General features: G+C 66.6%; 61 protein-coding genes and 1 pseudogene (1 of these 62 cut by a window edge). 32 read left to right on the forward strand and 30 right to left on the reverse strand.

Going from position 1 to position 53,611, the window contains the following annotated elements; all coding sequences use genetic code 11:
• The first annotated feature begins 424 nt into the window (after positions 1 to 424).
• From J8I33_RS27160 to atsR, 3 genes are all read left to right on the forward strand, one after another.
• Positions 425 to 1,297, forward strand: a complete 873-nt coding sequence (locus J8I33_RS27160) for a helix-turn-helix domain-containing protein (RefSeq protein WP_050017877.1) — start codon at positions 425 to 427, stop codon at positions 1,295 to 1,297.
• A 69-nt stretch (positions 1,298 to 1,366) separates the two neighbouring features.
• Entirely contained in the window at positions 1,367 to 1,870 is a 504-nt protein-coding gene (locus tag J8I33_RS27165) for a molybdopterin-dependent oxidoreductase (protein ID WP_209925830.1), read from the forward strand.
• A gap of 1 nt (position 1,871) precedes the next feature.
• On the forward strand, positions 1,872 to 3,692 hold the full coding sequence (gene atsR / locus J8I33_RS27170; protein ID WP_209939454.1) for a hybrid sensor histidine kinase/response regulator AtsR: 1,821 nt from the start codon (positions 1,872 to 1,874) through the stop codon (positions 3,690 to 3,692).
• A gap of 74 nt (positions 3,693 to 3,766) precedes the next feature.
• On the opposite strand, the gene J8I33_RS27175 is transcribed toward atsR, so the two are convergent.
• Positions 3,767 to 4,186 (reverse strand): secondary thiamine-phosphate synthase enzyme YjbQ, encoded by a 420-nt coding sequence (locus J8I33_RS27175; protein ID WP_124556754.1) that lies wholly within the window; start codon positions 4,184 to 4,186, stop codon positions 3,767 to 3,769.
• A gap of 10 nt (positions 4,187 to 4,196) precedes the next feature.
• Positions 4,197 to 4,523 (reverse strand): thioredoxin family protein, encoded by a 327-nt coding sequence (locus J8I33_RS27180; RefSeq protein ID WP_124556755.1) that lies wholly within the window; start codon positions 4,521 to 4,523, stop codon positions 4,197 to 4,199.
• Positions 4,524 to 4,755: 232 nt separating this feature from the next.
• Between J8I33_RS27180 and J8I33_RS27185 the strand changes: the two genes are divergently transcribed.
• The 4 genes from J8I33_RS27185 to J8I33_RS27200 all read left to right on the forward strand — a co-directional run bounded on the left by J8I33_RS27185 (position 4,756) and on the right by J8I33_RS27200 (position 7,734).
• Positions 4,756 to 5,460, forward strand: coding sequence for a flavin reductase family protein (locus tag J8I33_RS27185; protein WP_124654351.1), 705 nt, complete (start codon positions 4,756 to 4,758; stop codon positions 5,458 to 5,460).
• A gap of 186 nt (positions 5,461 to 5,646) precedes the next feature.
• Positions 5,647 to 5,979 (forward strand): DUF2322 family protein, encoded by a 333-nt coding sequence (locus J8I33_RS27190; RefSeq protein WP_124594909.1) that lies wholly within the window; start codon positions 5,647 to 5,649, stop codon positions 5,977 to 5,979.
• A gap of 110 nt (positions 5,980 to 6,089) precedes the next feature.
• Positions 6,090 to 6,959 carry a PASTA domain-containing protein gene (locus tag J8I33_RS27195; RefSeq protein WP_209925834.1) on the forward strand — a complete coding sequence of 290 codons (870 nt, stop codon included), beginning with the start codon at positions 6,090 to 6,092 and terminating at the stop codon, positions 6,957 to 6,959.
• A gap of 142 nt (positions 6,960 to 7,101) precedes the next feature.
• Positions 7,102 to 7,734, forward strand: coding sequence for a LysE family translocator (locus J8I33_RS27200; RefSeq protein ID WP_209925835.1), 633 nt, complete (start codon positions 7,102 to 7,104; stop codon positions 7,732 to 7,734).
• 34 nt (positions 7,735 to 7,768) lie between these two features.
• Here the strand turns inward: J8I33_RS27200 and J8I33_RS27205 are convergent, their stop codons facing one another.
• The 3 genes from J8I33_RS27205 to J8I33_RS27215 all read right to left on the reverse strand — a co-directional run bounded on the left by J8I33_RS27205 (position 7,769) and on the right by J8I33_RS27215 (position 9,851).
• The gene (locus tag J8I33_RS27205; RefSeq protein ID WP_124556758.1) at positions 7,769 to 8,443 is read right to left on the reverse strand and encodes a YebB family permuted papain-like enzyme; all 675 of its coding nucleotides are present in this window, start codon (positions 8,441 to 8,443) and stop codon (positions 7,769 to 7,771) included.
• Between the two features lie 148 nt (positions 8,444 to 8,591).
• Positions 8,592 to 9,161 (reverse strand): hypothetical protein, encoded by a 570-nt coding sequence (locus J8I33_RS27210; RefSeq protein ID WP_050017887.1) that lies wholly within the window; start codon positions 9,159 to 9,161, stop codon positions 8,592 to 8,594.
• A 231-nt stretch (positions 9,162 to 9,392) separates the two neighbouring features.
• Positions 9,393 to 9,851 (reverse strand): Lrp/AsnC family transcriptional regulator, encoded by a 459-nt coding sequence (locus J8I33_RS27215; RefSeq protein ID WP_124556760.1) that lies wholly within the window; start codon positions 9,849 to 9,851, stop codon positions 9,393 to 9,395.
• Between the two features lie 125 nt (positions 9,852 to 9,976).
• On the opposite strand from J8I33_RS27215, the gene J8I33_RS27220 reads away from it, so the two are divergent.
• The 3 genes from J8I33_RS27220 (at position 9,977) to surE (ending at position 11,919) form a co-directional block, all read left to right on the forward strand.
• Positions 9,977 to 10,711 (forward strand): AzlC family ABC transporter permease, encoded by a 735-nt coding sequence (locus tag J8I33_RS27220; protein WP_209925836.1) that lies wholly within the window; start codon positions 9,977 to 9,979, stop codon positions 10,709 to 10,711.
• Positions 10,704 to 11,012, forward strand: a complete 309-nt coding sequence (locus J8I33_RS27225) for an AzlD family protein (protein ID WP_050017889.1) — start codon at positions 10,704 to 10,706, stop codon at positions 11,010 to 11,012. The genes J8I33_RS27220 and J8I33_RS27225 overlap by 8 nt, the downstream gene beginning before the upstream one ends.
• Positions 11,013 to 11,139: 127 nt before the next feature.
• Complete coding sequence (gene surE, locus J8I33_RS27230) at positions 11,140 to 11,919, forward strand: 5'/3'-nucleotidase SurE (protein ID WP_209939455.1); 780 nt, start codon at positions 11,140 to 11,142, stop codon at positions 11,917 to 11,919.
• 63 nt (positions 11,920 to 11,982) lie between these two features.
• Here the strand turns inward: surE and J8I33_RS27235 are convergent, their stop codons facing one another.
• Positions 11,983 to 12,816 (reverse strand): SDR family oxidoreductase, encoded by an 834-nt coding sequence (locus J8I33_RS27235; protein WP_209939456.1) that lies wholly within the window; start codon positions 12,814 to 12,816, stop codon positions 11,983 to 11,985.
• A gap of 114 nt (positions 12,817 to 12,930) precedes the next feature.
• Positions 12,931 to 13,398: a cupin domain-containing protein gene (locus tag J8I33_RS27240; RefSeq protein ID WP_124594904.1), complete on the reverse strand. Its 468-nt coding sequence runs from the start codon at positions 13,396 to 13,398 to the stop codon at positions 12,931 to 12,933.
• Between the two features lie 15 nt (positions 13,399 to 13,413).
• Between J8I33_RS27240 and J8I33_RS27245 the strand changes: the two genes are divergently transcribed.
• Entirely contained in the window at positions 13,414 to 13,578 is a 165-nt protein-coding gene (locus J8I33_RS27245; protein WP_209925838.1) for a hypothetical protein, read from the forward strand.
• Positions 13,579 to 13,581: 3 nt separating this feature from the next.
• Here the strand turns inward: J8I33_RS27245 and J8I33_RS27250 are convergent, their stop codons facing one another.
• The 3 genes from J8I33_RS27250 to J8I33_RS27260 all read right to left on the reverse strand — a co-directional run bounded on the left by J8I33_RS27250 (position 13,582) and on the right by J8I33_RS27260 (position 16,313).
• Positions 13,582 to 14,934, reverse strand: a complete 1,353-nt coding sequence (locus J8I33_RS27250) for a pyridoxal-dependent decarboxylase (protein ID WP_050017893.1) — start codon at positions 14,932 to 14,934, stop codon at positions 13,582 to 13,584.
• A 20-nt stretch (positions 14,935 to 14,954) separates the two neighbouring features.
• Complete coding sequence (locus J8I33_RS27255) at positions 14,955 to 15,254, reverse strand: metalloregulator ArsR/SmtB family transcription factor (RefSeq protein ID WP_050017894.1); 300 nt, start codon at positions 15,252 to 15,254, stop codon at positions 14,955 to 14,957.
• 177 nt (positions 15,255 to 15,431) lie between these two features.
• The gene (locus J8I33_RS27260; protein WP_124556766.1) at positions 15,432 to 16,313 is read right to left on the reverse strand and encodes a LysR family transcriptional regulator; all 882 of its coding nucleotides are present in this window, start codon (positions 16,311 to 16,313) and stop codon (positions 15,432 to 15,434) included.
• A gap of 126 nt (positions 16,314 to 16,439) precedes the next feature.
• Between J8I33_RS27260 and J8I33_RS27265 the strand changes: the two genes are divergently transcribed.
• Positions 16,440 to 17,477, forward strand: coding sequence for an aldo/keto reductase (locus tag J8I33_RS27265; RefSeq protein ID WP_089489995.1), 1,038 nt, complete (start codon positions 16,440 to 16,442; stop codon positions 17,475 to 17,477).
• Positions 17,478 to 17,495: 18 nt separating this feature from the next.
• Here the strand turns inward: J8I33_RS27265 and J8I33_RS27270 are convergent, their stop codons facing one another.
• Positions 17,496 to 17,873 (reverse strand): hypothetical protein, encoded by a 378-nt coding sequence (locus tag J8I33_RS27270; RefSeq protein WP_209925841.1) that lies wholly within the window; start codon positions 17,871 to 17,873, stop codon positions 17,496 to 17,498.
• A 98-nt stretch (positions 17,874 to 17,971) separates the two neighbouring features.
• Between J8I33_RS27270 and J8I33_RS27275 the strand changes: the two genes are divergently transcribed.
• Together J8I33_RS27275 and J8I33_RS27280 are read left to right on the forward strand one after the other, a co-directional pair.
• A complete protein-coding gene (locus J8I33_RS27275) occupies positions 17,972 to 18,235 on the forward strand; it encodes a helix-turn-helix transcriptional regulator (protein ID WP_209925843.1) in 264 nt (87 codons plus the stop codon).
• 2 nt (positions 18,236 to 18,237) lie between these two features.
• Positions 18,238 to 18,465 (forward strand): annotated as a pseudogene (locus J8I33_RS27280) (HipA N-terminal domain-containing protein); the annotation flags it as partial.
• Positions 18,466 to 18,600: 135 nt separating this feature from the next.
• On the opposite strand, the gene J8I33_RS34780 reads toward J8I33_RS27280, so the two are convergent.
• A complete protein-coding gene (locus tag J8I33_RS34780) occupies positions 18,601 to 18,732 on the reverse strand; it encodes a hypothetical protein (RefSeq protein ID WP_256975834.1) in 132 nt (43 codons plus the stop codon).
• Positions 18,733 to 18,928: 196 nt separating this feature from the next.
• On the opposite strand from J8I33_RS34780, the gene J8I33_RS27290 reads away from it, so the two are divergent.
• The 3 genes from J8I33_RS27290 to J8I33_RS27300 all read left to right on the forward strand — a co-directional run bounded on the left by J8I33_RS27290 (position 18,929) and on the right by J8I33_RS27300 (position 22,090).
• Positions 18,929 to 19,930: a hypothetical protein gene (locus J8I33_RS27290; RefSeq protein ID WP_209939457.1), complete on the forward strand. Its 1,002-nt coding sequence runs from the start codon at positions 18,929 to 18,931 to the stop codon at positions 19,928 to 19,930.
• Between the two features lie 222 nt (positions 19,931 to 20,152).
• On the forward strand, positions 20,153 to 20,743 hold the full coding sequence (locus J8I33_RS27295) for a DUF4410 domain-containing protein (protein ID WP_050017900.1): 591 nt from the start codon (positions 20,153 to 20,155) through the stop codon (positions 20,741 to 20,743).
• Positions 20,744 to 21,280: 537 nt separating this feature from the next.
• A complete protein-coding gene (locus J8I33_RS27300; protein WP_209939458.1) occupies positions 21,281 to 22,090 on the forward strand; it encodes a TlpA disulfide reductase family protein in 810 nt (269 codons plus the stop codon).
• A gap of 78 nt (positions 22,091 to 22,168) precedes the next feature.
• Here J8I33_RS27300 and J8I33_RS27305 read toward each other — a convergent pair whose 3' ends face one another.
• From J8I33_RS27305 to J8I33_RS27315, 3 genes are all read right to left on the reverse strand, one after another.
• On the reverse strand, positions 22,169 to 23,353 hold the full coding sequence (locus J8I33_RS27305) for a porin (protein WP_209939459.1): 1,185 nt from the start codon (positions 23,351 to 23,353) through the stop codon (positions 22,169 to 22,171).
• Between the two features lie 55 nt (positions 23,354 to 23,408).
• Complete coding sequence (locus J8I33_RS27310) at positions 23,409 to 24,203, reverse strand: ABC transporter substrate-binding protein (protein ID WP_089489989.1); 795 nt, start codon at positions 24,201 to 24,203, stop codon at positions 23,409 to 23,411.
• A gap of 70 nt (positions 24,204 to 24,273) precedes the next feature.
• Entirely contained in the window at positions 24,274 to 25,443 is a 1,170-nt protein-coding gene (locus J8I33_RS27315) for a M20 aminoacylase family protein (RefSeq protein ID WP_209939460.1), read from the reverse strand.
• A 156-nt stretch (positions 25,444 to 25,599) separates the two neighbouring features.
• On the opposite strand from J8I33_RS27315, the gene J8I33_RS27320 reads away from it, so the two are divergent.
• Both J8I33_RS27320 and J8I33_RS27325 read left to right on the forward strand, forming a co-directional pair.
• A complete protein-coding gene (locus J8I33_RS27320; RefSeq protein WP_050017905.1) occupies positions 25,600 to 26,562 on the forward strand; it encodes a LysR substrate-binding domain-containing protein in 963 nt (320 codons plus the stop codon).
• 86 nt (positions 26,563 to 26,648) lie between these two features.
• Complete coding sequence (locus J8I33_RS27325) at positions 26,649 to 27,485, forward strand: ion transporter (RefSeq protein WP_209939461.1); 837 nt, start codon at positions 26,649 to 26,651, stop codon at positions 27,483 to 27,485.
• Between the two features lie 58 nt (positions 27,486 to 27,543).
• On the opposite strand, the gene J8I33_RS27330 is transcribed toward J8I33_RS27325, so the two are convergent.
• From J8I33_RS27330 to J8I33_RS27360, 7 genes are all read right to left on the reverse strand, one after another.
• Positions 27,544 to 27,924: a PIN domain-containing protein gene (locus J8I33_RS27330; protein WP_050017907.1), complete on the reverse strand. Its 381-nt coding sequence runs from the start codon at positions 27,922 to 27,924 to the stop codon at positions 27,544 to 27,546.
• Positions 27,921 to 28,127 (reverse strand): type II toxin-antitoxin system VapB family antitoxin, encoded by a 207-nt coding sequence (locus tag J8I33_RS27335; RefSeq protein WP_089489987.1) that lies wholly within the window; start codon positions 28,125 to 28,127, stop codon positions 27,921 to 27,923. The genes J8I33_RS27330 and J8I33_RS27335 overlap by 4 nt, the downstream gene beginning before the upstream one ends.
• 108 nt (positions 28,128 to 28,235) lie before the next feature.
• Positions 28,236 to 28,907 carry a MarC family protein gene (locus tag J8I33_RS27340; protein WP_124556775.1) on the reverse strand — a complete coding sequence of 224 codons (672 nt, stop codon included), beginning with the start codon at positions 28,905 to 28,907 and terminating at the stop codon, positions 28,236 to 28,238.
• A 247-nt stretch (positions 28,908 to 29,154) separates the two neighbouring features.
• On the reverse strand, positions 29,155 to 29,877 hold the full coding sequence (gene arsH / locus J8I33_RS27345) for an arsenical resistance protein ArsH (RefSeq protein WP_209939462.1): 723 nt from the start codon (positions 29,875 to 29,877) through the stop codon (positions 29,155 to 29,157).
• On the reverse strand, positions 29,874 to 30,971 hold the full coding sequence (gene arsB, locus J8I33_RS27350; RefSeq protein WP_209939463.1) for an ACR3 family arsenite efflux transporter: 1,098 nt from the start codon (positions 30,969 to 30,971) through the stop codon (positions 29,874 to 29,876). The genes arsH and arsB overlap by 4 nt, the downstream gene beginning before the upstream one ends.
• Before the next feature lie 65 nt (positions 30,972 to 31,036).
• Positions 31,037 to 31,531 carry an arsenate reductase ArsC gene (locus J8I33_RS27355; RefSeq protein ID WP_050017912.1) on the reverse strand — a complete coding sequence of 165 codons (495 nt, stop codon included), beginning with the start codon at positions 31,529 to 31,531 and terminating at the stop codon, positions 31,037 to 31,039.
• A gap of 21 nt (positions 31,532 to 31,552) precedes the next feature.
• Complete coding sequence (locus tag J8I33_RS27360; RefSeq protein ID WP_050017913.1) at positions 31,553 to 31,900, reverse strand: metalloregulator ArsR/SmtB family transcription factor; 348 nt, start codon at positions 31,898 to 31,900, stop codon at positions 31,553 to 31,555.
• 682 nt (positions 31,901 to 32,582) lie between these two features.
• On the opposite strand from J8I33_RS27360, the gene J8I33_RS27365 reads away from it, so the two are divergent.
• Positions 32,583 to 32,918 carry a SymE family type I addiction module toxin gene (locus J8I33_RS27365; protein ID WP_050017914.1) on the forward strand — a complete coding sequence of 112 codons (336 nt, stop codon included), beginning with the start codon at positions 32,583 to 32,585 and terminating at the stop codon, positions 32,916 to 32,918.
• A complete protein-coding gene (locus tag J8I33_RS27370; RefSeq protein WP_050017915.1) occupies positions 32,918 to 33,238 on the forward strand; it encodes an XRE family transcriptional regulator in 321 nt (106 codons plus the stop codon). The genes J8I33_RS27365 and J8I33_RS27370 overlap by 1 nt, the downstream gene beginning before the upstream one ends.
• Before the next feature lie 162 nt (positions 33,239 to 33,400).
• Here the strand turns inward: J8I33_RS27370 and J8I33_RS27375 are convergent, their stop codons facing one another.
• The 3 genes from J8I33_RS27375 to J8I33_RS27385 form a co-directional block, all read right to left on the reverse strand.
• Positions 33,401 to 33,601, reverse strand: coding sequence for a hypothetical protein (locus J8I33_RS27375; RefSeq protein WP_209939464.1), 201 nt, complete (start codon positions 33,599 to 33,601; stop codon positions 33,401 to 33,403).
• Positions 33,602 to 33,893: 292 nt separating this feature from the next.
• The gene (gene leuA / locus J8I33_RS27380) at positions 33,894 to 35,603 is read right to left on the reverse strand and encodes a 2-isopropylmalate synthase (RefSeq protein WP_185731882.1); all 1,710 of its coding nucleotides are present in this window, start codon (positions 35,601 to 35,603) and stop codon (positions 33,894 to 33,896) included.
• 509 nt (positions 35,604 to 36,112) lie between these two features.
• Entirely contained in the window at positions 36,113 to 36,367 is a 255-nt protein-coding gene (locus tag J8I33_RS27385; RefSeq protein WP_209939465.1) for a hypothetical protein, read from the reverse strand.
• Positions 36,368 to 36,565: 198 nt separating this feature from the next.
• Here J8I33_RS27385 and J8I33_RS27390 point away from each other — a divergent pair, with 198 nt between their 5' ends.
• The 3 genes from J8I33_RS27390 (at position 36,566) to J8I33_RS27400 (ending at position 38,842) form a co-directional block, all read left to right on the forward strand.
• A complete protein-coding gene (locus J8I33_RS27390) occupies positions 36,566 to 36,955 on the forward strand; it encodes a fucose-binding lectin II (protein ID WP_209939466.1) in 390 nt (129 codons plus the stop codon).
• Between the two features lie 123 nt (positions 36,956 to 37,078).
• A complete protein-coding gene (locus tag J8I33_RS27395; protein WP_209939467.1) occupies positions 37,079 to 37,900 on the forward strand; it encodes a fucose-binding lectin II in 822 nt (273 codons plus the stop codon).
• A 207-nt stretch (positions 37,901 to 38,107) separates the two neighbouring features.
• Entirely contained in the window at positions 38,108 to 38,842 is a 735-nt protein-coding gene (locus J8I33_RS27400; protein ID WP_050017098.1) for a fucose-binding lectin II, read from the forward strand.
• A 90-nt stretch (positions 38,843 to 38,932) separates the two neighbouring features.
• On the opposite strand, the gene J8I33_RS27405 is transcribed toward J8I33_RS27400, so the two are convergent.
• Positions 38,933 to 40,303 carry a M23 family metallopeptidase gene (locus tag J8I33_RS27405; RefSeq protein ID WP_209939468.1) on the reverse strand — a complete coding sequence of 457 codons (1,371 nt, stop codon included), beginning with the start codon at positions 40,301 to 40,303 and terminating at the stop codon, positions 38,933 to 38,935.
• A 277-nt stretch (positions 40,304 to 40,580) separates the two neighbouring features.
• On the opposite strand from J8I33_RS27405, the gene J8I33_RS27410 reads away from it, so the two are divergent.
• From J8I33_RS27410 to dbpA, 4 genes are all read left to right on the forward strand, one after another.
• Positions 40,581 to 41,450: a mechanosensitive ion channel family protein gene (locus J8I33_RS27410; protein WP_209925889.1), complete on the forward strand. Its 870-nt coding sequence runs from the start codon at positions 40,581 to 40,583 to the stop codon at positions 41,448 to 41,450.
• Between the two features lie 530 nt (positions 41,451 to 41,980).
• Entirely contained in the window at positions 41,981 to 43,642 is a 1,662-nt protein-coding gene (mqo, locus tag J8I33_RS27415; protein ID WP_209925891.1) for a malate dehydrogenase (quinone), read from the forward strand.
• Positions 43,643 to 43,928: 286 nt separating this feature from the next.
• Complete coding sequence (locus J8I33_RS27420) at positions 43,929 to 44,126, forward strand: hypothetical protein (protein WP_006483193.1); 198 nt, start codon at positions 43,929 to 43,931, stop codon at positions 44,124 to 44,126.
• Entirely contained in the window at positions 44,123 to 45,520 is a 1,398-nt protein-coding gene (gene dbpA, locus J8I33_RS27425; RefSeq protein ID WP_124556785.1) for an ATP-dependent RNA helicase DbpA, read from the forward strand. The genes J8I33_RS27420 and dbpA overlap by 4 nt, the downstream gene beginning before the upstream one ends.
• Before the next feature lie 54 nt (positions 45,521 to 45,574).
• Here the strand turns inward: dbpA and J8I33_RS27430 are convergent, their stop codons facing one another.
• The gene (locus tag J8I33_RS27430; RefSeq protein WP_209939469.1) at positions 45,575 to 46,399 is read right to left on the reverse strand and encodes a PhnD/SsuA/transferrin family substrate-binding protein; all 825 of its coding nucleotides are present in this window, start codon (positions 46,397 to 46,399) and stop codon (positions 45,575 to 45,577) included.
• A 242-nt stretch (positions 46,400 to 46,641) separates the two neighbouring features.
• Between J8I33_RS27430 and J8I33_RS27435 the strand changes: the two genes are divergently transcribed.
• Both J8I33_RS27435 and J8I33_RS27440 read left to right on the forward strand, forming a co-directional pair.
• Positions 46,642 to 47,667, forward strand: a complete 1,026-nt coding sequence (locus J8I33_RS27435; protein WP_209939470.1) for a fatty acid desaturase — start codon at positions 46,642 to 46,644, stop codon at positions 47,665 to 47,667.
• A gap of 175 nt (positions 47,668 to 47,842) precedes the next feature.
• Positions 47,843 to 49,045, forward strand: coding sequence for a benzoate/H(+) symporter BenE family transporter (locus J8I33_RS27440; protein WP_209939471.1), 1,203 nt, complete (start codon positions 47,843 to 47,845; stop codon positions 49,043 to 49,045).
• 21 nt (positions 49,046 to 49,066) lie between these two features.
• On the opposite strand, the gene J8I33_RS27445 is transcribed toward J8I33_RS27440, so the two are convergent.
• Together J8I33_RS27445 and J8I33_RS27450 are read right to left on the reverse strand one after the other, a co-directional pair.
• Positions 49,067 to 49,954, reverse strand: a complete 888-nt coding sequence (locus tag J8I33_RS27445) for an NAD(P)H-binding protein (RefSeq protein ID WP_209939472.1) — start codon at positions 49,952 to 49,954, stop codon at positions 49,067 to 49,069.
• 134 nt (positions 49,955 to 50,088) lie between these two features.
• The gene (locus tag J8I33_RS27450; protein ID WP_050017110.1) at positions 50,089 to 51,012 is read right to left on the reverse strand and encodes an AraC family transcriptional regulator; all 924 of its coding nucleotides are present in this window, start codon (positions 51,010 to 51,012) and stop codon (positions 50,089 to 50,091) included.
• A gap of 193 nt (positions 51,013 to 51,205) precedes the next feature.
• On the opposite strand from J8I33_RS27450, the gene J8I33_RS27455 reads away from it, so the two are divergent.
• A complete protein-coding gene (locus J8I33_RS27455) occupies positions 51,206 to 51,400 on the forward strand; it encodes a hypothetical protein (RefSeq protein WP_209925897.1) in 195 nt (64 codons plus the stop codon).
• 19 nt (positions 51,401 to 51,419) lie between these two features.
• On the opposite strand, the gene J8I33_RS27460 is transcribed toward J8I33_RS27455, so the two are convergent.
• Positions 51,420 to 52,373, reverse strand: a complete 954-nt coding sequence (locus tag J8I33_RS27460) for a LysR family transcriptional regulator (protein ID WP_034203040.1) — start codon at positions 52,371 to 52,373, stop codon at positions 51,420 to 51,422.
• 100 nt (positions 52,374 to 52,473) lie between these two features.
• Here J8I33_RS27460 and J8I33_RS27465 point away from each other — a divergent pair, with 100 nt between their 5' ends.
• Positions 52,474 to 53,611 carry the 5' portion of an NAD(P)/FAD-dependent oxidoreductase gene (locus tag J8I33_RS27465; protein ID WP_124594885.1) on the forward strand. Its footprint extends 221 nt past the window's final position, so only the first 1,138 of its 1,359 coding nucleotides appear in the window; it begins with the start codon at positions 52,474 to 52,476; its stop codon lies off the right edge, out of view.

The following is a 53,611-nucleotide window of genomic DNA, read 5'->3' on the forward strand; positions in this document are numbered from 1 at the left end:
CGGATCCTGCGCGCACGCAGCCAGCAGCAACAGCAGCCCCGGTGCGAGTAAACGGCGATACATGGGTACTTTCCTCAAGTTTTATCGGCGCCGCAATGCTTCGAGCTATTCCACCCCGCGAGCTCGTACCCGGTTTGCGCGCGGCGCAGCGGATACAATTCCATCCGCCAACGCCGACACGCATCCCTAGGCTCTCTCAGGCTCTCTTCGAATCGTTCCGTCACTGTTTCATTGCCGCCGCTTTTCGCTGCCCCGACTGTGCCGGCATCGCGCTCCAAACATGACGCGACAAACAATAGTGACGTGGTGAGCAATAATAATGGAGAAAAATGGCATGTCAAGGCCCTTCGCGTGTTTAAAGTTTGCGTGACGCGTCAGCTTTGATATGCTCTTCCTCGCCAAAACCCCTGGAGACCCCATCGAGATGTCCACCACCGAGCAGGCCAACGTCGATCTCATCACCGCCAACAAGGTGCGCGATCTCCTGAACCGGAACGGCATTCCGCCGCGAAGTCACAACACGACGATCGCGAACGTGCTCGGCCTGAGCTTCTCGGTCGTCACGCGCAAGATGAAGGGCCTGATCCCGTGGAACCTGTCGCAGTTGCAGGACATCGCGACGCACTTCGGCGTGCCGCCCGCGATCCTGCTCGACGACAAGGGCACGCAGCCGGCCGCGGCCGAGATGATCGACGCGACGTTCGTGATCGAATCGAAGCGCTTGCGCTGCCGCGCGGCAATCTCGACGAAGGCCACCAGCCAGATCGAAACGGACTTCGTCGCGCTGCAGTGGCAGGGCGAATGGATCGTCACCGAACGCCAGCACGCACGCGAGGGCCGCACGTATCCGGTCGACGTGATCGAGCTGCGCTCCGCGCAGCCGAACGTGTATGCGGCTCGGATCGCCGTGGTCGACGATTCGCACGACGTCGCCGAAACGGTCTGTGAATATTTCATCGAGAAAGGCGTGAACGCGATTCCGTACTTCGACGGCGCGAGCTTCCGCAAGGCGCTGGAAGTCGAGGATTTCGACGGCTACATCCTCGACTGGATGCTCGGCGACCAGACGGCCGCCGAACTCGTGCGCGGCATCCGCTCGAGCGAGAACAGCGGCGCGCCGATCTTCCTGCTGACCGGCAAGATCTCGACCGGCGAAGCGAGCGAGGACGAGATCGCGCACATCGTGTCGCACTACAACGCGCGCTGCGAAGAAAAGCCGGTGCGCCTGCCGATCCTGTTCGCGGAAGTCGCCCGCGAGCTGAAGCTCACGCTGCCGGCGGCGACGGCGACGAACTGAGAACCGGGCGCCGGGAACGGCGACCGGCGCGACAACCCGCTACACGCATCACCAGACCGAGGAAAAGACATGCGCGTTTCAACCATCTGGACCCAAAGCCTGCTGACGGCCTGCCTGCTCGGGATGGCCGCCGCGACATGGGCCGCGTCGTCGTTCACGTTCACCGTCGACGGCAAGATCAGCAAGAGCAACCAGCAGGGGAAGATGACCTACGTCTTTTCCGAGCAGGCGCTGATGGCGCTGCCGCAACATACGATCGTCACGTCGACGAGCTGGACGCCGAAGGCCGCCTTCACGGGCCCGCGCCTGTCCGACGTGCTGAAGACGGTCGGCGCGCACGGCACGCAGATCGAATTCCGCTGCATCGACGAATACACGTTCACGATTCCCGTGTCCGATGCGGCCAGGTACGGCGTGATCCTCGCGCGGACGATGAACGGCAAGGTGCTCGGCAACGACAACTACGGCCCGCTGTGGATCATGTATCCGCGCGACCAGTATCCCGACGAGCTGAAGACGCCGCTCGGCGAAGCGAAGTTCGCGTGGCAGATCATCGGTCTGACCGTGAAGTGACATGACGCGGCGGCGATGGAAAAATAGAAAGATCATCCTGATCCTCGGCTCGCTGTGGATCATGGGGTTCGCCGCGTGGGCGTTCCTGCTGTGGGATCTCCTCGCCACCTCGGTCAACGAGGGCGTGCTCGAGGGGCCGCGTGAAGGCGTGTTCTGGACCGCCGCGCAATACCGCAACGTCTATACGCGCTTCGACCGGCAGCTGATTCTCTACGCGACGCGCGAGGACGACGATTTCGATCACGTGCAGATGCAGCTCGACAGCCTGTCGGTGTCGTTCGGGTTCCTGCAGCGGCCGTCCGAAGTGTCCCAATACTGGCTGCGCATCCCGCGCGCGCGCAACGAGATCGACGCGCTCGGCGAATTCATGACGCGCCTGAAGCGCGAGGTGCCGCTGCTGCGCGATTCGCCGAAGCAGGCGCGGCAGGTGATCGACGAAGTCAATGCGTACTGGCCGAAGGTCAACGGCCTCGCGAACTCCTTCCGCGCGATCGAAATGGCGCAGCGCGATTTCACGTTCCATCAATTGAAGGACAAGCAGCGCGCGATCCTGATCCTCGGCATCGTGCTCGGTGTGATCCTGTGCGCGCTGTTCCTGCTGCTGTTCTATACGATGCGCACGCGCGACGACCTGCTCGAACGGCAGAACGCGGCGCTCGATGCGGAACGCAAGGCGTCCGACCGCGCGTTCGAGATGATCGAGGCCAAGAACGCGTTCCTCGGGATGGTCAGCCACGAACTGCGTACGCCGCTGCAGGCGATTTGCGGATCGATCGAGATCCTGCTCGCACGCCCGCAGTCCGACGCGAACCTGAAGACGATCCGGCGGCTGCAGAATTCCGCGCTGTCGCTGGAAGCGCTCGTCAAGGACCTCACCGACTACATCAAGCTGCGCTCGACGAAACGCGTCGCCGAACTGGATACCGTCGGCATCGCGCCGCTGCTTGCCGAGGCGCTCGAACCGCTGCGCGAGAGGATCGCGACGAAACGGATCACGGTCACGCAGCGCGTCCAGCCGCCCGGCCTCGCGATCCGCTCCGATCGCAAGCTGCTGCGGCAGGTGCTGTCGAACCTGATCGAGAACTCGGTCAAGTACACGGCCGGCGGCTCGATCACGGTGGCGATCACGCTCGCCGATGCGCCGGCCGGCCAGCAGGTGAAGATCGCCGTGCGCGATACCGGCGCCGGCATCGCGAAGCAGCATCTGTCGAAGATCTTCGAGCCGTTCTATCGCGCGAACGACGCGGTCGGGCTGCACGTGGACGGGATCGGCATGGGGCTCGCGGTCGTGCGCGAAATCGTGACGACGCTGCGCGGGCATGTGGACGTGCGCAGCGCGGTCGGCGAAGGCAGCGAGTTCGTCGTGACGCTGCCGGTCGAAGTGCCCGGCGTCGATACGGCCGGCACCGCGACCGGCGACGTGCCCGCGCTGCCGCCCGTGCTGCCGCACCGCGACCGGCGCGCGCTGGTGGTCGACGACAACGACAACGCGCGCGAGACGCTTGGCGCGATGCTGTCGGCGCTCGGCGTCGAGGCCGATCTGTGCGGCACCGGGCAGGAAGGCGTCGCACGCTTCGGTACGGGCCGCTACGACCTCGTCGTGCTCGATCTAGAACTGCCGGACCTGAGCGGATTCGACGTGGCGCGGCGCATTCGCGCGGTGGCGGAGCCCGACGACGACGGCCGGCATCCGGCGATTCTCGGCGTCAGCGCGTATGAATCGGCGGCGCTGCGCGAGAACAAGCGGGCGTTCGACGCGTTCCTGCCGAAGCCGGTTCACCTGCGCGAACTCGGCGCGCTCGTCGAGAAGCTGCTCGCCTGAGCCGCGCGCGGGCGCGGCGTTACGCGTTTCCGTCCGCTTGCGTTTCCGTCCGCTAGCCCGCTCGCCGGCTTTGCCTACTCGCCGATCAGATGCAGCACGATGTCGCGCCGGTGCGCCGCGCGACGATGCTCGAACAGATAGATCCCCTGCCACGTGCCGAGCACCATGCGCCCGTGCTCGACCGGAATCGACAGCTGCACCTGTGTGAGCGCGGTGCGCAGATGCGCGGGCATGTCGTCGGCGCCTTCGGTGTCGTGCTCGTAGCGCGTGTCGTCCTCGGGCGCGAGCGTCGCGAAATAGCGTTCGATATCGCGCTGCACCGACGGATCCGCGTTCTCCTGGATCAGCAACGACGCCGACGTATGGCGGCAGAACACGGTGAGCAGGCCGGTGCGGATCGCCTGCTGGTCGACGAACGCACGCACCTGCTGCGTGACTTCGACGAGGCCGCTGCCGCGCGTATCGACGCCGACGTGCGTGATGGCCTGTTGCATCGTCGTGACCTCAGGTCAGCGCCGAGAAGCCGTCGGCTTCGATCTGCTTCGCGTCGGCGGGGCGCACGACGCGCGCGACTTCGACCCCATCGCGCAGGAATACCAGCGTCGGCCACAGCTTCACCCCGAACGAGCGACCGAGCGGACGGCCGGGGCCGTCCTCGATCTTCAGGTGCCGCACGGCAGGATGCGCGGAGAACGACGCCGTGATCGCGGGCTGCGCGCCTGCGCAGATCCCGCACCAGTTCGCGCCGAATTCGATGACGGTTGCGCCGCCCAGTGCGTCGACTTCCGCGCGGGTCGGCGCGTTGGCGGTGTAGCGTTGCTCGGTGTCCATCAGGCCCTCGTGTGCGTTGGCGGAACGTGACTGCGCGCGCCCGCGTGATGCAAAGCGGGCGCGGCCTTCGATTTCTTACTGTAGCGGAAAAGCCCGCGCATTGCCGGCTCGGTCCGGCGCGGCGCCGGCGCCTTTTTGCGCACCGTTCGGAATGACACGACAAGATTCGGAGCGTCGCGTCGCCGCGACGGGTTCAGCATGAGAACCGATCCCGTCAACGAAGGACTCGACCATGAATGCGCCGCATTGCGTCACCGAACCGAACATCCTCTACTTCGGCACGCCCGTCGTGCTGGTCAGCACGCTGAACGAAAACGGCACGGCCAATCTCGCGCCGATCTCGTCCGCGTTCTGGCTCGGCTGGCGCGGCGTGATCGGCATCGCCGCCAGTTCGCAGACCACCCGCAACCTGCTGCGCACCGGCGAATGCGTGCTGAACCTGCCGTCGTCGGCGCAGGCGGACGCGGTGGACCGGATCGCGCGCACGACCGGCACGTATCCGGTGCCCGACGGCAAGCGCGCGAAAGGCTACGTATTCGAACCCGACAAGTTCGGCACGGCCGGGTTCACCGAGGCCGCGTCGCAAACGGTCGCGCCGCCGCGCGCGCTCGAATGCCCGGTGCATATGGAGGCGGTCGTCGCGGCCACATACGGGATCGGCGACGACATGCCCGACCTGCGCGGCCGCATTCGCGTGTTCGAGATGCGCATCCAGCGCGTGCACGCGCACCCCGACCTGCTGATGGACGGTCATCCGGACCGCATCGATCCGGACAAGTGGTCGCCGCTGATCATGAGCTTCCAGAAGTTCTACGGGCTGGCGCCGCGCCAGATGCATCCGTCGCGGCTCGCCGACATTCCCGAGCACGCGTATCGCAGCCCCGACATCGAGCGCGCGCGCGAGGCGGGTGTGCTGACCGGTACCGGGCGGTCATGACGCCGCACGCGTCGGCACGGCGGCATCGCCGGCGAACGTGACGCGGATGATCGACGCGGTATTCGGCGTCGCGATGCCGGGCGCGCTGTACGACGCGTGCCGCGGCGGCGGCGCGACCAAGCCGATCGGATAAGATACGGCCGGCCACGCACCTTGGCCGATGACCGAACCGACGGAGTGTTTTCAGTGATTCAACCGACTCAAGTATTCAAGGACAACCTCGCGCAACTGCCGGCCATCGACGGCATCGCGCGCATCGATCTCGTCGGCGCGAACGGCGACGTGGTCGCGACCATCGAGAACCAGCCGGGCAAGCAGGGCTCGCTCGCGGTGTACCACTATCTGAAGCAGGCGTTCGGCACGCTCGACGCGAAGGCGGCCGAACACGGCCTCGCGGTGTTCGCCGAACATACGGCCGACGCACGTAATCGTCCGGGCGCGCACCCGAACGTCGATCGTCTGCTGGCGATCGTCGCGGGCGGCGATGCGCTGCGCATCGACGTCGTCGCGAACGGCTGAGAGTCGGCGGCGGCACGTGGGCGTGCCGCCGGGCGGTGCGCGCGACCGTGACATACGGGCGAAAAAGCGCGATTGCCGCGCCCGTTCCACTTTCCCCGGGGACAGTCTGGGTGTTTCTTTCCATTGCGTCACCGCTCATCCGCCATCTTGCTTCGATCGTTTCGATCGCGGTATTGGCCAGTGTCACGTTCGGTGGCACGGCATCGGCCGAGCCGCTGCGCACGGGCTCCGATATCGCCGGGGCGTCGCTCGTGCCATTCGGCACGCTGCCGCGCTCGCCTGAAAACGGTTCGCTCGATCCGTTCTGCACGCAATATCGCGCGAAAACGACCACGGCGGCCGGCCGCGAGGTCGCGCAGCGCGACTGGATCGTGACGTCCGAGGCACCGCTCGGACGATACACGGTCGTCACGTTCGCGAGCGGATTCAGCGCCGGCACGAGCGCGATCTGCTTCGCGCGCAACGGCAATATCGGCGTATTCGACGGCACGACGCTCGTCGCGCTCGGCTACACCGCACGCAAGGCCAACTGGCAGCTCGGCTCGGCCGATCGGCTGGAAAGCGGCGCGCTGCTGATCTGGGGCGGCGACGGCCCGGCGCCGCCCGTCGGCGAGCTGCACGAACACAACGGCGAACTGCGGCTGACCCGCGTCGCCGCCGAAAGCACACACTGCAACGGCCACGCGGTCGTGCCGAACGTGTATGGCAAGCCGCTCGACGCGGCACGCAAGATACTGATCGCGCATGGCTGGCAGCCGCTGCGTCCGCGCGAGAAACCGGACGCGATGGACGGCGCAGCGACGCTCGCGAAGCACGGCATCGTCGAAGCCGAAGCGTGTTCAGGCACCGGGATGGGGTATTGCGCGCTGCGCTACCGGAACGCGGCCGGCGTGCTCGGCGTGACGACGGTAGGCGGCGAGCCGGACCGGCCATCCGCGAATACCGTGATCGACTATCAGGTGGCCTGTCGCAAACAGTGAGAGGGGTGCGGGCCGCGCATGCGCGATGCATGCGCCACGCGATCCGTGCCGTCCGGCCATCGTCCGTTCGCTCGATTGACCGGCCTCGCACGCCCTCCTAAACTGGGTTCCCTTTTACGCCGCACCAGCAAAAGGGAATGCCATGATCGACTTTTCCACGCTCGCGCTGTTCTCCGGCGCGTGTCTCGCGCTGACCGTTACACCCGGCCCCGACATGCTGCTGATCGCGTCCCGCAGCGTGAGCCAGGGGCGGCGCGCCGGCTTCGCGACGCTCGCGGGCATCCAGGCCGGCACCTACTGTCACGCGCTCGCGGCCGCGCTCGGTCTGTCGCAGCTCTTCGTCGCGGTGCCGCTCGCGTACGACGCGGTACGTTTCGCAGGCGCCGCGTATCTGCTGTATCTCGCGTGGAAGACATTCCGTTCGGATGCGACTGCGCTGTCGCCCGTCGCGTCGCAACGTCAGCGCTCGACCGCGACGATCTTTCGCCAAGGGCTGACGACGAACCTGCTGAACCCGAAGATGGCGTTGTTCGTGCTCGCGCTGTTCCCGCAGTTCGTGCGGCCCGAACAGGGTTCGATCGCCGTGCAGATTCTCGTGCTCGCGACGGTGCTGAACCTGATCGGGATCGTCGTGAACGGCGCGGTGATTCTGTCCGCGAGCCGGCTGAGCCAGCGGATCGGCGCACGCCGCCGGCCGTCGAAGGTGCCGCAGTATCTGCTCGGGTCGGTATTCGTGGGTCTCGCGGCGCGGCTCGCGGTGGTGGGGCGCAACTAACCCCGTCGCGAATGCGTAGTACCCGGCCCCTTGTTCACCCATCCGCCTTGCACTCGCGCGTATCCGCCACGACACGCAACTTGTCGCTCTCGAACAAGCTCGCCGGCGTCACCGTGCGGCGACGCCACGGAATCCGGCCGAAGTACCAGATCCTCCAGAGGCCGAGCGGATGACCGGGATTCCGGCGCAGCAGCATGTCGAAGGTCTCGACGTCGCCGAGCACGATCCGCGTGGCATCGCGCACGATCTCGCGCACGAAACGCGAACAGAACTGCCGGCGCGACGCGAGGTTGAAACCCGTGTCGTACACCACGCCGATCCTGCGCCTCGCCGCGTCGACGAGCCGCCGTCGCTGCGCGGCATCGAGCGGCTGCGTCAGCCGCGCGACCACGCATGCGCCGCAGTCGGAACGCGCGACAAACCGCGACATCGTCGTGACGCGCGATAGCGGAAACGTGCTCTCCGCGATCAGCGCCTCGCCGCCGCGCTCGCCGACGACGATTCCAACGTGATTCGTCCATGAGCGCGTCGCGCTCGCCACTTCGAGAAACGGCCGCACGGTGACGCGGATGAAGACGATGTCGCCGATTTCCGGTTCGACCGGCAACGGCATCGCATGCGATTCGGGCGAACCGAAGGAAAAGCGGCGCCCGCGGCGTGCGCCGGGCGAGCGGACCAGAGACGGCTGGCGGCCGGTGTCGACGACCATACGAGCCTCGCGCAAGTGAACATGGAGCGAGCATGGCAGGCGTTGCCGCGCACCGCATCCGGTTCATGCGCGAGGGTGCGAATCCGCGCCGCCGGGTGGCGGATTTCGATACCGGCACGAGGCGCAAGGCGCCGAAGCGTGGAAGCCGTCAGCGCGTCGCCCCCAGCGCGACGCGCAGCCGCTCCATCAATCGCGTGTAGTGCCGCAGCACGTCGTCCTTCGGCACGACGCTCGCGGTCGCGAAACGCTCGGACCACACCGGCTTCCAGGCATACGAGCCGTGCACGCTGCGGTCGCCGTCGGGCGCCTGGATCAGCGAGCGAATCCGCGCGTCGCGGCCCGGCCCCGTATGCATCTCGAACAGCGCATGAATGAACGTGTGATACGCGTCGTACACGTCGTCGTCGAACAGGTAGCGGTAGATGTGGAACGTGCGGTCGAGGTCGCGCTTCGCGCGGATCACGTCGTCCGGCGAGATGTCCTTCCAGTAGCCGATCCACGTGTAGAAGCACAGCAGCGCATTGAGCTGCGGCGCGACCGTGTCGTACAGCGCGAGCCGCTTTTCGATCAGCCGCTGATTGGTCCACTGCACGAGTTCGAGCCGCTTCAGCCGGCGCGCGACGAGCCAGCCGAGACAGGCGACCGACAACGGCGTCAGCACGCCGAGCACGAGCTTGACGATTTCCAGCGAATTCCACGGCGTATTGAATGGCTGCATGTAGGGCTCGACAGGAAGAAACGCATTCGCGGCGACGCACGACCTGGCGCGCTATGCAGCGCCGTTCGGCCGATCGCGTCGGCATCGACCGTTAGTTGCTTGCACATCGACCGGCGTGCGACCGCACCGGCAATCCGTGCGATGCGACTCACCCCGTCAGTTTATCGGGCGATTGTCACCGTGCCATGACCGCTCGTCGACGCATCGCCGCACGCCCCGCCCCGCCCCGCTTCAGGTTGGTAGCGCCGACGTGAGCTTGACCTTCTGCATCGGAATGTCGGTCTTCACGCTCAGCACGCCGGGAATACGCGTCAGGTATTCCATCTGGAAGCGCCGGTAATCGTCGATGTCGGCCGCGACGACGCGCAGCAGGAAATCGCAGTCGCCGGCCATCAGGTGGCATTCGACGACTTCCGGCATCTGCTGGACGGCCTCGGCGAAACGGTTCACCGATTCCGCGTCCTGCCCCTTCAGCCATACGCGCGTGAAGATCGTCAGCCCCTTGCCGACCTTCGCCGGGTTCAGCACGGCCACGTATTTCTCGATCACGCCGGCTTCCTCGAGCAACCGCACGCGCCGCAGACACGGCGACGGCGACAGCCCGACCTCCTGCGCGAGCTCCACGTTCTGCATGCGGCCGTCGCGCTGCAGCGCGTTCAGGATCCGGCGGTCGATCGCGTCAAGTTTCATGTGGCATCCGATTTCAAAAAATTCGCGTATTACGCGTTCAATGCCAAATTCTGAGAAAAATATGGCGACAACGCAACCCGATTCGAGTCAAAAAAGCAGACAATTCCTCCCCCGAAGGAGGAGTAATGAGCAGTAGCGTTTCAACGTCGTCCGGGCTTCGCGACAAGCCCGCCTATGTCGCCGAGATGGGTCGCGGTTTGCGCGCGGCGCTGCCCGTCATGCTGGGTTTCGTGCCGTTCGCGCTGGTGCTCGGCGCGCAGGCTGCGCAAAAAGGGCTGAGCCTGTTCGAAGTGCCGATGATGACGGGCCTGAACTTCGGCGGCGGCTCCGAATTCGCGGCGATCCATCTGTGGACGTCGCCGCCGCACATCGCGCTGATCGTCGCGATGTCGTTCCTCGTGAATTCGCGCCACATCCTGATGGGCGCCGCATTCGCGCCCTACCTCCGGCGCCTGCCGCGCCGCCGCGCGTTCGTCGCGCTGTTCTTCATGTGCGACGAGAGCTGGGCGATGTCGCTCGCCGACGCGCGCGAACGCTCGGCCACGCACATCAGCGTGCCCTATTACGCGGGCATCTGCGTGGGGCTCTACCTGACGTGGATCTCGATGACGACGCTCGGCGCGGCGGTCGGCCCGACCATCGGCGACGTCGAACAGTACGGCTTCGACATGGCGTTCACGGCCGTGTTTCTGGTGCTGCTGCGCGGGATGTGGAAAGGGGTGCGCGCGAGCCGTCCGTGGTTCGTGAGCCTCGTCGTCGCGGCGGGCACCCATCTCGCGCTGCCCGGTGCGTGGTATGTCGCGGCCGGCGCCTGCGCGGGGCTGATCGCCGCGCTGCTGTGGGAGCCACGCGATGCCTGAGCTTCCGGATTTCGGCACCGTCGCGACGATCGTGCTGATGGCGTCGACCACCTACCTGTCGCGCATTCTCGGCTACGTGCTGCTGCGCAACCGCACGCTGAGCCCGCGGATGGCGTCGGTGATGGAGAACGTGCCCGGCTGCGTGCTGATCTCGGTGATCGCGCCGGCGTTCGTGTCGACGCGCCCGGCCGACCTGCTCGCGCTCGCGATCACGCTCGTCGCGGCGACACGCCTGTCGATCCTGCCGACGGTCATCGTCGGCGTCGCGTCGGCCGGCCTGCTGCGCTACCTGCTCGGCTGAGCGGGTCCGGACTGCCGCACCGGCACGCACCTTCCACGACACGACGATCCTCGCGCCGGAATGCTAGCCTTGTGGCCTGCGCCACACCGCACCTCCCCTGTCATTGCCCTTCACGAGGATCGCCCCGATGCAAGCAACCCGCCCGCTGTTCGACCGTGTCCTGCTCACCAACGACGACGGATTCGACGCTCCCGGCCTCGACATACTCGAACAGGTCGCCACGCAACTCGCGCGCGAAGTGTGGATCGTGACTCCAGCCGAGGACCAGAGCGGCACATCGCATTCGCTGAGCCTGCATGAACCGTTGCGCGTGCATCGCAAGGGCGAGCGGCGCTTCGCGGTGCGCGGCACGCCCGGCGATTGCGTCGCGATCGCGGTCAGCCACCTGATGAAGGGCGCCCGGCCCGACGTCGTACTGTCCGGCGTGAATCGCGGCGCGAACCTCGGCACCGAAACGGTGTTTTCCGGTACGGTCGGCGCGGCGATGACGAGCATGCTCGTGGGCGTGCCGGCCATCGCGCTGAGCCAGGCCTTCACCGATCGCAACGCGGTGCCGTGGGGCACCGCGCTCGCGCATGCGCCGGACGTGATCCGCCGGCTCGTCGCCGCCGGCTGGGACAGCGACGCGTGCCTCAACGTGAATTTCCCGCCGCGGCCGACCGACGACGTGCGCGGCCTGAAGGTGACGAACCAGGGCGCCGGCACGCTGCAGGGTGTAGAGATCGTGTCGGGACGCGATCCGCGCGAGATCGACTATCACTGGCTGAAGCTCGCGCGCGCGCCGCGCGACGACGATGCGGATTCGGAAACGGTTGCGCTCGGCGAAGGGTATATCTCGGTCACGCCGCTCAAGTTCGAGCGCACGCACGATCAGGCGCTCGCGCGGCTGCGGTCGAACCTCGGCTGATCGCAAGCGCCTTCGAATGACCCGGCTGCCACGCACGCCATACGGGTCCACCGCCTCAGTGCATCACGTCAGATTCAAGCCGCCGTCGAGCATCACGATCTCGCCCGTCACGTAATCGGACGCGACGAGCATCGCGACCGTCTGCGCGATATCGTCCGGCGTCGCCGCGCGGCGCATCGGCGCGCGTTCGCGCCAGAGCTGCTGCGCTTCCGTCCAGTCGGCGGTCAGCGGCGTATCGACGAGCCCCGGCGCGACCGCATTGACGCGAATCGCGGGAGCCAGCGTGCGCGCGAGCAGCCGCGTCGTGTGATTGAGCGCGGCCTTCGCGGCCGCATACGGAATCGACGCGCCCTTCGGCCGCATGCCCGCATGCGAGCTGACGTTCACGACGCACCCGGCCCGCCCGCGCGACGCCGACTCGCGCAGCGCGGCTTCCGCTTCGGCGACCAGCCGGAACGGCGCGATCACGTTGATTTCATGCACCTCGCGCCACACGTCGGGCGTGGCCGCTGAGAGGTCGTCATGCGGAATCACGCGGCTGACGCCCGCATTGTTCACGAGCACGTCGAGCCGGCCGTGCACCGCGAGCGCGTCGCGGATCAGCCGCACGCGTTCGGCATCGTCGGCGAGATCGGCTTGCACGTACGCGCCGCCGAGTTCGCGCGCCATCGCGCGGCCGGCGCCGGCCGAGCTGCGCGAATGCAGGATCACCGCGTAGCCGTCGGCCGCCAGCCGACGCGCGACGGCCGCCCCGATCCCCGACGTCGAGCCGGTGACGAGCGCGACCGGCCGGTGCACGCGCGACGCGCGCGGCTCGCCGGCGGCTTCGGCTTCTGGAGCGGTTTCGGTGTCGGTTTCGGCAATCGGGGCAGAGATCGGCGGCAGCGGCGCGTCCATGGCGTGGGACCCTGTCAGTGGCGTTCCCGCATCATAAGCGCGACGGGGCCGCGGGAAGCGAATTCATCCTCATTGGCCGAACGGCCTGCTCCGGTAATGACGTGCAATCGACCGTCATGGCCGTTTCGGCAGCTCGACATACTCCTCGAGCTCGCCCGCGATATAAAGCCGCTTGCCGATTCGCGGGTATTCGCACACGTCGTGTTCGAGCCGCTGCCCGCCGACGAGCAATTCGAGCGGCGCCTCGCCGGTGTTCTGCACCGTATGCGCTTCGCCGCCGCGCGGAAAGCCGATGAAATCGCCGGGCCCGATTTCATTCGTGCGCTCGCCGATCGTCACCGAGCCCGCGCCGGACAGCACGTACACGAATTCTTCTTCGTACAGGTGACGGTGATATTCGGCCGATTCGTGACCGGGCATCAGCGTGAGCAGGTGAACGCCGAATTGCGTCAGGCCGGTCAGGTCGCTGAGTTGCCGCTTGAGACGCACGGCATTGGGATTGAGCGAATGCACCGCGCGCGTGGGTTCCATCTTCGCGATATCGGCGGCCTTCAGCAATTCCCGGGGACAGGGAGTCGACATGGGGAGCTCGCAAGCGTGAATGCTTCGGTTGGACGCGGTGCCGGCGCGGCCCGCGCGGAATGGCTATTGTCCGATATTTTCACGCTTGCAGACGTGCCGCGAACCCCACCGGCTGCGCTGCACTTCATCGAATGCCAGAACGTTGCGCACGCAACCATTCAGGCGGCGAATGACGCGTGACGCTCACCCCACGTGCACGCCGCGCAGCTTCGTCAGCAATGCGACGAGGCGATCGATGTGCGCATCCTCGGTGCGCCACGACGACACGCTGATCCGGAACGCCGGCCGCCCCTGCCACACGGTCGCGCCGAACCACACGTCGCCCGACGCCTGCGCGGCTTCGAGGATCGCCGCCGTTTCCTCGTCGGTGCCGGCGCGCACGAGCACCTGGTTCAGCACGACGCGGTTCAGCACGTCGTAGCCGGCCGCCCGCAGGCCGTCCGCGACCCGCGCCGCCTGCGCGCAATGCCGCTCGACCATCGTCGCGACGCCGGCGCGGCCGAGCGAGCGCAGCGCGGCCCACACGGGAATGCCGCGCGCGCGTCGCGAGAATTCGAGGTTCAGGTTCTTCTGCGCATCCTGCGCGCCGCTCAAATATACGGCGTCGCTGTTCATCGCGGTGGCGAGCGCGGCCGCGTCGCGGCAGATCACCATCGCGCCGTCGTACGGCGTGTTGAGCCATTTGTGACCGTCGGTCGTCCAGCTGTCCGCGCCGTCGACGCCGTCCGTCAGCGCGCGCTTCGACGACGCCCGCGCCCACAGGCCGAACGCGCCGTCCACGTGCACCCACGCGCCGGCCGCCTTCGCGGGCGGAATCAATGCCGCGAACGGATCGAATTCGCCGGTGTTCACTTCGCCGGCCTGCACGCAGAAGATCGTCATGTCGTCGAGCGGCGGCAACTGCGCCGGGTCGATCCGGCCGTGCGCATCGACCGGCGCGACGACGATGCGCTTCATTCCGAAGCCGAGCACGCGCAGCGCCTTCTTCACCGTGATGTGCGCGAGCGCGGAGATCACGACTTTCACCTCGGGCGCGCCGATCAGGCCGTCCTCGTCGATCTCCCAGCCCTTGCGCGCGAGCAGCGCGCGCCGCGCGGCCACCAGCGCGACGAGCGTGCAGGCCGTCGCGCTCGTGCCGAAACCGACCGCGCTGCCTTCGGGCAATCCGAGCGCCTCGACGACCCAGCGCGCGGCCTGGCGCTCGAGCGTTGCGGCCACCGGCGAATTCGCGTACGACGACGCGCATTGGTCCCACGCGAGCATCAGCCGCTCGGCCGCCGCCGCGGCCGGCAGCGTCGCGCCGATCACGAAGCCGAAATAGTTCGGGCCGTTCGATGCGACCGTTGCGGGCGTGCCGTGCTCGTCGAGCAGGCGCAGCACGTCGTCGGCCGGGCGTCCCGTATCGGGCAGCGCTTCGTCGAACGCCGCGAGGCCGGCCAGCGCGGCCGCATCGGGAAACGCGCGCCGTTCGTTCGTTGCAGCCAGATACGCGTGCGCGCGCCGATCGGCGTCGGCCAGCAGGGCGAGTTCGTCCATGTCGGTTGCCTCGGTCAGGGTCAGAGTTGCGAGAGATCGCGGCCGAGCTGCTGCAGCGCGCCGTCGATCCGCTTGTAGTACGTGAACTTGCCGACGCGGGTCGCCTGCACGAGCCCCGCGTCCGCGAGGATGCGCATGTGCCGCGTCGTCGTGGCCGGCGCGATGCCGAGCTTCTCGGTGATGTACGTGCAGCACACGCCGAGTTCGTCGAAGTCGCCGTGCGGCTGCGGCGGGAAATGCTTGCGCGGCTGCTTGAGCCAGCGCAGCACGGCGAGACGGCTTTCGTTGGCCAAGGCGCTGATGCGGATCACGTCGTCCATGGGGTTCGGCTTCGTTTGACGTTTTGAATATTAGCTAAATGACGAAATGTGTGCAATGGGCTTGAACAGCGGTTTCAGCCTGCGATGCCGCGCGCCCGCACGCACCGTCGCGCATTCGATGCGATCGCGGCGAGATCGCCGTCGCAACGTCTCGCCGGCCGCGCGGGCAACGTGCTGTTACGCGAGCGCCTCCGCCAGCCTGTCGATCAACGCGCGCACACGCCGCGGCTGCGCCGCACTCCCCGGATAGACGATCTGCAGATCCACGTCGCCGGGCGAGAACGCGCCGAGCACCTCGACGAGCGCGCCCGACGCCAGGTCCCGTTCGACGTCGACCAGCGATTTCAGCGCGACGCCGTGCCCCGCGACGCACCACGCGCGCACGAGCGCCCCGTCGTTGGCGACGCGCCGGCCGCGCACCACCACGCGCTTCAATGCGCCGTCGATACTGAACGGCCATTCGGCATACAGCTCCTGGCCGAAGCGCATCACGATGCAGTCGTGCGCGGCAAGTTCGTCCGGGTGCATCGGCGTGCCACGTGCGGCGAGATACGCGGGCGCCGCGCACACCACACGCCGCGCACGGCCGAGCGAACGGCTGCGCAACGAACTGTCTGCCAGCGTGCCGCGACGGATCGCGAAATCGAGCCCCTGCCCGACGAGGTCGACATACCCGTCGCCGAGATGCAGGTCGACCGTCACGCCCGGATGCTCGGCCAGGAACGCGTCGAGGACCGGCACGACGCGCTCGCGCCCGAGATCGGCCGGCGCACTCAGCCGCACGGGCCCCGACAGCGTCTGCACGCCCAGCCGCACACGGCTTTCGAGTTCATCGGCCTCGGCCAGCAGGCGTCGCGCACCCTCCGCCAGCGTGCGCCCCTCGTCGGTCAGGCTGATCGCGCGCGTCGTGCGCGTGAGCAGCGCCGCGCCGTAGTGGCGCTCGAGCGCCGTCAGCCGCTCGGACACCGTGGCCGGCGACAGGCCGACTTCGCGGCCCGCCGCGGCCAGCCCGCCCTTCTCCACGATGCGCAGGAACAGCGCGAGGTTGTCGAGCAGCATTGTTCGCTCCTTCCGAAGGATATTTTCGTCGTCTTCTGGATTATCCGGGAAAGCCGCAAACGGTACATTGGTCGCCTGACGATCGACGCGCGGCCGCGCCGCGCTCACACGACGAGAGAAACGCTCATGGAATATCGTACGCTCGGCCGCTCCGGCCTCAAGGTCCCTGTCCTGAGCTTCGGCGCCGGCACGTTCGGCGGCGCCGGCCCGCTGTTCAGTGCCTGGGGCAATACCGGGGTCGACGAAGCACGCCGCCTGATCGACATCTGCATTGAAGCCGGCGTCAACCTGTTCGACACGGCCGACGTGTATTCCGACGGCGCGTCCGAGCGCGTCCTCGGCGCCGCGCTCAAGGGGCGCCGCGACCAGGTGCTGATCTCGACCAAGACGGGCCTGCCGACCGGCGACGGCCCGAACGACGCGGGCACGTCGCGCGCACGGCTCGTGCGCGCCGTCGACGACGCGCTGCGCCGCCTCGACACCGACTACATCGACCTGCTGCAACTGCACGCGTTCGACGCCGGCACGCCGGTCGAGGAAGTGATGTCGACACTGGACGATCTCGTGCGCGCGGGCAAGCTGCGCTATATCGGCGTGTCGAACTTCGCCGGCTGGCAGATCATGAAGTCGCTCGCGGAGGCCGACCGGCACGGCTGGACGCGCTACGTGGCGAACCAGGTGTACTACTCGCTCGTCGGCCGCGACTACGAGTGGGACCTGATGCCGCTCGGCGCCGACCAGGGCCTCGGCGCGCTGGTGTGGAGCCCGCTCGGCTGGGGCCGGCTCACCGGCAAGATCCGGCGCAATGCGCCGCTGCCCGAAGGCAGCCGCCTGCATGAAACGGCCAGCTACGGGCCGCCGGTCGACGACGAACGCCTGTACGACGTGGTCGATGTGCTCGACGCGATCGCGGAAGAAACCGGCAAGACGGTGCCGCAGATCGCGCTGAACTGGCTGCTGCAGCGGCCGACGGTGTCGTCGGTGATCGTCGGCGCGCGCAACGAGGAACAGTTGCGGCAGAACCTCGGGGCGGTCGGCTGGGCGCTGACCGATGCGCAAGTCGCGAAGCTCGATGCGGCGAGCGCGGTGGAAGCGCCGTATCCGTATTTTCCGTATCGCCGGCAGGCGGCGTTCGCGCGGTTGAATCCGCCGATGCGCGGGTAAGCCGCGAAGGCATCGGCATCAGGCCAGCACGCGCGCGTGGCCGAGCAGCACGACCTTGTCTGTCGAACCGTACATCGCGCGGGCGCGCGATACGCTGACGCTCGCCACCGGCAGTTTCAGTCCGCGCTCGCCGACCGTCGTGCGAAACCGGTCCCGCAAGCCGTCGATGAACGGCAGGATCGTGGCCTTCGCGGCCGCGTCGTGCAGGCGCTGCGCATCGCATGGGCGGCCGGAAAAACCCGGGACCAGTTCTGACCGCGCCCCGTCCTGAAAAGGCCCGCGACATGAACGGGGCCTGACCGTACGCGCGGTCCGGGAACAGGACCACCGCCAATGGCTGCCGCCGCAGAACGGCCACAGTAGCCACAGGGATACAAAATCATCCTGTCGGTTCAATTTTGTAGCCCTGCGGACACCAATTTTACATGCGAATTTGTAGCACAAGGGCTACAATATCAGTCAATGTGAGGACTTTTGACGCCCGGGGGCTACAAATGACAACCTTGGCCGATGTTGGAGCGATGTTGAAAGAGGTTCGCCATTCAGCCGGACTTTCTCAGAAAGAGCTGGCCGAGCACGCCGGTGTCGCACGCACGACGCTCGCACGGATGGAGACACTCGCGCGTGGCGACATGAGCGTATCTGCGCTCGTTCGGCTGCTGGAGGCTGCTGGCTATGACCTGCGCGTGGTGAAGCGCGGGCATGGGCGCACCCTCGATGACGTGCTGGCCGAACAGCGCACGATGGGAGACGCGTGACCATGCGGCTTCATGTGTACGTCAAAGGCAAACTCGTTGCGCATCTCTATCGCCAGGCGGACGACTATGCATTGCGCTACACCGCAGACGCACTCGATGCCGACTTTGCCAGTTTGACCATGCCCGTTCGCGAAGATGCCTGGATTTGGCCGCGCGACCTGCATCCCTTCTTCCGGCAGAATCTGCCCGAAGGATTTCTTTTTCAAGTGATTCGCGAGGAGTTCGGCCCTTAATCACGACAAGAAACCCTGACGTCCGCCCGATTCAATTCCCGGACCCGGCCCCGGCCCCACTCATCCCAGCGGCCGCGCCTTGATCCACAGAAACAGCGGCACGCGCGCCCACTGCCTGGGACCTGCTCACGCTCATAACGGGCTTGCGCTGGCCGCGTCGCGCACGCGACCTTCGCCACAGCCAATCTCCGGCTTGCCGGCCCAGCCGATCCATTGGCCGGCAACCCGCGCCCAGTGTTCGGCAATGGCTTTCGTATCGGTCATGCGCCCGCCCTCCCGCTCGATATGCGTCGTTGGCTCAGGATGCACATCGTAAGCGAAGCGGCGAACGGCGTGCACCGATTACCCCATTCGGCCAGTTTCCGTTTCCGGTCACGACGTTCTACAGTTACGACACCGTCATCCGTGCCGCCGCACATCGCCCCGCTCGACGATGCGCGCCCCGATTCCGAGGAAAGCCATGCCGAGTATCTTCGCCGCGCCCGCCGATGCCGCGCCAAGCCCCGTCGCGGCGGAAACGCGCATGGTGCACGACGTAGCAACGCTGAAGCCGTCCGACTACCGGTCGGCGGACGGCGCGTCGTGGGTCATCTCGACCATCACGCCGGCCGCTGACAGCGGCGCGAACGTCACGGGCAAGACGTATTTCGACACCGCCAAAGGCCAGACCGTCCCGGTACCCGACGCGCGCCGCCGCTATGCGAATCGCGGCACGTGGCAGGTCGTCGCGAGTTCGAGCGCTGCCGTCCCCGCGACGGGCCGCTACGACTGGCTCACGCTCGCGTGGCTGCCCATCAACCGGCGGCCGCTGCCGCAAACGCCCGAGCATCTGTATTCGCCGTTCATTCGCGGCGGCACGATCGTCTATCGGTGGAATCCGGCCGCGGAAGACGGCGAGCAGTTCGGCAACGTGCGGATGATTTTTCCGGAATGGACGCAGCACGTGGCCGATGCGTTGCGGTCTCCGCCCGCTGCGGGGCCGGACGGCGCGTCGTCGGCCCCGCCTGCGCTCGATCGCCTGAAAACAGACATGAACCCGATGGCCGCCGTGCTCGACTTCGATGAAGCGCTGCGTGAGGAACCAGTGGGCCCGATCGTTGCGCGACTGCCCACGCTGCTGCGCGGGAAGGACCTGCACGAACTGTCGGCGATCGTGTTCCTGTGCCTGTCCGCAGCGCGCGAAGAGGACCGGCCGCGCCTCGTCGAAACGATCGACGCGACGATCGCGGGCACAGATGACCGCGAACGTCTGCTGGCGATTGCGTACGGCGCGTTCGCCGCGGGGCGGACGCAACCGCTTCCATTCCGCGACACGACGCTGAACGCACTCGTCAACGATGTATTCGGCGCGCTGAAACAGCGCACGACGGCACTCGGCGTGCCGGTCGAGCAAGGGTCGCCGTGGTACGAATTCTTTACCGCGTATCGGCTCGGTGAAGCACGGGCGGGCAACGGCCAGTAATCGCCCGCGAAGCGATGTCATCGCGAAAGCAGTAGCAAATCTCCAACGCCGCTCATCACTCGCCGCACATTATCTCGGCGCTTCCTCGGTGCAAACCCGCCGCGCCGCCCCAATGCCGAATCGATTTCCCCCGCTATTCGGCGATTTGAATCGGATCGCGCCGTGCTAAATTCCTGCTCGGCCACAAGGCCCATTCAAATAAACTCAATCAAAGACCAAATCATGAAATCTCTTATCCGCCATGCCGCACTGGCATTCGTGACGATCGGCTTCCTGTCGGGCTGCGCCAGCAGCGTGACGCGCGACGCCCGCGATCCGGCAGGGGCCACCGTGACCGCATCGACGCCCCAATTCGGCAAGAAACCCGTGATCGTGAAGGTCACGCTCGACAACGCCGCGCAGGAAGCGTTGAAAGACAACCTGAAGTTCGATGCGAAGAAACTGCAGGAAAAAATCGAACAGGCACTGGACGCACGCAAGCTGCTGGCCAAAGCGGATGCAACCGATGCGATGCACCTGAATGTCGAAGTCACCGGCATTCGCGTGCGCTCGAGTTTCTCGGCCGTCATGTTCGGCTTCATGGCCGGCAGCGATTACGTCGACGGCACCGTCACGTTCGCCGATGCCGACAATCATCCGCTCGATCACTTCAAGGTGTCGGCGTCGTATGCGCTCGGCGGTATCGCGGGCATCGACAGCATGCGCATGGACTGGCTGTACGAGAAATTCACCGAGAAGACGATCGCGACGCTCGATCCGGCGACCGCGGCAACGCAAGGCGACGCGGCATCGACGGCGTCGAAGAAGCTGTAAGACCCGGCGCCCGACGGCTCGTGGATGCGCGGCCCGTCAGGCCATGGCGGCAGCCCCTGTGCCGCCGCCAACGACCAGCCTCGCCGGTCGCAAACCGGGTGTCAGGCAATACGCGAGTGAATGCCCAGCGCTCGCATCTTGCAGCGTTCCCATCCCGCTGAACCAGCCGATATGCATCGGATGCCGCCGCGCCCACCGACCGCCACAAGATACTCATACCCGCACGCACCACGCCAAGCACGACGCTAAAAAAGCGGCCGCTCGCGAGCGGAGCGGCCGTCAAGGAGAGATCCCTGTGCGGGATACCGGCGGACACCACACCAGACCGATCTGATTCGCTGCACGTCGGCGTGCACATCACGCAGTCCTGAGCTGCTCCGGGCGCCTGTCGCGATCCGCAACACGCCGTTACGTTCGCGGAGGGAACCCCCATGCGCGGCAACCGGTCGAAACGCCGCACGACAGTCGACCGCTTCATCGTCGCGGCGGACCATCCCGTCTTCTGTCCCGCTCGATCACGTCCATTCTTCCTATTTCATGTTGAGCATCGGTCCCTTCTCGATCCGCGTCGTCGCGGTCGCCGTCGCCGCGCTGCTGGCGTGGCTCGTCGCGCGTGTCATCCAGCGTCGCCCGCCGGACGGGCATCACAAGACCGCGTCAGGCCTGATCCTCGACGCGCTGCTGCTCGGGTTGATTGCCGCGCGTGCCGGTTACGTCGCGCAATGGTGGCCGGACTACGCGGCGTCGCCGCGCGCGATCGTCGCGCTCGGCGACGGCGGCTTCGACGCGCGCATCGGCATCGCGGCCGCGCTGGTGTTCGCCGGCTGGCGTCTGCGCCGCCTGCCCGCGCTGCGTCGGCCGGTGCTGGCCGGCATCGTCGCCGGCCTCGGTGCGTGGGGCATCGCGCAAGGCACGCTGGCGACGTTGCAGCGCGGCGCGCCGCCGCTTGCAGCGATGCCGCTCCAGGCGCTCGATTCGACGCCCGTATTGCCCGCGGGCTTCGTCGGCAAGCCGGTCGTCGTGAACCTGTGGGCGACGTGGTGCGCGCCGTGCCGCCGTGAGATGCCGATCCTCGAACAGGCGCAGCGCGACCATCCGGGCATCACGGTCCTGATGCTCAACCAGGGGGAAAACGCGCAAGCCGTGCGCGCGTTCCTCGAACAGCAGAACCTGCGCTTCGATCACGTGCTGCTCGACCCTTCGCTGCACGCGATGCACGCGTATGGTTCGCGCGGGCTGCCGACCACGTTGTTCTTCAATGTGAAAGGCGAACTCGTCGAATCGCATATGGGCGAGCTGACCGCCGCGCGGCTGAAGGATGCCGTCACGCAACGCTTCGGGCAGTAATGACCGGCGCCCCCACGCGCCGGGCACGCAGTGCGCGCCCTGCACGATGCCGGCCGCCGGTCTTCCCGCGTCACGCACTCAGAACTTGTGCCGAATCCCCGCATGCACCATCAGTTGCTTCGACGTCGACGATAGATCCGCCGCCCCCGGGATATAGGCCTGATCGAGCGACGAGCCGGTCGCGTCGCCGGCAATCCGCTGGTACGCGCCCATCAGGTAGACGTCGGTGCGCTTGGACAGGTTGGTGTCGGCCATCAGCCCAATCGAATGGATCTTCGGTTTCGCGCTGCCCGTGGTCGCGTCGTAGCGCACGGTCGTGTACACGTACTGCGCGCCCACGAAGAACGCCGGCGTGAACTGATACCTGCCGTTCACTTCGAAGTTCTGGTACTTGATCGCCGTGACCGCGCCGCCCGCGAGCGGCCCTGTCACCGGTTCGATTGTCTCGTCGCCGAACAGGTAGCCGACGTTCGCGGTCGGCCGCGTGACGTTGCTGTTCGTATACGCGAACCCGACCGTCGCGGGCCCCGCGGTGTAGTTGATGCCCGCGCCGAAAATCCGCAATCTCGCCGACGCGAAGTTCGCATCCGCGCCGACCGACCCCGCGCCCGCGATCGCGCCGCCGGCCGTCGCGCCCGGGTTGTCCGCATTCAGGAACGCGGCGCCGACGAGCAGGCCGCCCTGCTCGTACTGCGCACCGACGCTCCATTGCCGGTTGTTCGCGAACCCGGTGTCGTTGCTGAAGCTGTACGTGCCGCCGAACGAGAAGCCGGCAAAATCCGGGCTCGCGTACTTGACCGTGTTGTTCACCCGGAACGTATTGCCGGTGTTGTCGTTGTCGAGCGGATGCGAGAACGGATAGACGCCCCAGCTGCCGTTCGCGGTCGTCGGCGCAAGGAAATCCACGACCGCGTCGTATTGCCGGCCGAGCGTCAGCGTGCCGAAGCGCGTGCTGCCGAGCCCGACGTAAGCCTGCCGCCCGAACATCCGGCCGCCCTGCGCGAGCGTGCCGCTGTTCACGTTGAAGCCGCTCTCGATCTGGAACAGCGCACTGTAGCCGCCGCCGAGATCCTCGGTGCCCTTCAGCCCCCAGCGGCTGCCCTGCGCGAAGCCGCTCGCCATCTGCCACGCGCCGTGCCCGCCGACGTTGTTCGTATAGTCGATGCCCGCATCGATCAGCCCGTACAGCGTGACGCTGCTTTGCGCGAACGCCGGCGCCGCACAGAGTGCCGGCATCGCGACGAAAAACAATCTCCAGTTCATTCGCTTTCCTTATTGATTTGATTATCCCCACCCGCTCGCTACGATGCGGTGCCGCTTACTTCGCGCCGTAGATGTCGAAGTCGAAGTACTTGCGGTTGATCCGCTGATACGTGCCGTTCGCGAGGATCGTCGCCAGCGCGCGATTGAATGCGTCGCGCAGGTCGGTGTCCTGCTTGCGCAGCCCGAGGCCGTCGCCCTGTCCGAAGTATTTCGCGTCGTCGATCGCCGCGCCGACGAACATGAAGTCCTTGCCCTGCGGCTTCTTCAGGAAGCCGTCGCTGGCCGCGATCGACGCCTGGAACGCCGCGTCGAGCCGCCCCGTCACCAGATCGGCGTACACCTGGTCCTGGTTCTGGTACGACTCGATCTGCACGCCGGCCGGCTGCCAGTTCGCGATCGCATAGTCGGCCTGCGCGGAGCCCTGCTCGACGCCGACGCGCTTGCCCTTCAGCGACGCGGCCGTCGGCAGCAACGGCGAACCCTTGCGCGCGACCAGCCGCGCCGGCGCATTCGAGATCCGGTTCGTGAACGCGATCTGCTGCATGCGTTTCGGCGTGATCGTCATCGACGACGCGATCACGTCGAACTTGCGCGCGAGCAACCCCGGAATCATCCCGTCGAAACTCGACTCGACCCACACGCAGCGCGCATGCAGCTCCGCGCACAACGCGTTGGTGATGTCGATCCCGAAGCCCGTCAGCGTGCCGTCCGGCTGCTTGTATTCGAGCGGCGGGTACGTGGGATCGACCGCGAGGCGAATCTCCTTGCCCGTCCAGTCGCCCGCGTGCGCGGCGCCTGCGATCGTCGTTGCCGTCAGCGCCATTGCGAGCGCGGCCATCCATGGTTTCATTGCCTGTCTCCTTGTTTCCGTCGTTGAAGGTGAATCGAATCCGTATGTCCCGCGTGTCCGCCTGTCCGGCTCACGCGAGGTAGCGCTCCGCGAGCGCGATCCAGTAGCTCGCGCCGATTGCAAGGCACGCGTCGTTGAAATCGTAGCCGGGGTTATGCAGCCCGCAGCCAGCCGCGCCGTCGCCGTTGCCGATCGACAGGTAGCTGCCCGGACACGCGTCGAGCATGAACGCGAAATCCTCGCTCGCCGCGATCGGCCGCAGATGCGGGATCAGCGCGTCGTCGCCGCCCCATTCACGTGCGACGTCCCGCGCGCATGCCGTTTCCGCTGCATGGTTGACCAGCACCGGATAGCCGTAGCGATAGTCGATCTCGGCCGTTGCGCCGTAGCTGTCGGCCTGGCCGTGCACGATCGCGCGGATGCGCCGTTCGAGCAGCGCGCGCACGTCCGGCGACAGCGCGCGCACGCTGAGTTCGATATCCGCATGAGGCGGAATCACGTTCGATGCGGTGCCCGCGTGGATCGAGCCGGTCGTCACGATCGCCAGCTCCTGCGGATTCACGTTGCGCGACACGATGGTCTGCAGCGCCATCACGATCGACGCGCAGACCACCACCGGGTCGATCGTCGTGTGCGGCGCCGCACCGTGGCCGCCGCGCCCGATCACGCGCACGCGCACCTCGTCGGCCGACGCCATCGCGGGACCGTCGCAGAAGCCGAGCACGCCGGCCGGCAGGCCCGGCACGTTGTGCATCGCGAACACGGCATCGCACGGGAAACGCGTGAACAGCCCGTCGTCGAGCATCCGCTTCGCGCCGCCGAGCCCTTCCTCGGCCGGCTGGAAAATCAGGTTCAGCGTGCCGGTGAAGCGCCCGCGCTCGGCCAGGCACCTAGCCGCCGCGAGCAGCATCGCCGTATGGCCGTCGTGGCCGCACGCATGCATCACGCCGTCGTGCAGGCTTGCATGCGGCAGCCCGGTCGTCTCGCGGATCGGCAACGCATCCATGTCGGCGCGCAGCCCCAGGCGCTTCCCGGCGCCCCGCGCGAGCGTGCCGACCACGCCGGTGCCGCCGACGCCGCGCGTCACCTGATAACCCCATGTTGTCAGGCAGTCGGCGACGAGCGCGCTCGTCGCGTGTTCCTCGAACCCCAGCTCCGGATGCGCGTGCAGCCGGCGGCGCAGCGCGATCATCTCCGCCTCGATAGCCGCCATTTCAGGCGAAATTCGTGCTCGATCCACCCTCGATACTCCTCGATACGTGCCGGTTTCCGATCGCCGGAATGGCGGATCGTGGCGAAATCGTAGGCAGCGAAAAAACCGGCGAACAGCCGCAGTTTCGTTATGATGACAACCTTTCGTTGTCGGCATTCATCCCCTCTCACACCCTCCCGCACCATGAGCACGATCAAGCTGCATCAGTTGCAGGCGCTCGTCGCGAGCGCGGAAGCCGGGAGCATCCGTGGCGCGGCGCGCACGCTGGGGCTGTCGCAGGCGGCCGTCACGCGCGCGCTGCGCGAGCTGGAGGCCAGCGAGCGCCTGCCGCTGCTGGTTCGCGCCCCGGAAGGCATCGGCTTCACCGACTACGGGAAGACGCTGCTCACGCACGCGAAGCTCGTGCTCAAGCAGCTCGAGCATGCGCAGAGCGATCTCGAACGGATGCGCGGGCGCGTCGAGGGGCGGCTGAGTGTCGGCGTCACGCCGTGGCTGACGATGACGTTCCTCGCGGAGACCGTGCTGCAGTTTCGCGAGCGGATGCCCGACGTGCGCCTCGAACTCTATGAAGCGCTGATGGCCGTCGCGCAGCCGCTGCTGCGCGACGGCAGCATGGATTTCGCGCTCGGCCACGTGCAGCCCGGCAGCGGCGCGCGCGAATTCGCGTTCGAGCCGCTGCTGCGCTACGACACGTCGGTGATGGTGCGCGCCGGGCATCCGCGCGAGCGCGCGACGTCGGTGCACGATTTGCTCGATTGCGACTGGGTGCTGAATTCGTCGGCCGACGGCCAGGCCGCGCTGATCGACTACCTGTTCACGCGGCACGGCGCGCGGATCGACGAACGGCGCATCGTGCGCGCACAGTCGGTCGCGATGTTGCAGACGATGCTCGAGCAGGCCGGCATGTGCACGTGGTGCCCGACGATCCTCGCCGCGGTGCCGCCATTCGGCGAGCGGATGCGCGTGCTGCCGCTGAAGGAGACCTTCGAGCCGAGCGAACTCGGCATCGTCACGCGGCGCAGCAGCACGCTCGGCGACGCGGCGCGTTGCTTCATCGACTGCCTGTTGCACGTGATCCGCCAGCATGCGCGCTCGGCGCGCAAGGAGGATCTCGCGCTGTTTCACACGCTCACGCTGCTGATCTGACCGCTAGCGCGGCGGCTGGATGCCGCCCGGCTCAAATCAGACATGTCCGATAGGCCCGGCGATACGCGGTCCGTACACTCGGATCCATGATTTCGCTGATCCAGTCCTCCTTCGATACGGCGCGCGATGCCGTCACGCAAGTCGCGCGCCGCCCTTCGTTCCTGCGCAAGCTCGACATCGCGGTGCTCGTGCTGATCGTCGCGAGCGTGCTCGTCGTGATGGCCGACAGCGTGCAGGAGCTGCACCAGCAATACGGCCACGCGCTCTACGCGGCCGAATGGGCGTTCACGCTGCTGTTTTCCGCCGAGTATCTGCTGCGCCTCTGCACCGCGAAGAAGCCGGCCGTGTATGCGCGCAGTTTCTTCGGCATCGTCGATCTCGTGTCGGTGCTGCCGACCTATCTCGCGTTCTTCTTCCCCGGCCTGCACGCGCTGATCGACGTGCGGCTGCTGCGCCTGCTGCGCGTGTTCCGCATCCTCGGGCTGTCGATCTATCTCGAGGAAGGGCAGTTGCTGATGCGGGCGCTCACGCGCGCGCGGCGCAAGATATTCGTGTTCATCGGCGGGATGTTCGTGCTCGTCGTGATACTCGGCACCGTGATCTTTCTGGTCGAAGGGCCGGAGCACGGGATCACGAGCATTCCGGTCGGCGTCTACTGGGCGGCCGTGACGATGAGTACGACCGGCTACGGCGACCTGACACCCGTCACGCCGCTCGGCCGGCTGATCACGTCGTGCGCGATCTTGCTCGGCTACGGGATCATCGCGTTTCCGACCGGGATCATGGGCGCGGAGCTGGTTGCATCGGCGATGGAACGCAAGCGCCCGAATGCTGATACGGATACACGCTGCTGCCCGAACTGCGGCGCGGCGGTTCCGCCGCCCGAGCCAGTTGACGCTGCCGCGCCACGACGACCAGAGTAGGCCCTGTTCTATTCCGATTCCTTTCCTGCGGCCGACGCCGGCGCATGCCGTCTTTAGCTCACTTTGAAGTCGGACGGAATTCGACCGAGAAACGATCCGCCAACGCTGCAAGACGACGATCCAGGGTCCAGAAGCGCGCCCCCGGCGTGATCAACGTGGACGCCAACAAGGTCAGATCGACGAGACCACACCCCATCCCGTAGAGCTTCTCGCGCTCCACGAATGCCATTACCTCAGACATGCTGGCCTGATTGCATTCCTGAAGCAATCCGAGGTCGTTCAGCGTTCGCAGTCGTGGCGCCGGCGGCGTCCCGCAAGCAAGTTCACCCAGCACCATCGGATGCATCAGTACGGCATCGAGCGCAAGCAGCTCGAAAAGTGTCTGATTTCTGTTTCGAAAGTGATCAACCCAGACTGACGTGTCAATCAACACATTCATTGCGATTCCGGTTCCTGGCGACGTCGCGGAATATCTGCCATGCCGGACATGGATCCGCCCAGTGCTGCCAGGCGTTTGGCGGCCTGGACACGTACAAACGTCTTGATTGCCTCCCTGAACAAGTCCGCCTTATCCATTCCGGGCTCGGCCATTTGGAGGGCCTTCGTGTAGAGATCGTCGTCGATAGTGACCGTGGTTCGCATTGCCTACCCCCATCAAAATTGATGCGATAACGCACCAATTTTATCACCTTACTCAGTTATAGACGAGCAAACACTTCATGCACGAACGGTCGGCGCCTATGCCACCGGTCACCCCGCCTGCCCGCCCAGCATCTGCACGAACGCGGCGAGTCCCGTCAGCATGATCTGCACGCCCACGCACAGCAGCAGGAACGCGGACACGCGCATCGCGACCTTCGTCCCTTCGCTGCCGAGATAGCGCGCGAGCGTCGTCGCGCGGCTGTAGATCTGCCAGATCGTGAACGCGACGAGCGCCGCGACCGCCACCGACACGATGCCCGACAACACGTAATCGCTCGCCGTATGCGCACGGTTCGCATGCAGCGCGATGCCGGCCGCGATCGAGCCGGGGCCGATGGTCAGCGGGACCGTCAGCGGAAAGAACGCGCGCGACATCAGCTTCGGCAGATCGTCGCCGTGCGCGGCGACATCGCCGCCGGCCGGTACGTCAGGCGCATTCAGCATCGACCAGCCGGCCACCGCCACCGCCAGGCCGCCGCCGATGCGCAGCGCCTCCATCGAGATTCCGAAGAAGTTCAGTACCGGCGCGCCAACGAAAAAGATCACGAGCAGCGTGAAGAACACGTTCGTCGCGAGCTGCTTCGACAGGATCGCGCGCTCGGCTTCGGTCAGCGATTGCGTGCGTTCGAGAAACACGAACGCCATGCCGAATGGATTGATGATGCCGATCAGGCCCGTGAAGCCGAACAGGATTTCAGGAATCAGGCGGTCGAGCTGCATCGCGATCGTGCTCTCCGGTAGCGAACGGGAATAAAAAAGCGGCCAGTCGAGAAGACCGGCCGCAAAAAGGAGATGTCTCCATGATCCGGCACACGGTGTATGCCGGGCCGCAGAAACTGAATTGTCGGGAATCTGAGTCGGGATGGAAATCAGTCGAGTCTGATTTTGCTGAGCGCCGGACAATTCGACGGGCACGCGTAAGGCCGCATGCGCGGCGGGCGACGTCGCCCCCGGCTCGTCAACGATCTCAGATGCTGCGCTGATTGACCCGCTGTGACAGCGCCTCCGCGCTTTCCTTGCGCTCGCTGTACCGGTCGACCAGATAGGGGCCGACGTCGCGCGTCAGCAGCGTGAACTTCACCAGTTCCTCCATCACGTCCACCACGCGGTCGAAATACGCGGACGGTCTCATCCGCCCCGCTTCGTCGAATTCCATGAACGCCTTGGCCACCGACGACTGGTTCGGGATGGTCAGCATGCGCATCCAGCGCCCGAGCACGCGCATCTGGTTCACCGCGTTGAACGACTGCGAACCGCCGCTCACCTGCATCACCGCAAGCGTCTTGCCTTGCGTCGGCCGCACGGCGCCCGTCGACAGCGGAATCCAGTCGATCTGCGCTTTCATGATGCCGGTCATCGCGCCGTGCCGCTCCGGCGAGCACCACACCATGCCTTCCGACCACATCACGTGCTCACGCAGCTCGACCACTTTCGGATGGCTCTCCGGCGCATCGTCCGGCAGCGGCAATCCGCTCGGATTGAACACGCGTACCTCGGCGCCCATCGCCGTGAGCAGGCGTGCAGCTTCCTCGACCAGCAAGCGGCTGAACGAACGCTCGCGCAGCGACCCGTACAGGAGCAGGAGCCGAGGCGGATGGGTCGATGGCGCGGCAGGCCGCAGTTGCGTGGCGTCCGGCACGCGGAACAGCGTGGCGTCGAGTTGCGGCAGGTCTTTCAGGGAGTCGGTCATGGGGCGCTTCTCTCGTGATCTCGAGCCCGGCGCTCGTACCAGCCCTTCGACCGGTTGACGATGCGCACGACCAGCAACATCACCGGCACCTCGATCAGCACGCCGACGACGGTGGCCAGCGCTGCGCCGGAATGGAAACCGAACAGGCTGATCGCGGCCGCGACCGCCAGCTCGAAAAAGTTGGATGCGCCGATCAGCGCCGACGGGCACGCGATGCCATGCTTTTCGCCGACCGCGCGATTGAGCCAGTAGGCGAGCGCGGAATTGAAGAACACCTGGATCAGGATCGGCACCGCGAGCAGCGCGATCACCAGCGGCTGCTTCAGGATCGCTTCACCCTGGAACGCGAACAGCAGCACGAGCGTGGCCAGCAGCGCGGCGATCGACCATGGGCCGATCTGCGTCATCGCGGCATCGAACGCGGCCTGACCCTTCGCGAGCAACCGCTTGCGCAGGATCTGCGCGACGATCGCCGGAATGACGATGTAGAGCACGACCGACGTGAGCAGCGTCGCCCACGGCACCGTGATGGCCGACATCCCCAGCAGCAGGCCGACCAGCGGCGCGAACGCGATCACCATGATGCTGTCGTTCAGCGCGACCTGCGACAGCGTGAAGAGCGGATCGCCGCCTGTCAGCCGGCTCCACACGAACACCATCGCCGTGCACGGCGCGGCAGCCAGCAGGATCAGCCCGGCGATATAGCTGTCGAGCTGATCCGCCGGCAACAGCGGTGCAAACAGATGGCGGATGAACAGCCAGCCGAGGAACGCCATCGAGAACGGCTTGACGAGCCAGTTCACGACGAGCGTGACGCCGATGCCCTTCACGTGCTGACGCACCTCGTGCAGCGCGCCGAAGTCGACCTTCACCAACATCGGCACGATCATCACCCAGATCAGCAGCCCGACCGGCAGATTGACCTGCGCGTACGCCATCCGGCCAATCGCGTGAAACAGGCCGGGCAGCGCCTGGCCGAAGGCAATGCCGGCGACGATGCACAGCGCGACCCAGACGGTCAGATAGCGTTCGAAGAAGTTGATGGCGGGTTGCGTGACCGCCGTACCGGGCGGCGCGACGTTGGGCGTATTCATCGGACGAGGTTCCGTCTTGAAGTCATGAGCGGCCGCTCGTTTCGCGCACATCGCGCTGCGCGCGGTCAGTGTTGTGCAATCTCGATCAGCGCCGCGTGAAGTGCGTCGTCGCTCATGCGATCGAGCGGCAGCGCCAGCAACTGCAGCATTCGATAGCCGATCGCTTGCCGAGTCAGTTCGAAGGCGAGACGCTTGCCTGCTTCGCCGCCCGTCGCGTTCGACGGATCGGCGTAGCCCCAATGCACTTTGACCGGGCTGCCGGGCCAGTACGGGCACGTCTCGGACGCCGCGCTGTCACAGACCGTGATGACGACGCGCATCTCGGGCGCGCCGTCGCCGACGAATTCGTCCCAGCTTTTGCTGCGATAGCCGCTGACGTCGACACCGGCATGCGTCAGCGCCTCCAGCGCGTACGGATTCAGACGGCCGCTCGGCGCGCTGCCGGCGCTGTAGGCGCGCACATCCTTGCCGAGCTTCGCGGCCCAGTGATTGAGCATGCCCTGGGCCAGCACGCTGCGCGCCGAGTTGTGGGTGCAGAGGATCAGGACGTTCGTGGTCATGGGCGAGCACGCGAATGCGCGTCAGGATTGACGGGAGCGGTCGATTTTTGCGGAAGGCGAGCAGCCGGACACCGGCGAGCACGGATTGCCGCCGCAACAGTTCTCCGTGAGATAGCCGAGCAGCCCGTTCATCGTGTCGAAGTTCGCGCAATAGAACACGAAGCGGCCGTCCTGACGGCTCGTCACGAGCTGCGCGTGCGCCAGTTCTTTCAGGTGAAAGGACAGCGACGAAGGCGGCACGGCGAGCAACGTGGCGATCTGGCCAGCCGGCATGCCTTGCGGCCCGGCCTGCACGAGCGCGCGAAAGACCGCGAGGCGGGATTCATGCGCGAGCGCCGCGAGTGCGGCAATGGTTTCGTTCGTTTCCACATTTCTATAATAGTCGAAATATGGAAATAGGGGAAGCGATGCCGAGGCATGGCATCGCCGGGGCGGTCTGTCGGTCAAAACGAGGCGTGATATCGAACACGTGTTGCCGCGCGCGCCGGCTCGCCACCATACGGCCGGTGTCTCGGTCCGAAACGACAGTCGGCCTGATCCTACCCGCGCCCGTGCAGTCGAACGGACAGCGCCTTCCGTACGGCCCCTGCGTCGACCCCTCGCGCCCTCGCCTCGTCGGTCGACCGTTCAATTGCCGCGATACGTCGACACGTGCCACGGCGAACACAGCAACGGCGCGTGATGAACGAGATACTCGTGCGGTACGCGGCCGGCTGATTGAAGCCCGTCTCTGAAACGCTTTCTGACACATCGTCCATGACGTGGCGATGCGTCCAGTCAATGCGAATGTCGCGGAATCGTTGTGCAGCAAGCATTCGAAGCATCGGCCAAATGGCCAATGCCGATGAATTCGTACATGACCGGTGCCTGACGCCGGATGTTCTCCGCTACAGTGGTTGCACGTTTTCGCGAAGCGTCTCGGGCTGCTTCGGCATGCGATGCATGTAATGGAATGGCGCTCGAAACTCGCTGCGTAAACGAGCGCGGCCCGTAGGTGAAACAGCACCTGCAGGCCGCTGACCATAACGAACTCCACACAGGAGAGTTAACCATGGCTGGCGCGAATCATAACGCACCGACGTATTTCCGCGATTGTTTTGTCTCCCCGCAATCGTCATTTCAATCCTGCCGCATCGTTCCGCACATCAGGCCGTCCGACATGGCACCGCCCGTCGTGTATCTGTGGACGAAGCTGTGCGGCCGGTGGATCGAGGCAGCAGGCTTCGATCCCGAGCAGCGCCTGCGAATCGAGGTGTCGCACAAGCGGCTGGTGATTACGCCGATGGAAGACGCGGATTGCGCTTCGGTCGAGAACGCGGGATTCCCCGATATCGATCGCGGAACCGGGCGGCAGCGGCACCTTTCGATGATGACGGAGGAAGCGTAATGAACTACGACGCATCGAATCAACGCACCGACAACGTGCCGGACGATTTCGACTACTACGACGTCGGTGAACTGGCGGCCAAGTCCGTCCTCGTACTGAAGCTCAATGCATTGATGGTGTCGCGCGGCCTGACTGAAGAAGAGGCCGCAGCGCTCTCCGAAATGGCCCGGCCGGTCGTCACCCCCGAGCAGCGCGAGCGGCTCCGGAACGTGACACTTGACCAACTGATGCTGACGCTGGCGTCGTTCGGCCAGCATGTGGAGATCGTGGTGCGGCCGGCGGCGGGATCTGGGCCGGCGGGCATCACGGTTTCGGTCTGACGGGCCGGAGCACGGCTTAAAGAAGTGTGTTGCAGCCGGAAGCGCATCAGCGCTCGCATGAGGCAGCGTCAGGAGTAAGTACTATCGAATTACATAGCATGACTACAGCCGGGCCCAACGGCCGCCGCCGAAGCGGCTCCGGCGCCGCCACACCCGATCAATTTAACGTGGCGGATTGTTACAGCCAATCGGACCAGGCTGATTCTGCGAAAGCAGCGCACGGAGCGCGGCGAATTCTTCCTCCAACTGATCGTACGCAGCCTTGACGGCCGAATCCGCGAGCAGGCGTGCAGTGTCCGCCGCGGTGTGCCGCACCGGCACGTACCGATCCTCGTGAACGCTTGTACCGCGAGCCTTGGTCATCGTTGGCTTCCTCCTTCAATGGCCCATTGGCGATGCCCTCTGAGCCAGGTAAGTGAAGTTCGAACGATAACTGCTGCACACGCTCGACACAAAAAGAAAAACTGCTGCCGTCACAAACGGCAGCGGCCTACCCCGGCTGGTGTACCCGCCGCGCCGGCATCTCGATGCGAAAACGCGCGCTTGGGTGGACTTCATGAAGCAGGCGCTACAGGCGGCACTCGGCGGGCCATGCAGCGCCCTGTCGGCGACGCGGCCGCACCGGAGAATTCCGGCGCGACCGCCCCTGCCGCAGTTACGCCACGGCCGTCACCGCGCGCTCCGCGTCAAAGAACGTTGCCTGCGCAACCTGATCCGCACGCGCATACGCGCGGTTCACGCCGCTGATCACCGCACGAATCGACGCGGTCGTCAGGTTCGCATCGACGCCGACACCGAACGCACTGCCGCGCACACCCGTGCCGGCCAGCTCGGCGATCGCGATCGCCTTCGCATCGGCGCCCTGCGACAGCGCGCGTTCCTCGTAATGCTGGATCCGCAGCGGCGTGTGCAGCGCATGCATCAGCGCGTCGAGCGGGCCGTTGCCCTCGCCGCGCAGCACGCGGCGCTCGCCGTGCACGTCCGCGGTCAGCACGATCGTCTCGCGGCCGTCGCGCTCGATCAGCTCATGGCCGACATAGCGCAGCGGCGTATCGCTTTCGACGTATTCCTGCTGGAACAGCGACCAGATCTGCGCGCTCGTCACTTCGTGCCCGCTGTCGTCGGTCAGGCGCTGCACGGCCGCGCTGAAATCGACCTGCATGCGGCGCGGCAGCGCGACGCCGTAGCCCTGTTCGAGCAGGTACGCGATACCGCCCTTGCCCGACTGGCTGTTCACGCGAATGATCGAATCGTACGTGCGGCCGAGATCGCTCGGATCGATCGGCAGGTACGGCATTTCCCATACGGCGTCGGCGCGCTGGACCGCGAAGCCCTTCTTGATCGCGTCCTGGTGCGAACCGGAGAACGCAGTGAACACGAGATCGCCGACATACGGATGGCGCGGGTGAATCGGCAACTGCGTGCATTCCTCGGACGTACGCGCGATTTCGTTGATCCGCGAGAAATCGAGGCCCGGATCGACGCCCTGCGTGTACAGGTTCAGCGCGAGCGTCACGAGGTCGACGTTGCCCGTGCGTTCGCCGTTGCCGAACAGGCAGCCCTCGATCCGGTCGGCGCCCGCCATCACCGCGAGTTCTGCCGCCGCGACCGCGGTGCCGCGGTCGTTGTGCGGGTGGACGGACAGGATCAGCGAATCGCGGCGCGCGAGATTCCGGTGCATCCATTCGATCTGGTCCGCGTAGTAATTCGGCGTGCCGATTTCCACCGTGGCCGGCAGGTTCACGATCGACTTGCGCGCGGGCGTCGGCTGCCATACGTCGAACACCGCATCGCAGACTTCCTTCGCGAAATCGAGTTCGGTCGCCGTAAACGTTTCCGGGCTGTACTGCAGCGTGAATTGCGTGTCGGTCGCCGCATCGGCGCACCGCTTGATCGTGCGCGCCGCGTTCACCGCCAGTTGCTTCACGCCGTCGCGATCGAGGCCGAACACGATCTTGCGGAATTCCGGCGCGGTCGCGTTGTACAGGTGCACGATTGCGCGCTTCGCACCGCGCAGCGATGCGAAGGTGCGCTCGATCAGGTCGTCGCGCGCCTGCGTCAGCACTTCGATCGTCACGTCGTCGGGAATGTGACCGCCCTCGATCAGCTCGCGGACGAAGTTGAAATCGGTTTCGGACGCGGACGGGAATGCGACCTCGATCTCCTTGAAGCCGATCGCGACCAGCGTCTTGAACATCCGCATCTTGCGCGCGGCGTCCATCGGTTCGAACAGCGCCTGGTTGCCGTCGCGCAGGTCGGTGCTCATCCAGATCGGCGCCTGCGTGATCGTGCGCGACGGCCACGTGCGGTCGGGCAGGTTGACGGGCGTGAACGGTCGGTATTTCGTCGCGGGGTTCTTCAGCATCATGATGTCGGTCCTCGGTCTGTTTGTCGGTGAAGCGCGGCGCGGCAGCCATCGGCGTCAGGAGCCAGCGACGCACGCAGCGGAAAAAACGGCAAGAAAGCGGCACAACGGCAAAGCGGTACGGCAAACGACAGCCTTGACGGTTGAGCGACCGGGACGGAGCGGAGTGATGACGGAAAAAAGACGAACTCAGGCGCCGGTCGACAACCGGGGCCAGGTCGGTGATGCGGGGAAAATCTGGCGCTTCAGGAACGAAGCAGATGGAAAGCGCGCAGCCGCAGACCCAGCCCGGAGAAGCGGGCTAGTAGTCGTAGCGAGAAGAGGAACTGGGCGGCGTGCATGGCCGGCATCAAATCACAGGGTGACCACGGCTGTCAACCGGGGGCGGCTGCGCCTTCCGTCCCGCCCGATCCCGCGATACGCGCGTTGACGCAGAATCAGTCCCGTCCGATAGCCGACGGCGTCCGTCGTCGATATGCTTCACGGGTGCGGCGCCGGTGAGGCCCTATTCATGTTCGGAGTGAGTCGGTCCATCCTCTTCGCCGGTCGCCGCACACCCCTCCCTTGCGATCGAGCTTCGGCGCGGGCGTTCGACGGTGGCCGGTGGGCGCGGCCACGACCGAGATGTCGATGTTGAAACGAAACGCTGCCATATGCGAACGCCGAGCGTCTGCTCCGAAGTCCGATTGCGCCCCCCTCTCTCGCTTCGCGTTGCGCGCTCGCGCATCATTCAGGAAATCGATACACGCATCGATATAGTTCATCGAATATATCGAAATCCCCGTCATTAATCACATTTCAGTAAATCGATTAGCGCCGCCTTTCGATTTAATGAACAATAACCATTCTCTCCCGAATATTTTTTTATTTATTTTTCGCCATGCTCTGTACGTCGCGTTTCAAACGGCAAACGTTTGCGCGACAAGGCTCGCGCCTTATCCAATACCTATCAGGAGGCAAGCATGGCCGACTCTCAAACGTCATCCAATCGCGCCGGCGAGTTTTCGATTCCGCCGAATACCGATTTCCGCGCGATTTTCTTCGCGAATGCAGCCGAGCAACAGCACATCAAGCTGTTTATCGGCGACAGTCAGGAGCCCGCCGCGTATCACAAGCTGACGACGCGCGACGGCCCGCGCGAAGCCACGCTGAATTCCGGCAACGGCAAGATCCGTTTCGAAGTGTCGGTGAACGGCAAGAAGTCGGCGACCGACGCGCGCCTCGCACCGATCACCGGCAAGAAGTCGGACGGCTCGCCGTTCACGGTCAACTTCGGGATCGTCGTATCGGAAGACGGCCACGACAGCGACTACAACGACGGAATCGTCGTGCTCCAGTGGCCGATCGGCTGACCTGACGCGCGATCGACGGTCGCCCGCTGCCGGCCGCTTCCATGGCGGCCGGCGGGTTTGCGCCGGGTTCCGCGGACCCTCGCGCCCCATCCAGAACAAACCGCCTCATCACCGGAGACATCCATGCCGCTTCTTTCCGCTTCGATCGTCAGCGCGCCCGTCGTGACGTCGGAAAGTTACGTCGACATCCCGGGCCTGTATATCGACATCGCGAAGGCTGGGATTCGCGACGGGAAACTGCAGGTCACCCTCAACGTGCCGACGCCTTACGCGACCGGCAACAACTTCCCCGGCATCTATTTCGCGATCGCGACCGACAAGGGCGTCGTCGCGGACGGCTGCTTCACCTATTCGTCGAAGGTGCCCGAAAGCACCGGGCGCATGCCGTTCACGCTCGTCGCGACGATCGACGTCGGCAGCGGCGTCACGTTCGTGAAGGGCCAGTGGAAAAGCGTGCGCGGCAGCGCGATGCATATCGATTCGTACGCGAGCCTGTCCGCGATCGGGGAAACGGCCGCGCAGTCGTCGTCGCAAGGCGGCGGCAATCAGGGCGGCGAAACCGGTGGCGGCGGATCGGGCAACATCGGCGGCGGCGGCGAACGCGACGGCACGTTCAACCTCCCGCCGAACATCAAGTTCGGCGTCACCGCGCTCACCAACGCGGCGAACGACCAGACGATCGACATCTACATCGACGACGACCCGAAACCCGCGGCGACGTTCAAGGGCGCCGGCGTGCAGGACCAGAACCTCGGCACGAAGGTGCTCGACTCCGGCAAGGGCCGCGTGCGCGTGATCGTGATGGCGAACGGCAAGCCGTCGCGCCTGGGCTCGCGGCAGGTCGACATTTTCAAGAAGTCGTACTTCGGGATCGTCGGCTCGGAAGACGGTGCCGACGACGACTACAACGACGGCATCGTGTTCCTGAACTGGCCGCTCGGCTGAGCGGCTGAGCGGCTGAGCGGCTGAGCGGCTGAGCGGCTGAGCGGCGGCGGTCGCGAAACATCGCAACGGCGACCGGCCCGCCCTGCATTGCGAATCGTTCGAGCAGTCATTTGCAGTCCCACGTTCCACGCTCGGCGCCGCGCGCGGCCCGGTGCAATCCGTTCACCGGCCGCGCGGCGCGAGACTTTCCATCAACACGAGGACGACATGTCACAACCCTTTACCCACGACGATCTGTACGCACTGCTGCAACTCGCGGGCAACGACGCCACCGCCGTGCAGGCCAGCGGCGATCAGGCCGTGCTCGACCGGATGCGTCAGTTCATGACCACGCAGCTCGTCGAGAAACTGCCGCAGTACGACGTATTCGTCGATATCGCGACGATCCCGTACAGCTTCGACGTCGGCAGCTGGCAGAACAAGGTGAAAACCGATGCGGCCGGGCAGGTCGTCGCGTGCACGGTGACGTGGGCCGGCGCGCCGGGCGTGTTGCCCGGCGCCGCGGCGAAGTTCGGCGTCGGCGCGGTGGTCAATTACTTCTCGAAAGCGACGCCGCAACCCGTGCAGCCGGAGCCCGTGCCGACCGGCGGCGGCGAACGCGACGGCGTCTTCAACCTGCCGCCGAACATCGCGTTCGGCGTGACCGCGCTGGTCAATTCGTCCGCGCAGCAGACGATCGAGGTCTTCGTCGACGACAACCCGAAACCGGCCGCGACGTTCCAGGGCGCCGGCACGCAGGACGCGAACCTGAACACGCAGATCGTGAACTCGGGCAAAGGGAAGGTTCGCGTGGTCGTGACGGCGAACGGCAAGCCGTCGAAGATCGGCTCGCGTCAGGTCGATATCTTCAAGAAGACCTACTTCGGGCTGGTCGGCTCGGAAGATGGCGGCGACGGCGACTACAACGACGGCATCGCGATCCTGAACTGGCCGCTGGGTTGAACCGCAGGAGCCTGACGGTCGTCGCCACGCCGCCCGGCGTGGCGATTGGCCGGTGTGCCTCGGCCCTCTGCAAGCGCAGCCCCGCACCGATCACCCCGCCTGCGGCGCGACAGCCGTCGACATCGCCACGGGCTGCGCGAACGCGGCCGACGCCAATTGAGTGCGCGCGTCACGCGCCACGCGGTTGAACGCCACGCGCTGCGCGCCCTTCAGTTTCGCCGCCTTGGCTGCATGCACGAGTTCGATTGGATCGACGAGGCGGGCATGCCGGCGAACCTCGAAGTGCAGATGCGGGCCGGTCGCCGTGCCCGTGCTGCCGACCGCGCCGACGCGTTGACCCCGCACGACGCGCGCGCCGGTGCGCAGCGTCGGCTCGAACGCCGACAGGTGCGCGTAGTACGACGCATAGCCGCCGTCATGCCCAATCACCACGTACTTGCCGTAGCCGTTCGGCTCGGTGCCGATGAACGTCACGACGCCGCGCTCCGACGCATGCACGGCGCGGCCTGCGGGCGCCGCGAGATCGACGCCCGAATGCACGTGACGCGCCCCGCTCACCGGATGCACGCGCGTGCCGAATTGCGAGCTGATGCGCGTCGCGGCGACCGGCATCGCGAAGCGCGTGCCGGCAAGCGGCATGCCGTCGAGTTCGTAATAGGCGCCCGGCGAGCCGGCCTGCGGCGCGAACCACACGGCCGCGACGCGCTGCCCACGAAAGCGGACGTCGAGCGCCGTCACGCGTGCGCGGCCCGGCCGCACTGCGTCGTGGTCGGGCTCGAATGCCACGCGGAACGTATCGCCATGCGCGCCGCGCTGCTTCGGATCGACGCGCCCGGCCAGCATGCGGACGATCTGCTCGGCGACGCCGACCGGCAGATCGGCGCGCGCCAGCGACGCGCGCAGGCTGCCGACGATCGCGCCGGCGCGCGTGCCGCGATCCGGCTGAGCGAGCGTGAACGGCTCGGCGGATGCCAGATCGACCGCGCCTCGCGCGAACGCCGGCTGCGCGCCCGTCGCGGGCAGCGCCGAGGCCAGCCCGTAATCGAAGCGCGATGCATAGCCGCGCTCGACCGCGTCGCGCGCGGTGTCGCACAACACGCGATACGCGACGCATGCACCGAAGCGCGCCACCGGATCGCCGCGCCCGGCGCCGGTCGACACGTTCAACGCGGGCGACACGTATGCGACGTCGAGCGGCGCGGACGATGCATGCAGGCCGCCCCACGTCGTACGCGCGGCATTGAAGAAAGGCACGTCGTCAAGGTCGGTGGTTTCCGCCGTCGCGGGCGCGAGCTGCGCGGCGTCGTGAAACGCCTGCGCTGCCGCGCCCTGTGCGCCGGCCACGCAGGCCGCCGCGACGATGCCGCGCAGTAACGCGCGGCCCATCGGGAAACGGTGAACGCCGCGCGGCGCGGGTTGACCTTGCTCGCGTGCGACACGGAAACGCAGGTCTGACCGCATGACGTCGTCACTCGCTATTCAATGAAAATCGGGAAAAAACCGGGCATCGCAGAGGAACGATCGTCGCGATCCGGCTACTCGAAAGCGAGTGTATCGGCGTGGTCGAAACGGCTAAATAGGACTTGTCTTATTTTCGTGAAAAGCTGCTTAATACTCGTACTAAATCGATGCAACCGGTCGCCGCGCATCGCGCGAAGCCCGCGCCGCCGTGTACAGTCGAGGGCTGCCGGCGCGCGACACGCGCCGCGCACTGTGTGTTCAAAACCGGAATCCCGTCATGTTTCTCGATCATCTTCATCCGGAACGCTGGACGTTCCTGTGGAACGCGTTGTCCACCCTCTCCATCAAGCTGTCCGCCGGCCTGGCGCTGCTCGTAGCAGGCTGGTGGCTGTCGAAGCGCGTCGGCAACTGGCTGAACCGGCTGCTCTCGAACAAGGAGCGCGTCGACGACACGCTGCGGCCGATCCTATGCGACGTCGCGGTGTGGGGCATCCGCATCGTCGCGATCGTCGGCGCGCTGTCGCAGCTCGGCATCGAAACCGCGAGCATCGTCGCGGTGCTCGGCGCGGCCGGCCTCGCCATCGGGCTCGCGCTGCAAGGCACGATGCAGAACATCGCGGCCGGCATCATGCTTCTGCTGCTGCGGCCGTTCAAGGTCGGCGACTACATCGACGGCGGCTCGGGCGTCGCGGGCACCGTCGACGAGGTCGGGCTCTTCATGACGCGCCTCACGAAGCCGGACGGTATCTGCGAATACGTGCCGAACAGCGCGCTGTGGGGCAGCGCGATCCGCAACTACACGCGCAACCCGACGCGCCGCCTCGATCTCGAAGTGGAAGTGTCCGTGCATGACGATATCGAGCGCGCGCTCGAAGCGCTGCGTGCGCTGGCCGCGGCCGATCCCGACGTGCTGGAGGACCCCGCGCCGGACGTGATGGTGATGCGCTTCGACGACAGCACGGCCGTCGCGAACATGCGCGTGTGGACGCATACCGACACGTTCTGGGCGCTGCGCTGGCGCCTCGCGCGTCAAGTCCGCAAGACGCTCGCCGATGCGGACTGCGCGCTGCCGATCCGCACGCGGGAATTGCATATCGTGCACGATGCGGAGCGCCGCACAGACGATGCGCGCGTGCGCGTTTCGTAAGGACCCGATGAAACGTTACTCTCCCGCCGCGTCGTTTGCCGCCGCGATGGCCTGCGTATTCGTCCCGGTGTAGCAGCATGTCCATCACACCCATTCCGCCCTGCTGATCCGCATCGATTTTCCCGCGTCGCGCACCGTCATTCCGGAAACCCGGACGCACAAAAAACCCCACGAAAACAGGGATATTCGTCGTCTGCGACACATTGTCCGAGTTCGGTTATATTACGCGCCCCTTGCCACCCCGCCCCCGCAAAACGCGTCGCGCGCGGCCTCGTTCAACGCAGCCTGAAGCGCCGTCCGCTCAGGCTTGCCGCCAGAGCCCCGGCGCGTGGCACACCGTCGCGACGCATGCGCTTGCCTGCTCTCGGGAAGCCGATCCGAAGGTGTCCTTCCGAATGGCTTCGCGTGCGCAAATGCAACGGCGCGCAGCGCCGGTCCGGAATTCCGGATTCGCGATCCGGATCTCCGGACCCGTGTTTCGGCGCAACGGAACCGCACGCCGGGCGGCATGGCAAACCGATGCATCCAAGTTGAAAAAGGGATCTGCTGTGATCAAAACGTTACGGGTAATACTGTCGGCGCTCGCGCTGTGCATCGCGACAACGTCCGCGCACGCCGCCGATACGAAGAAGGTCGACGTCCTGCTGGTGGGCGGCGGCATCATGAGCTCGACGCTCGGCGTCTGGCTGCACGAACTCCAGCCCGACTGGTCGATGACCATGGTCGAGCGCCTCGACGGCGTCGCGCTGGAAAGCTCGAACGGCTGGAACAACGCCGGCACCGGCCATTCGGCGCTCGCCGAGCTGAACTACACGCCGGAGAAGGCGGACGGCAAGGTCGACATCTCGAAGGCGATCGAGATCAACGAATCGTTCCAGATCTCGCGTCAGTTCTGGGCCTGGCAGGTGAAGCAAGGCGTGCTGAAGAACCCGCACTCGTTCATCAACTCGACGCCGCACATGAGCTTCGTGTGGGGCGACGACAACGTCCGCTTCCTGAAGAAGCGCTACGAAGCACTGCAGGCGAGCCCGCTGTTCCGCGGGATGCAGTATTCGGAAGACTACGACCAGATCAAGCAATGGGTGCCGCTGATGATGGAAGGTCGCGACCGCAGCCAGAAGGTGGCCGCGACGTGGACGCCGATCGGCACCGACGTGAACTTCGGCGAGATCACGCGCCAGTTCGTCGGCTACCTGAAGACGCAGCCGAACTTCACGCTGTCGCTGTCGAGCGAAGTGCGCGAGATCTCGCGCAACGCCGACGGCACGTGGCACGTGTCGTGGGTCAAGCTGCATTCCGACGAACCGGCGCAGTCGGTCGACGCGAAGTTCGTGTTCATCGGCGCGGGCGGCGGTGCGCTGCATCTGCTGCAGGCGTCGGGCATCCCCGAAGCGAAGGACTACGGCGCGTTCCCGGTCGGCGGCTCGTTCCTCGTGACCGACAACCCCGAAGTCGTGAAGCAGCACCTCGCGAAGGCCTACGGCAAGGCGTCGGTCGGCTCGCCGCCGATGTCGGTGCCGCACCTCGACACGCGAATTATCGACGGCAAGAAGATCATCCTGTTCGGGCCGTTCGCGACGTTCTCGACCAAGTTCCTGAAGAACGGCTCGTACTTCGACCTCGCGAAGAGCACCAACCTGCACAACGTCGCGCCGATGATGCGCGTGGGCGTCGACGAATTCCCGCTGGTGCAGTACCTCGCCGGCCAGCTGATGCTGACCGACGACGACCGCTTCAACGCGCTGAAGGAATACTTCCCGAACGCGAAGAAGGAAGACTGGCGCCTGTGGCAGGCCGGCCAGCGCGTGCAGATCATCAAGCGCGACCCGGTCAAGGGTGGCGTGCTGAAGCTCGGCACCGAGATCGTCGCATCGCAGGACGGCAGCATCGCGGGCCTGCTCGGCGCGTCGCCGGGTGCGTCGACGGCCGCGCCGATCATGCTGAACCTGATGAAGAAGGTGTTCAAGGACAAGGTCGCGACGCCCGAGTGGCAGCAGAAGATTCGCCAGATCGTGCCGAGCTACGGCACCAAGCTGAACGACAGCCCGGCGAAGGTCGTCGAGGAATGGACGTACACGAGCGACGTGCTGCAACTGTCGCCGCCGCCGAAGATCGACCTCGGCGCGCCGTCGCAGGCCACCGGCGCCGCACCGGCCCGCCCGGCGAAGGCGTCGGCCGACATGGCGCTGTAACGCGCCCGACGCCGCGCAACACCGCGCGCGGCACCCGCGGCACCGTTATGCCGCCCGACACGGCCGCCCTCCGGGGCGGCCGTTTTTCCTGGTGCGCGCCGGGCGGAGGCACCGGCTTCCGCTAGAATTGCGGCACGCGCGACCGCGTCGCCGCCCGATCCATCACCCGCATCGACACAACCCGAGCCACCGCCGGTGCGGCCCGCGCCCGAGCCGCGCGAGCGCCGCCCGCCGTGGCCGCGCCCGCCCGGGCGCGCCATCAACCGAATTCAGCTGGAGAAAGACCGTGTTTACCTGCCGAAACCAGAGCTGCGGCACGCAGTGGGAACAGTCCGACGTCGTCATCAAGGACGAAGGCCAGGGGCTGCTGTTCCGCTGCCCGCTATGTGGCGCCCGCAACTATCTCGAACGTTTCGAGGACGACGAAGGCAACGTCGTCTACGAGCAGATGGAAGGCCGCCCCTACCTCGGAGACCTGTCTTGACCCAACCGACCGCCACGCCGTTCAGCGCGCTGCCGCTGACGCCCGCCACGCTCGCGAACCTCGCGCAGCTCGGCTATGTCGACATGACGCCGATCCAGGCCGCGAGCCTGCCGATCGCGCTGGCCGGCCAGGACCTGATCGCGCAGGCGAAGACGGGCAGCGGCAAGACCGCGGCGTTCTCGCTCGCGCTGCTCGCGCGCCTCGACGTGCGCAGCTTCGACGTGCAGGCGATGATCCTGTGCCCGACGCGCGAGCTCGCCGACCAGGTCGCGCAGGAAGTGCGCCGCCTCGCACGCGCCGAGGAGAACGTGAAGGTGCTGACGCTGTGCGGCGGCACGCCGATGCGCCCGCAGGCGCAAAGCCTCGAGCACGGCGCGCATATCGTCGTCGGCACGCCGGGCCGCATCATGGATCACCTCGATCGCGGCAACCTGAAGCTCGACGCGCTGAACACGCTGGTGCTCGACGAAGCCGACCGGATGCTCGACATGGGCTTCTTCGACGACATCGCGAAGGTCGCGCGGATGTGCCCGACGACGCGCCAGACGCTGCTGTTCTCCGCGACCTATCCGGACGGCATCGCGAAGCTGAGCCAGCAGTTCCTGCGCAATCCGAAGGAAATCAAGCTCGCGGAACGCCACGACGACAGCAAGATCCGCCAGCGCTTTTATGAAGTGACCGAGGACGAGCGGCTGCATGCGGTCGGCCAGTTGCTGAATCACTACCGGCCGGTGAGCACGATCGCGTTCTGCAACACCAAGCAGCAGTGCCGCGACCTGCTCGACGTGCTGCACGCGCAGGGCTTCCACGCGCTCGCGCTGCACGGCGAGCTCGACCAGCGCGAGCGCGACCAGGTGCTGATCCAGTTCGCGAACCGCAGTTGCTCGGTGCTGGTGGCGACCGACGTCGCGGCGCGCGGGCTCGACATCGCGCAGCTCGAGGCGGTGATCAACGTCGACGTGACGCCCGACCCGGAAGTGCACGTGCACCGCATCGGCCGCACGGGCCGCGCGGATCAGGACGGCTGGGCGCTGAGCCTCGCGAGCATGGACGAGATGGGCCGCGTCGGCGCGATCGAACAGGCGCAGAAGCGCGAGGTCGAATGGCATCCGCTCGCCGAGCTGAAGCCGGCGGACGACAGCGTGCTGCTGCCGCCGATGGAAACGCTGCAGATCCTCGGCGGGCGCAAGGACAAGATCCGCCCGGGCGACGTGCTCGGCGCGCTGACCGGCGACGCCGGGTTCGACGGCAAACAGATCGGCAAGATCAACGTGACCGAGTTCTCGACCTATGTCGCGATCGAGCGCGGCGTCGCGCGCGACGCGCTGCGCAAGCTCAATGCGGGCAAGATCAAGGGCAAACGGGTCAAGGTCCGGTTGATGGACGAGGAGTAAGCGGGCTGCGGCGCGGGGTGGTCGCAGCCAGCACCGCCGTGCGCCGCTCCCGCGTCACGCGAGTTCGGGATAGCCATACGCGGCGGCTTCCCGCTCGAACCGCGCAATCGTGTCGTAGTCGGCCGGCGCCAGCCGGTCGAACCCCTTCAGCCTCAGCACGCGGGCCCGCTCCGCATCCGCGGCGACCGCGCGATCGAGCCCCTCCTGCAACGCGCCCACCTGCGTGTCCGTCAACGCCCGCGATGCGACGAACGGCAAGCCCGGCGCGGATGCCGTCGCGCCGATGATCCGGATGTCCTTCAGCAGATCGGGCAACGCGTCGCGCACATACGCGAACGTCACGCAATCGATCGCCGCGCAATCGGCTTCTCCCGACGCCAGCGCACGCAGCACGTTCAGGTGCGACCCGAACGGCGTGACCGAGCCGAAGAACCGTCCATCGTGCGCATGCGGCGCGACCGCGTGCCGGAAGGCGTTCATCCCGCTGTGCGAATCCTCGCCGTTGAACGCGGCCCGCAAGCCGCGGCACGCGGCGAGCGTCGTCGCGCCGCCCGCATGCACGCGCGCCGACACGACCAGCACGCTGCTGTAGCGCGCACCATCGCAACCCTCCGCGTCGAAAACGGGGGTTGCAACCAATCGCACGACGTCGCGCAAGCCGAGCATCCGGTACGGGTAGCCGCAGGTCTGCGACAGCAGCAGATCGTCGCGCCGCCACAGCGCCTGCAGGTCGTCGAACGGCGCGTCGGGCAGCATGACGTCGGCAGGCCCGCCCGCGTTCACGAACGCATCGAGCGCATCGCGCAGCAGCGCGCGCCACAGCACGGCGTGGCGCGGCGTCACGTTGTACATCGGCAGGACTGCGATCCAGGGTTTCATGCGGGGATTTTACGCGTCGGCGGCGGCCCGGATGCTTATCGGCCGCAACGCGATAAGCAAATGCGAATCGATTGGTTGGCGTAGCCGCGCCGCCTCGGTACCGTTCGAATGCCTGCCGGCGCGCCGTCGTGCGCGATGCCGAGCGGGCCGACCGTGATCCGCGAGACACCAGCGCACCCGGGCCAAGCGCCCCGGTTCCATCGCTCGTTCCCCGCACTGCCCGCTCCACCTGCCTCAACGCCATGGCCGAATACTTCGACGTCGACCACGCGCGCGCGATCGCCGCGCTCGACGCCCGCTTCACCGCCCGCACCGAGTGGCCGACCTGGCTGCTGGTCGTCGTCATCTACGGCGGCTGGCTCGCCGTGCTGCTGCTCGTGCGCGACGGGCATCTGTCGCTCGCCGCCGCGACGCCGCCGCTGATCCTGCTCGGCGCGTGGCACCTGTCGCTGCAGCACGAGCTGCTGCACGGCCATCCGACGCGTTCCGCCTTCGTGAACAAGCTGCTCGGCTATCCGCCGCTGACGATCTGGTATCCGTACACGCTGTATCGCGACACGCATCTCGAGCATCATCGCGACGAAGACCTGACCGTACCGGGCGTCGATCCCGAAACGAACTACGTGACGCGCGAACGCTGGGCGCGGCTGCCGCGCTGGCGCCGGGCGCTGACGGTGGCGCGCAAGACTTTCGTCGGACGCATCGCCGTCGGGCCGCCGCTCGCCATCGCCGCGACGTTCCGCGATGCGTTCGCCGCGTTCCGGCGCGGCGACTTCCGCTATCTTCCGATGTGGGTGACCCATGCCGCGTGCGTGGCCGCGCTGCTCGCGTGGCTGCAATGGGCGATCGGCGTGCCGTGGTGGTACTACCTGCTGGCCGTCACGTGGCCCGCGCTGTCGCTCGCGATGATCCGCTCGCTGTACGAGCATCGCGCCGCGCCGCATCCGAAGGCGCGCATCGCGATCAACGAAGCCGGCTTCGCGATGCGACTGCTGTACCTGAACAACAACTATCACCTCGTCCATCACGACCTGCCGAAGCTGCCGTGGTACGACCTGCCGCGCGCATACCGGATGCGACGCGACGCGTATGCGCGGAAATGCGGCGGCTTCGTGATCCGCGGCGGGTATCGCGCGCTGCTCGCGCGCCATGCGTGGACGCCGACCGATCCGCCCGTGCATCCGTTCGACGAGGGTACGGCATCGCTGTCGACGGGCAGCGGGATCAAGGTGGCGGTGGTCGACAGGGTGTTGCAGATCAGTACGTAATGTCAGAAGTTTCCGCATTTCGGCACCCATCCTTACGAAAAGCCGACACCGCCGATCGTCGTCCGCGAATTGCCAATTGCGTCGGCAATGCGCAGAATGGCGGCTCATCCGGGGCTTCCGACCATCATTCGTCCCGGCTCCGCCGCACGGCCGCGCGCCGCCTTCCCCGACGACGATGCAACCCGACACCCCACCCGGCGCGATCCGCGCGCTCGGCAACGACTGGTCCGTTTCGGCGATCACCGCAGGCTTCCTCGCGGTCCTGATTTCCTACGCGGGCCCGCTCGCGATCTTCTTCCAGGCTTCGCAGGCCGCGCATGCGACCAACGACATGGTGTCGTCGTGGGTCTGGGCGATCTCGATCGGCGCCGGCGTGTCGGGTCTGTTCGCGAGCTGGAAGCTGAAGGTGCCCGTCGTCACCGCGTGGTCGGCGCCGGGCACTGCGCTGCTCGTCGGCCTGTTTCCGCAACTGACGCTCAACCAGGCCGTCGGCGCTTACATCACGGCCGCGCTGATCATCCTGGCGATCGGTGTCTCCGGTTATTTTGACCGGCTCGTGCGCCACATCCCGCGCGGCATCGCGTGCGGGATGATGGCCGGCATCCTGCTGCCGTTCGGCATGCATGCGTTCTCCGCCGCGACCGCGCAGCCGGTGCTCGGTTTCGGGATGATCGCGGCGTACGTGATCTTCAAGCAGCTGCTGCCGCGCTACAGCATCGTGCTCGTGCTGCTGACGGGCGCCGCGCTCGCGACACTGCTCGGGATGACGGATCTCGGCAACGTGTCGCCGAGCCTCGCACGGCCGATCTTCATCACGCCCGAATGGACGCTCGGCACGACGCTCAGCCTCGCGCTGCCGCTCGTCGTCGTCAGCCTCACCGGACAGTTCCTGCCGGGGATGACGATTTTGCGCGTGTCCGGCTATCACACGCCGGCGCGCCCGATCATCACGGCGACCAGCGTGATGTCGCTGGTGGTCGCGTGCTTCGGCGGAATCACGATCGTCGTCGCGGCGATCACCGCGGCGCTCTGCACCGGCAAGGACGCGCACGAGGATCCCGCGCGGCGGTACGTCGCCGGGCTCGCGAACGGCGCGTTCTACCTGATCGGCGGGCTCTTCGCGGGCACGATCGTCACGCTGTTCTTCGCGCTGCCGAAGGCGTTCGTCGCGATTCTGGCGGGGCTCGCACTGATCGGTGCGATCGGCGCGAACGTGCATGGGATCTTCGAGGATGAGAACCACCGCGAAGCGTCGGTGATCACGTTCCTCGCGACCGCGTCGGGGATGACGTGGCTCGGGCTCGGGTCGGCGTTCTGGGGGATCGTGATCGGGTCGGTGGCGTATGCGGTGTTGAACAAGATGCGCAGGCCCGCGTGATGCGCGCCGCGCCCCCTTCACTCAACGCGCATGCTTGCGCACCAGTTGCGCAAGCGCTTCCTCCAGCGTCGTCGTCCCGTACACCCGCTCCGACACGTCGGCCTCGACATCGATCCGCCCGGCGTTGTGCACGTCGTACAGATCGACGATCAGCTGTGCATGACGCTCGCTGAGCCCTGCGCGCAGCAGTGTCGCGTTCCACGTGTCGCGCGGCAGCTCGCGCGCGACGATCGCTCGGCCCGCCGCCGCGCCCAACGTATTCGCAATCGCGGTCACGCTCACGCGACGCGGCCCTTCGACGCTGACGATGCGCGGCGCGCTCCCGCCTTCCGGTGCATCGAGCAGCAGCCGTGCCGCGACGACGCCCACATCGGGCGCCCAGACCGTCGGAAATACCTTGTCGACCGGATGGTGAAAGCTCGGCAGCACGCCGGTGCCGAGCGCGACCGGCAGCACGCGCGCCCAGTTCTGCAGATGCTCGGCCGAGCGCAGCAGCGTAAGTTGGGTGGGGATCGTCTTCAGCCGCTCCTCGAAGTCATGAAACAGACGCGTGATACCCGTATTGCCATCAAGCTCCGCGCCGTAGTCCGACAACGCGAGCAGCGCCGGCGGCGGGTTCGCGGCGAGCGCGGCGGTCGCTGCATCGATCGTCCGTGTCATCGTCGCGGCCGGATCGAGATCGGCGGCCGGCACCGGGCACAGCATCTGCACGGCCTGCGCGCCGTCGATCGCCGCGGCGATCGCATTCGCGTCCGTCAGGTCCGCGATCGCGACATCGCAGCCGAGCTGCGCAAAACGTTCGCGATGGCGTGCATCGCGCAGCACCGCACGTACGGAATGGCCTGCGTTGCGCAAGGTCGTCACAGTCGACAGGCCGACGTTGCCGGATACTCCGAAGATCACGAACACGATTCGCTCCTGGGGGATGAAAGTGCTGTGATTGTCGGCAGGCGCGACCGGAAAGGCGCGCACGGAGGGATGAATCGAGCAGGAAAGGATGACGGGATGCGAGCGCGGGTACGGCCCGCGCGTCCGTCCGCGCGCTAGCGACGTGGAGGCTTCGTGCCATCCTCGCCGTCATAGGCAAGCCGCAACCCGCCCCGCGCACCCGACCGCGCGATCTCGGTCGGCGTCGCGCCGAGCACGCGGTTCATCCAGTTCGCCATGTGGCTCTGATGCGCGAACCCGGCTTCCAGCGCGATCTGGCTGATGCTGAGCCGGCCTTCGAGCAACAGCGCCTTCGCGCGCTCCACCCGGCGCCGCACGACGTACTGGTGCACGGGCATCCCGAGCGTTTCGCGGAACAGCACCTTGAAATGCGGCACGCTGATCGACACGAGCGCCGCGAGTTCGGCCAGCGTCATGCGCCGGTCGAGATTCGCCTCGACATAGTCGATCACGCGCGCCGCCGCCTTCGGCGCCAGCGTGCGCCGGCGTTCGCGAAACGCCGGCTGGCCATCGACCAGCCGCGCGACGAGCGCCGTGCACAGGCTTTCCGCGTAGAGCGGATCGGATGCGTCTTCCGCTTCGAGTTCGGCGGCCATCGCCCACGCGATGTGCTGCAGCCGCGGATCGCGCACCTGCAGCCGCCGGCGGATCTGCGCGCGCGACGGCTTCAGTTCGAGTTGTTCGACGGTGCGCCGCACGAACGTGTCGCTGAGCGCGATGTGCAGGATCCGGCAGTCGGCGCTGTCGGTCCACTGGCCGGGCAGGCCGGCCGGAATCACGTCGACGTCGCCGTGCGCCTGGATGCGCGACACGCGCTCGCCGTCGCACACGCAATCCGCGCGCACCGGCGCGCCGATATGCACGCCGATCCGGTGATGCTCGGCCGCCGGAATCCGGTACGTGCCCGCGCGAATTTCCAGCAGCGACGCGCCGAAGCCGCGCCAGCCGAGCCCGCGGCTGGAGCGCAGGCTGACGGGGACGCCGTTGTCCGTCGGCGCGGCAGGAATCGGATCGCTCATTGATGGTCTCCACCAGATCAGGTGCCGAACGCGCATTGTGACGCGTTTCGGGCCGGCGTGCCGGCCCTGCGCGGCCGCCGCCGAATCAAGCAGAAAAAGATCATCCGTTTCTGCTCGGGACGATCCTTGCGTGCGCGCCGGCGGGCGCCGCGAAGCCTACGATCGCCTCATCCGACACCTACGGAGCCCCGTCATGCCCCATTACTGCCCGCTACGCGCGACGTTCATCGCGCCCTCGCCTTCCGCCGCTCGCGCTCCATCCGGCCCCGACTCCCGCAACCGCCGCACCGCCGTCGCCGCGTGGTGCCTGCGTGTCGTCGGCTGGTACCGGCTCGAACGGCTGCTCGCGTCGATTCCCGACAGCAACGACGACTTCGGGCTCGTCTGACCGGCCGCCCGACACCCGCTTATTTGCGCCGCCGCTCGTGCGACGCCACCGTCGCGCCGTCGATCACCGGCGCGCCCTGCTTGATCAGGAAGTCGCGGAACAACCCCGTCACTTGCGAGATCCGCCGGTCGGCGAGCGTGACCACATACCATTCGCGCTCGATCGGGTTGCCGGGAAACGGCAGTTGCCCGAGCAGCCCCGTGCGCAGTTCGAGCGCACACGCGTGCAACGACAGGAAGGCGACGCCGAGGCCCGCTTCGGCCATCTGCTTGATTGCCTCGTTGCTGGACAGTTCGGATCCGACATGAAAGCGATAGCCCGCGTTCTTGAACAGGCTCTCGACGGTCGAGCGCGTACCCGCGCCGCGTTCGCGCACGAGCAGGTGCGCGGATTCGAGATCCTTCAGCGCGACGCGCTTGCGCTGCATCAGCGGATGGCCGGGCGCCGCGACGAACACCATCGGGTGCTTCGCGAACTCGACCGCGTGCGTGCGCAACTCCTTCGGCGCGCTGCCCATCACCGCGAGATCGATTTCATGCGTCGCCAGCATACGGATGATGTCGTCGCGGTTGCCGACCTTGAAATACGTCTTCACGTGCGGACGCGTCGCGGTGAATTTGACGAGCAGCGGCGGGATCAGGTATTCGGCCGTCGTGATCGCGCCGATCCGCAGCGTGCCGCCGAGATCGCCGGTCAGCGCGGCCACTTCGTCGCCGGCCTCGCTCCACAGGTGCAGGATCTCGCGCGCGTAGCGCGCCACGATCTCGCCGGCGGCGGTCAGTTGCACGCCGCGTCCCACCCGCTGCAACAACGCGGCGCCCACGGCCTCTTCGAGCAGGCGAACCTGCAGCGACACGGCCGGCTGCGTCAGGTTCAGCTCCTCGGCCGCGCGCGACACGCTGCCGAGCCGCGCGATCATGTCCAGCGCCTTCAACTGCCGGAACGTCGCGGTCTTTCCTATAAGTGAATACATATGAGTCGCTTATAAACATTAAATTGTTCGACTGGGTACGAAACTATATCGTCGGTTCTTGAGCAATGTCATCCGAATCGTCATTCAGCGGGAGCCCAACATGGACAACACCACGCCCACCCTTGCAATGGACCGCGCACCGCGCCTGCCGCACATCGTGATCGTCGGCGGCGGCGCCGGCGGCCTGCAGCTCGCGACGCGTCTCGGCGATACGATCGGACGCCGCGGGCAGGCCGAGATCGTGCTCGTCGACCGCTATCCGACGCACTTCTGGAAGCCGCTGCTGCACGAAGCCGCATCGGGCCATCGCGATCCGGCGTCCCACACGATCGAATACGCAGCGCAGGCGAAGCGCCACGGCTTCCGCTTCGTGCAGGGCGCGCTGCAGTGGGTCGACCGCGCGGCGCGCACGGCGACGATCGCGGCCGTGCACGATGCGGACGGCACGGAAATCCTGCCGCAGCGCTCGCTGGACTATGACGATCTCGTGCTGGCGGTCGGCAGCGTGACGAACTTCTTCAATGTGCCGGGCGCCGAGCGCCATGCGCTGCCCCTCGAAAACCTCGACCAGGCCGAGGATTTCCGCCGCAAGTTCCTTGCCGCCTGCACGAAGGCGAATCACGTCGCCGAGCAGCAGCCCGCGCGGCGCGCGGCGCCGATCTGCATCAACGTGATCGGCGCGGGCGCGACGGGCGTCGAACTGGCCGCAGCGCTGCGGCACGCGATCCAGCAATTGACGACGTACCGCTTCAAGGCGCTGGTGTCCGCGCGCGACGTGCACATCCGGCTGATCGAAGGCGGCCCGCGCATCCTGCCGGCGCTCGACGAACGGCTGTCCGGCAAGATGCACGCGCAACTGCGCGCGCTGAACGTCGACGTGCTGACCGACACGCGCGTGGCGGAAGTCGGCGCGGACGCCGTGACGACGGCGACCGGCGAACGCCTCGCGAGCGACATCACGATCTGGGCGGCCGGCGTCGCGGGCCCCGCGATGCTGCGAAACATCGGCGACATCGCGCTCAACCGGTCGAATCAGGTGATCGTGACCGACACGCTGCAAACGCCCGACGATCCGCACGTGTACGCGTTCGGCGACTGCGCCGCGTGCCCGTCGACCGGTGCAAGCGGGTGCCTGCCGCCGCGTGCGCAAGTCGCGCACCAGCAGGCCGTGTATCTGGTCAACGCGCTCGCGCGCCGCATCGCCGGCAAGCCGGTGGCCGGCTTCACGTTCCACGACG

This window comes from Burkholderia sp. AcTa6-5, from assembly GCF_017815075.1.
Lineage (GTDB): Bacteria > Pseudomonadota > Gammaproteobacteria > Burkholderiales > Burkholderiaceae > Burkholderia > Burkholderia sola.

What these genes read in the sequence shown, in the direction of transcription:
- J8I33_RS27160 (WP_050017877.1), top strand. Translation starts at nt 425, where the DNA reads ATGTCCACCACCGAGCAGGCCAACGTCGATCTCATCACCGCCAACAAG.
- J8I33_RS27165 (WP_209925830.1), top strand. Translation starts at nt 1,367, where the DNA reads ATGCGCGTTTCAACCATCTGGACCCAAAGCCTGCTGACGGCCTGCCTG.
- atsR (WP_209939454.1), top strand. Translation starts at nt 1,872, where the DNA reads ATGACGCGGCGGCGATGGAAAAATAGAAAGATCATCCTGATCCTCGGC.
- J8I33_RS27175 (WP_124556754.1), bottom strand. Translation starts at nt 4,186, where the DNA reads ATGCAACAGGCCATCACGCACGTCGGCGTCGATACGCGCGGCAGCGGC.
- J8I33_RS27180 (WP_124556755.1), bottom strand. Translation starts at nt 4,523, where the DNA reads ATGGACACCGAGCAACGCTACACCGCCAACGCGCCGACCCGCGCGGAA.
- J8I33_RS27185 (WP_124654351.1), top strand. Translation starts at nt 4,756, where the DNA reads ATGAATGCGCCGCATTGCGTCACCGAACCGAACATCCTCTACTTCGGC.
- J8I33_RS27200 (WP_209925835.1), top strand. Translation starts at nt 7,102, where the DNA reads ATGATCGACTTTTCCACGCTCGCGCTGTTCTCCGGCGCGTGTCTCGCG.
- J8I33_RS27205 (WP_124556758.1), bottom strand. Translation starts at nt 8,443, where the DNA reads ATGGTCGTCGACACCGGCCGCCAGCCGTCTCTGGTCCGCTCGCCCGGC.
- J8I33_RS27210 (WP_050017887.1), bottom strand. Translation starts at nt 9,161, where the DNA reads ATGCAGCCATTCAATACGCCGTGGAATTCGCTGGAAATCGTCAAGCTC.
- J8I33_RS27215 (WP_124556760.1), bottom strand. Translation starts at nt 9,851, where the DNA reads ATGAAACTTGACGCGATCGACCGCCGGATCCTGAACGCGCTGCAGCGC.
- J8I33_RS27220 (WP_209925836.1), top strand. Translation starts at nt 9,977, where the DNA reads ATGAGCAGTAGCGTTTCAACGTCGTCCGGGCTTCGCGACAAGCCCGCC.
- J8I33_RS27225 (WP_050017889.1), top strand. Translation starts at nt 10,704, where the DNA reads ATGCCTGAGCTTCCGGATTTCGGCACCGTCGCGACGATCGTGCTGATG.
- surE (WP_209939455.1), top strand. Translation starts at nt 11,140, where the DNA reads ATGCAAGCAACCCGCCCGCTGTTCGACCGTGTCCTGCTCACCAACGAC.
- J8I33_RS27235 (WP_209939456.1), bottom strand. Translation starts at nt 12,816, where the DNA reads ATGGACGCGCCGCTGCCGCCGATCTCTGCCCCGATTGCCGAAACCGAC.
- J8I33_RS27240 (WP_124594904.1), bottom strand. Translation starts at nt 13,398, where the DNA reads ATGTCGACTCCCTGTCCCCGGGAATTGCTGAAGGCCGCCGATATCGCG.
- J8I33_RS27250 (WP_050017893.1), bottom strand. Translation starts at nt 14,934, where the DNA reads ATGGACGAACTCGCCCTGCTGGCCGACGCCGATCGGCGCGCGCACGCG.
- J8I33_RS27255 (WP_050017894.1), bottom strand. Translation starts at nt 15,254, where the DNA reads ATGGACGACGTGATCCGCATCAGCGCCTTGGCCAACGAAAGCCGTCTC.
- J8I33_RS27260 (WP_124556766.1), bottom strand. Translation starts at nt 16,313, where the DNA reads ATGCTGCTCGACAACCTCGCGCTGTTCCTGCGCATCGTGGAGAAGGGC.
- J8I33_RS27265 (WP_089489995.1), top strand. Translation starts at nt 16,440, where the DNA reads ATGGAATATCGTACGCTCGGCCGCTCCGGCCTCAAGGTCCCTGTCCTG.
- J8I33_RS27275 (WP_209925843.1), top strand. Translation starts at nt 17,972, where the DNA reads ATGACAACCTTGGCCGATGTTGGAGCGATGTTGAAAGAGGTTCGCCAT.
- J8I33_RS34780 (WP_256975834.1), bottom strand. Translation starts at nt 18,732, where the DNA reads ATGACCGATACGAAAGCCATTGCCGAACACTGGGCGCGGGTTGCCGGC.
- J8I33_RS27290 (WP_209939457.1), top strand. Translation starts at nt 18,929, where the DNA reads ATGCCGAGTATCTTCGCCGCGCCCGCCGATGCCGCGCCAAGCCCCGTC.
- J8I33_RS27295 (WP_050017900.1), top strand. Translation starts at nt 20,153, where the DNA reads ATGAAATCTCTTATCCGCCATGCCGCACTGGCATTCGTGACGATCGGC.
- J8I33_RS27300 (WP_209939458.1), top strand. Translation starts at nt 21,281, where the DNA reads ATGTTGAGCATCGGTCCCTTCTCGATCCGCGTCGTCGCGGTCGCCGTC.
- J8I33_RS27305 (WP_209939459.1), bottom strand. Translation starts at nt 23,353, where the DNA reads ATGAACTGGAGATTGTTTTTCGTCGCGATGCCGGCACTCTGTGCGGCG.
- J8I33_RS27310 (WP_089489989.1), bottom strand. Translation starts at nt 24,203, where the DNA reads ATGAAACCATGGATGGCCGCGCTCGCAATGGCGCTGACGGCAACGACG.
- J8I33_RS27320 (WP_050017905.1), top strand. Translation starts at nt 25,600, where the DNA reads ATGAGCACGATCAAGCTGCATCAGTTGCAGGCGCTCGTCGCGAGCGCG.
- J8I33_RS27325 (WP_209939461.1), top strand. Translation starts at nt 26,649, where the DNA reads ATGATTTCGCTGATCCAGTCCTCCTTCGATACGGCGCGCGATGCCGTC.
- J8I33_RS27330 (WP_050017907.1), bottom strand. Translation starts at nt 27,924, where the DNA reads ATGAATGTGTTGATTGACACGTCAGTCTGGGTTGATCACTTTCGAAAC.
- J8I33_RS27335 (WP_089489987.1), bottom strand. Translation starts at nt 28,127, where the DNA reads ATGCGAACCACGGTCACTATCGACGACGATCTCTACACGAAGGCCCTC.
- J8I33_RS27340 (WP_124556775.1), bottom strand. Translation starts at nt 28,907, where the DNA reads ATGCAGCTCGACCGCCTGATTCCTGAAATCCTGTTCGGCTTCACGGGC.
- arsH (WP_209939462.1), bottom strand. Translation starts at nt 29,877, where the DNA reads ATGACCGACTCCCTGAAAGACCTGCCGCAACTCGACGCCACGCTGTTC.
- arsB (WP_209939463.1), bottom strand. Translation starts at nt 30,971, where the DNA reads ATGAATACGCCCAACGTCGCGCCGCCCGGTACGGCGGTCACGCAACCC.
- J8I33_RS27355 (WP_050017912.1), bottom strand. Translation starts at nt 31,531, where the DNA reads ATGACCACGAACGTCCTGATCCTCTGCACCCACAACTCGGCGCGCAGC.
- J8I33_RS27365 (WP_050017914.1), top strand. Translation starts at nt 32,583, where the DNA reads ATGGCTGGCGCGAATCATAACGCACCGACGTATTTCCGCGATTGTTTT.
- J8I33_RS27370 (WP_050017915.1), top strand. Translation starts at nt 32,918, where the DNA reads ATGAACTACGACGCATCGAATCAACGCACCGACAACGTGCCGGACGAT.
- J8I33_RS27375 (WP_209939464.1), bottom strand. Translation starts at nt 33,601, where the DNA reads ATGACCAAGGCTCGCGGTACAAGCGTTCACGAGGATCGGTACGTGCCG.
- leuA (WP_185731882.1), bottom strand. Translation starts at nt 35,603, where the DNA reads ATGCTGAAGAACCCCGCGACGAAATACCGACCGTTCACGCCCGTCAAC.
- J8I33_RS27385 (WP_209939465.1), bottom strand. Translation starts at nt 36,367, where the DNA reads ATGAACTATATCGATGCGTGTATCGATTTCCTGAATGATGCGCGAGCG.
- J8I33_RS27390 (WP_209939466.1), top strand. Translation starts at nt 36,566, where the DNA reads ATGGCCGACTCTCAAACGTCATCCAATCGCGCCGGCGAGTTTTCGATT.
- J8I33_RS27395 (WP_209939467.1), top strand. Translation starts at nt 37,079, where the DNA reads ATGCCGCTTCTTTCCGCTTCGATCGTCAGCGCGCCCGTCGTGACGTCG.
- J8I33_RS27400 (WP_050017098.1), top strand. Translation starts at nt 38,108, where the DNA reads ATGTCACAACCCTTTACCCACGACGATCTGTACGCACTGCTGCAACTC.
- J8I33_RS27405 (WP_209939468.1), bottom strand. Translation starts at nt 40,303, where the DNA reads ATGCGGTCAGACCTGCGTTTCCGTGTCGCACGCGAGCAAGGTCAACCC.
- J8I33_RS27410 (WP_209925889.1), top strand. Translation starts at nt 40,581, where the DNA reads ATGTTTCTCGATCATCTTCATCCGGAACGCTGGACGTTCCTGTGGAAC.
- J8I33_RS27430 (WP_209939469.1), bottom strand. Translation starts at nt 46,399, where the DNA reads ATGAAACCCTGGATCGCAGTCCTGCCGATGTACAACGTGACGCCGCGC.
- J8I33_RS27435 (WP_209939470.1), top strand. Translation starts at nt 46,642, where the DNA reads ATGGCCGAATACTTCGACGTCGACCACGCGCGCGCGATCGCCGCGCTC.
- J8I33_RS27440 (WP_209939471.1), top strand. Translation starts at nt 47,843, where the DNA reads ATGCAACCCGACACCCCACCCGGCGCGATCCGCGCGCTCGGCAACGAC.
- J8I33_RS27450 (WP_050017110.1), bottom strand. Translation starts at nt 51,012, where the DNA reads ATGAGCGATCCGATTCCTGCCGCGCCGACGGACAACGGCGTCCCCGTC.
- J8I33_RS27455 (WP_209925897.1), top strand. Translation starts at nt 51,206, where the DNA reads ATGCCCCATTACTGCCCGCTACGCGCGACGTTCATCGCGCCCTCGCCT.
- J8I33_RS27460 (WP_034203040.1), bottom strand. Translation starts at nt 52,373, where the DNA reads ATGTATTCACTTATAGGAAAGACCGCGACGTTCCGGCAGTTGAAGGCG.